Genomic DNA, 43,035 nt, shown 5'->3' with positions numbered 1-43,035 from the left:
ACTTAAAGTTGCAACCCTTTAAACTGCCAAAAAAGAAAATATACTCTCTAAGGAAGTTGTTTTTTAACATAGAAGGGGATCCTCTCTCTGTAGCACGAATTGCATTAGATCCCCGGAGGGGATCCTCTCTCTGTAGCACGAATTGCATTAGATCTCCGGAGGGGATCTTCTCTCTGTAGCACGAATTGCATTAGATCCCCGGAGGGGATCTTCTCTCTGTAGCACGAATTTGCATTAGATCCCCGGAGGGGATCTTCTCTCTGTAGCACAAAATTTCAATCGATCTTGCGCGCCGCCCACACGTTATCTATGAAATACTTTCGATCACCGCGCAACGCTTCGCAATAAATTCTATCGTCCTCCGCCACATTGTTGCGCTCGCCCTTTTGAGCTATATTGGTGGTCCAATACACCCCACGTTGCCGCAAGCCAAATCTTGCTCAAAGCTCATATCGACACTATGAACGACACCACCATCTCCACTCTCCGCGAGGCCCTCTCCCACTCCCCCGACAACATCCCGTTAAGAATGTTGCTGGCCGACACATTATTGTCATTGAACCGCCTCGAAGAAGCAGAGATTGAATACTCCACGCTGTTAAAACTCACCGACGATACCAAACCAAAAATCGGATTGGCGAACGTCTTCTTTAGGAAGGCCAACTACTCGGCGTGCAACGTCATCCTGGAGGAAGTCATCGACAACGGCACTAACGACATCAACGCACTCACCCTCTATGCGAAGGCATTACTGAAAGAAAACTCTATCGCGAAAGCCATCGAGGTATACAAACGTGCACTGGCGATCGACAACAATTTCTTCGACGAGGAACTCGATAGTCAACTGCGCCTTCGCGGCACAACGGAACCGGTAGAGTCCGAAGATGAAGACGACGGTCGTTTCCTTCAAAAGCCCGACATCAGCTTCGCCGACGTCGGTGGAATGGAAACGGTGAAGAAGGAGATCGACCTGAAGATCATCAAGCCACTTCTTCACCCCGAACTTTATAAAGCATACGGCAAAAAAATCGGTGGTGGTATTTTGTTGTATGGTCCTCCGGGATGCGGCAAGACATTCATCGCGAAGGCCACCGCGGGACAGGTAAACGCAAAGTTCATCAGCGTCGGACTCAACGACATCCTCGACATGTGGATCGGCAGCAGCGAAAAGAATCTCCACGACATCTTCGAGCTCGCCCGACGCAACGCACCATGCGTGCTGTTCATCGACGAGATCGACGCACTCGGAGCCAGCCGCAGCGACATGAAACAATCCAGCGGCCGGCATTTAATAAATCAATTCCTCCAGGAACTCGATGGCATCAACCGCACCAACGAAGGCGTGCTCATCATCGGCGCCACCAACACTCCCTGGAACCTCGACCCTGCCTTCCGGCGTCCGGGCCGTTTCGATAGGATCGTATTCGTTCCTCCCCCCGATGCATCATCTAGAGAATCCATCTTAAATCTGAAGCTGAAGAACAAACCAACGGCATCGATAGACGTCCAGTCGATCGCCAAAAAAGCGGAGCACTACTCCGGCGCCGACCTCGATGCAATCATCGACATCGCCATCGAACAAAAGCTGGAAAGCTCATTCACGGATGGCGTTCCCAAACCTCTCGAAACGAGCGACCTCCTGAACGCGTTGAAAAAACATAAACCGAGCACTCAGGAGTGGTTCTCGACAGCTAAAAACTTCGCCATGTTCGCCAACGACTCTGGCCTCTACGACGATATTCTCACTTACATGAAACTCAAAAAGTAGCCCGATAGCCATTAACACTTTACATTTTGAGTTTAACATTTTGCGGTTACGATACCCCAATTCATAATTCTTAATTCTTAATTTTTATTATGTCCGCCGACCCCCGCTTCCAGAAGATCCAGTTTCTCCTTGAATATCAAAAATACGCCGAAGCCGAAAAGATCATTGCCGACTTACTCCGCGAGGATGCCAACAACCCTCACCTCCTCTCCTTACTCGCCGAGGTCTTCCTGCAACAGGACAAATACGATGAGGCTACACGCATCATCGACAATGCCATCGGCCTTTCGCCCGGTGCGTCGGAGTTGTTTTATATGAAGTCGCGTATCTCCATCGAGCAGGACAACCTGAGCGACGCCGAAAAACAAATCACTCAGGCCATCGAGTTAGACCCGAACGAAGCCGCCTACTTCGCCTTATCGGCAAACATCAAACTGGCGCGCAAGAAATTCGAGGAAGCACTTGAAACCGCCAACCGCGCCCTGGAGATCGACGCCGAAAACCTGTTGGCCTTAAACACGCGGAGCTCTGCGTTAATAAAGCTCGACAGAAAAGAAGAATCTTATCAGACCATCAAGGGCGCATTGAGGGAAGATCCCAACAACGCATACACGCATGCGAACTATGGCTGGGGATTGCTGGAGAAAGGTGATCATAAGAAAGCATTGGAGCATTTCAAGGAATCGCTCACTAACGATCCGAACTTCAAGTATGCGCAGGCCGGGATGCTGGAAGCAATTAAGGCGACGAATCCTGTTTATCGCTTGTTCCTGAGATATTCATTTTGGATGGGCAACCTCACGGCTAAATATCAGTGGGTCGTGCTGATCGGTTATTCGTTTGTATTTAGAGTGTTGAAGCGGCTCGCGACTCAAAATGAAGCACTGCGGCCGTTCCTCATTCCGATCCTCGTAATACTTTTCGTCGTAGCCTTCTCGACGTGGATCATGACTCCCATCAGTAATTTGTTCCTGCGATTCAACAAATACGGACTGCTGCTTCTCGATAAGAAGGAAAAGTTGAGTTCAAACCTCGTGGCTGTAAGTCTGGCAATATGCGTTGTCAGTTTAATTATCTATGCCGCATTATCAGACGAACGATACCTCACCACCGCTGCCTTTGGCTTCGCCATGATGCCTCCGCTGGGTACGATGTTCGCGCCGTCGAAGAACAAATACGGTTTACTGATTTATACGATCGTTCTGGGCGTGGTCGGCGTCGTTGCAATTGCCAATACGTTTACAACGGGTGTGCTAGTCAACGGAGCGTCGGCAATCTTTATGATTGGCTTCTTTGTATTCCAGTGGGTGGCGAACTGGATGTTGATCAAGGAGAGCAATCACTGACAAATTCCATGACAATATCCTTCCTGCGCTATTGATCATTGAAAGACTCCGAAAGGAAGAAAGCTGTCCCACGAACAAAAATCTACATCTGTCACGATTACAATCCTGGCAAGGGATCGGCAATAACCTGCATGTACACCCTGTCTTCGGTTCTCATTCCATATAGGAATTACGGTCTGAATGAATTGGGGCTCATTTGGTAAGATAGTGCGTATTTCTTTTTTCATAATGCTGGCAACAATATCTCACAGTAAGTATCTTAGGTACACCGCCATCAAACCACACCAATCAAATGAAGGCCAAATTTATCTCACTCTCTATAGAGATAGCTTGCATCTTTATAGCCGTTACACTATCATTCTATCTTGATGATGTCCGGGAAAACAGAAACGAGAAACAAGATATTCGCGAAATTATCGCTTCTCTCGTTGGTGATATCGAAATCTATACGATCGATATGTCAAATGGTAGTCAATATGCCAGCAACGTCGTTGATACAATCGACAAATGTCTTCAGATGTCGCTCAGAAATGAGCGAATAGAGGGCCAGCTGCGGAATGATTTCCTTTACTATATAAGCGACGTGCAATCTTTTTCCCCATCGGAATCATCAGCGTACGTTGGTCTGCTGTCTTCAAGCGTTTGGCAGCAACTTCCTGATTCGGCCCGGCGATCAATTTTTAATCTTTACGAAATTAGTTATAAAGCTGTTGAACGAACTAGAAACAATTATGCAAGCAATAACCTTTATGTAAGGCAACACTATTTTCCTAAATTCCACCTTATGTTTTACACTTCACAAAAGGGAAACGACGAACGCTTTGGCCTTATGGATTCATTGAACTTTAAAAATAATTTCGCGCTTTCACTTATGGACCCGGAGTTTCGCAGCATGTTGGTCAATGCGCGCAATCTCGCCAATAGTGCGATCGTATATCAAAGAACCGCAAAGCAAGAAGGGGAAGCTGCTATTGCGATTCTAAAACACTTCCTTGAGGAATACTAGGCGGCACTTTCAACCCGACGATAATTATTCTTATCGTTCAAGGATCAGACCTTCTGATTGGTATACCTTCGAACATATCCACAAATCAACTTAATACCCCCAATTAATGGGGGTATATACATCAATGCCTGCTACACTTTCAATGCTTTGACGTTCACGATTCATTCACATCAGCAATACAGTCGCTTAACATTACGCTCTCTCCACTCCAATCAGTGTAGAATTATTTTCACAACGGTAGCATTACACGATAGTTTTTTCTTTCAGTTCGCTTGCAGAGAGATTGGATTTTTTTACTTTCATATGTCAGCAAAAAAATGCAACTGTTGGGTGTTATCTTAGTGAATCATTTCAACGCACCTTGACTCAAGGTGCTTTAACAATCTCTCTTTAGATCCAATAAGTTCTCCACTTGCTGCCTATACACCCCTGCTTTCAGGGGTATGGTTGTGTTACTAGGTTATCTTATGAAATACATCTTTACAATTCTCGCTCTTGCTTGTTGCTGTAGTCTTCAAGCGCAAAACTATTTTGTTGGCGGCCCCGGTTCTTCAGATAATAATCCCGGAACAGCCGCAGCTCCTTTTGCAACCATTAACAAGGCCGCAACGGTCGCGGTAGCTGGCACCACAGTTTACATACGTGGCGGGACCTATCGTGAAACGATCACTCCAGCAAACAATGGAAGCAGCGGTCAGCCCATCACTTTCCGTCCGGCTGCCGGCGAAACAGTTATAATCTCCGGACTCAAGGTGATCCCAAACAGTGGATGGAGTAACACGGGTACCCCGAATTCAAATATATATAAGACAGCGCTACAGCTTCCGGTTAACGGATTTTCACCACTCGGCATTTCCACCAACACTGATATCCTGGCCAATCAACTTTTTAAGGACGGCGATATGCAAATTGAAGCGCGCTGGCCCGATGGCGTGAAAACAAAAGATGACTTATGGAATATGACTACGGGTACCAGTAACCCTAATGGCGATGGCAGTCAGATAAATCACAATCTCGCAAACAGTGGCTGGAGACATTTTTCACTCTTTGGGACGGCCGGGACTACCAATGGAGGTCGGACATTTACACCTACAAGGATACAAGACATAGGGGCCGCATCCATTACTGCTGGATTTACGTCAACAATTGCAGGTGCGACCATAGTAACTCAGGGCTGGTTCATCAGAGAAAGTCGGACAATTAACTTGTATGATCCTGCTACGGGCTTAATAGGATGGGATCAGGGTGTGTGGGGCGACAACATCAACGATCAACAGATAAGAAGGTATTATTATCTGACAGGCCAACTCCAATTCCTTACGCAGGAGCGGGAATTCCATTATGATGGTACCTATTTATACTACTGGCAGCCGGGTGGTGGTGCTCCAACGGGAACGATTGAATACAAGGAAAGGAACTGGGGCTTTGACTTGAGGAATAGATCATACATCCAATTACTCGGATTGACATTTGTCGGCTGCGAGCCAGCAACAGGAAATACTTCAACGACTTACTGCACACTCGACAACATCCGCGCATCATACATGAATCATAATGTTACCCATAGAGATTTTAAGTTTCAGGGGTATGGCATGTCGCAGCACATGGGCACGAAACTGCTGGGAACTAACAATGTTGTTAAGAACAGTGAATTTCAGTGGAGTGCCTCGGCCGCGGTTTGGATCGGTGCTAACGGTACAGTCCAAAACAACTTATTCCATCACATCAGCTACGATGGTATGTGGGGTGCCCCTGTTCAATTCTGGGGCGATGACAATGTGTGGAACATCAAAGTGTTAAACAATACGATGTACACTTTGGGTCGTGGCGGAATTGATAATGGATATGCGTTTGTACAGGACCAGGTAAAGAATACAACAAACAACGAAATCGCCTATAACAACATCTACGACTTCGCCCGACTCAACCACGATGGCGGCGCATTCTATTCGTGGGGCTATCAAAATCTTTCGGGTACGCGGATCCACCACAACTGGATACATGACCTAGTTTCTTTCAGACCTCCAGTAGGAACTCCAGCAGAAGGCGGTCCATATTTCGATAAGAAGACACCAGAAAACCCTGATGGCTGCGATTGCTGGAAAGGATGGACAAAACTTACCGATGGAATCATGGCGGGCATCTACTTCGACATGGGCTCTGGGGCAACTGTCGGAGAACCACCGTTGGTTGTCGATCACAACGTTTTTTGGAATATGGGCAACGACGATGACGGAATAGTTGAACAATCTGACATGGAAGGAACCGAGGTTTCTGACCTATATGAACTACCGTCCTTTAAATATTCCACAAAGCAACCGACGAGAATATATAATAATACTTTCTATGGAGCCACGAAAAGCTATACAACCTACCAACAAAATGTGCAGTCAGTATTTCGGAATAACATATCGAGAAAGGAATTGAACTTTGCGTGGGTAGGTACAAATGCACAGAAAAACATTCAATATGCTTTGATGGAAACAGATCAGGACTATATACAAGCAGCTCAAAGTCCAGCGCTTAACTCCTATGAAGGCGTGAGTGCTCAACTTGCCGGAGGACCGTTAAGTTCACCATCCACCTACTTTCAACTCACCTCAACTAGTCCAGCTAAAGATCACGGCGTGGCATTAGCGGGTTACAATGACGCCGATGTCAATCCGAAAGACATTGGAGCCTATTACTATGGTCAGGCGGGATGGACAGCTGGCTATGTTCCGGTGCAATTGCAAAATCTAGCACCGACGGTAAATGTTGGCCAGGATAAAACCATCAACCTTCCTACAAATTCTGTTGTCATCAATGGAACAGCATCCGATCCCGACGGAACAATAGTAACCTACGCATGGACGAAACAAAGTGGTCCCGCTGCCACGTTAACGAATGCTAACACAGCAAATCTCACCGCCGCCAGCCTTGTTGCAGGCACCTATGTATTCAGACTAACAGTAACCGACAACGGTGGCCTTACCGCTCAGGACGACGTTACGGTAACTGTCAACGCAGCGCAGGTCAACATCGCCTTGAACAAACCCGCTACCGCTTCTTCTCTTGAAGCCGCACAGTACGGCGCCGGGTTAGCTGTCGACGGTAATGCAGGCACTCGCTGGAGCAGTTTATTTGCCGATCCTCAATGGATATACGTCGACCTGCAGGCCGCATATACCATTCAGCGCGTCAAGATAACGTGGGACGTAGCCTATGCAAAAAACTACACCATTGATGTCGCCAACGCAACAAACGGACCGTGGACCACTATCACAACCGTTACGGACAATCCATCCATGATCAATGATCTTTCCAATATCAACTCATCGGTATCTGGCAGATATATTCGAATGAACGGAACGGCCCGCGGCACAAACTGGGGATATTCCATCTATGAATTTGAGGTTAACGGAACTGCCGCAAATACAGCGCCCACAGCAAATGCAGGTGCCGACAAAAATGTGTCAACGAATAGTGTCGTCGTTAATGGCTCGGGAACTGATACTGACGGAACAATTTCAAGCTACGCCTGGACATTGATCAGCGGACCTAATACTCCATCATTGACCGGTGCAACCACTGCGAACCTTACCATCAACAACATGATCAATGGAACGTACGTGTATCGCCTTACAGTGACAGATAACGGTGGGCTTACCGGAACCGACGATGTCTCAATCACTTACTCTACAAACATCGCGTTAAACAAGCCAACCGTCGTTTCGTCAACAGAAAGTTCCCAGTATCTTTCAAGCTATGCCGTTGATGGCAACCTGGGAACCCGATGGAGCAGTGCCTTCTCAGATCCTCAGTGGCTGTACGTCGACTTGCAGGCGATCTACAACATAAACCGGGTTAAAATTACTTGGGACGTCGCTTATGCATCAAGCTATGCTATTGAGGTTGCTAATGTCACAACCGGGACCTGGACTAACGTAACAACCATTTCAGGTAACACGACAATGATAAACGATCTTACGGGTTTAAGCGGAGCAGGACGATATATCCGAATGCGTGGACTCACACGTGCTACGAACTGGGGCTATTCATTCTTTGAGTTTGAAGTCTACGGCACACTGGTACCTAACGTGGCCCCTACAGCAAACGCCGGACCTGATAAAGATAATTATACAAATAGTGTTGTAGTCAACGGATCTGGATCTGATACTGATGGAACAATTTCCACCTACTCGTGGACCTGGATCAGCGGGCCTAATAACCCGACGTTGACTAACGCTAACACAGCCAACCTTACCATCAGCGGAATGACTGCCGGAACATATGTTTACCGTCTCACGGTTACCGACAACGGTGGGCTTACCGGATCCGATGATGTTACCATCAACTTCCTCACCAACCTCGCACTGAATAAGAATACCTCGGTTTCTTCTACAGAAAGTTCTTCTTATCTCGGCAACTATGCCGTCGACGGCAACGGCGGCACACGTTGGAGCAGCGCGTTTTCCGATGCACAATGGCTTTACGTGGACTTACTGTCCACTTATACAATCAAGCGGGTAAAGATCACATGGGATGTTGCGTACGCATCGAGTTTCAAAATTCAGGTAGCTACAACTCCAGGCACGTGGACTGATGTAACAAGCGTCAGTGGCAACACTTCCATGTTAACTGACCTCACCGGCCTAAGTGGCGTAGGTAGATACATTCGTGTTCAGGGATTAACGCGGGCAACCAACTGGGGTTATTCGTTCTTTGAACTCGAAGTATACGGAACAGCCTATACCGGAGGAAGGATGGCCATGCCTCAGGAAGAAATGATGCAACAGCCCGCGAAAGAAACTCCTACCTCTTTTAATGTGTCGCCAAATCCGTCAAATGGAAGTACCGTTTTCAACGTTGAATTGGAATCCGTTCCTGGTGAGCTTAAGATCATCGATGGCCTGGGAAGGGCTTTACTGCAGCGCGAGATAACTGAACAGAGAATTCAAATACCGGCGAAGGGATTTGCTCCTGGTTTATATTTCTTCATGTATCAAACAGAAAAAGGCACAGAACTCAAACGGGTGATGATAGATCAATAACAGGATTAACAACTCTCAGGAACCAAAAAGGCGTTGATGTTGAGTCAGCGCCTTTTCTATTTTGTTTAACGTCCCTATTAGAAATTCTCATCGACTAAAATTCTACACATCAAACACTGCCTTCACCGGCGCATGATCCGGTGACGGTGCTGTAGCCCGCTCGTTAGGATTATCACCAATGCTCGGCATCTGTGCAAAATCAATCAAACTATCAACCGTCGGCAACTTCCGCTTGTTGTTCGCTTGAACCGGAAGCAGTTCCTCCGATACAAATATCTGATCCAGCATTTCACCCCGACCGTTGTGAATACGCGAGAACCTCCTCGCCGGATCAGTTATCGCATTCGTAAGGTTCCACAGCCTTTGATCATCACCTGCATCGGTCTGATCAAATCCTCTCGTCCCAATTTCACTTCCCGGAGGACCGCACAGTATCAGCGACGTCTGTGCTTCCGGAACGTCGTTGAAGTCACCGGCGAGTATCAAAGGATTCGTCTTGTTGCCTTTCAGAAAATCACTGATCCTTGTTCGTAAGGTCACTGCTTCGGCCGATCGTTTCATCAACGCAATGCCGGCAACCTGAGCGCGCTCCCTTTCGTCGCTGGTGGAGAACGCGCTGTTCCCTCCTGGCCTCGGAAATGTCAGCAACTTGGACTTCAGGTGCGCGGCGATAACATCGATCGTTCCTCCGTTATGGGCTACACGCACGCGTAGCGCGCCGCGTCCCATTCGGACAATAGGAATCGTTCCGCCTCCAGCCGTCAGGTTGTTAATGTCGCAGGCCGGCCCGGGAGGAAAGTCAACCAGGTCCTCACGCTCGACAATCGCCTTCTTCGACAACACCGCTACCCGTATTCCGCGGTCGTCGGGGAACAAGGAAACTTCGGCATGCGGATAGTTGCCACTGCAGGCAGCCTGCAAATCACTGAGAGGCTCCAGTCCGCCAACTTCCTGAAGCGCGATCATGTCAGGATCATGCTGTGCAATGACGGCGCCCAGCAGTTGAAGTTTGAGCTGATAGGCTTGCTTCACATCGGACGAGTCCGCCTGCGCCGGGCGGAACAAATTTTCAAGATTCCAGGTCATTAGGGTGAACATAGGGGGTAACAGTTGATCTATAAGAAAGCTACTTCAAATAGGGCTCACGTGGTATCCCTGAATTCGGTTTTGCATGAAGTAATTGTTATCACAGCTTGTTATCACAACTTTCACTTGACGCAAGCCTTCGAAGCCTGCCTTTAATATTTCTAACTAAGTAGGTTCCCCCCGCATCCGCTTCCACCTACACACCCTCTTAAACCGACTGCACGACCGCAGGTCGTGACAGCTAATTCTTAACTCTTAATTCTTAATTCTTAATTTCTCTATTGCTTTCTCCTCCCTTTTCGATAGATTAGTCAACCCATTGCTCCCCTCCTCATGCGAAATCTCGTTGTGCGCTGCCTGATGCTGCTTGCCCTCCTGGGGTGTATCGATTCCTTTGGGCAGTACAACGTGTACCCTGTCTGCCATCCAATCGACGACATGATGATGCCCTATCTGCGCCATGGAGATTATATCTACGGCCACGATATGGATCAAGGCAAGGACTACCTTGTCAAGTCGGGAATAAATGGCGGCGGTTGGCGTCGTGAAGTGCCTGCTTATTGGTATCAAGGGGATGTGTGGATTGATAACGCCGACAACGCATACGTAAGGTCGAGCCGTTATAATGAGGTGACTGACACTTATGATAATCGCCTTGACAAATTTCTCAGCAATGGAACTCCCGTCTGGAACGACGCAAAAGCGATTACTTTTAGTAGCAGTTACTGTTACGTCTCTAAGACGGGCTATATCTTCACATTCGAAACTGCACGATTGTCTGCCGACAATGCACAAGCAATGCTTGTTGTATATGATCCCAATGGCAATGAGGTTCGCCGTCCGATTATATCGGATTTTGTCGATGCGAGAAACAACTATATAACCACACCAACTATTCGTGAATCCGACGCCGGAGAAATCTATGTTTCTTACAAGGAGTACACCTCATCACTTCAGGCTCAATGGGTAGTGAAGAAGTATACTGGTTTTGGCGTTGCGGCTCTAAACACCTCAGGTGATCCCTGGGTTTTTATAGACACAGACACACAGAACAGAACAGGCGAGTTCTATATCTCTTCCAATGGCAATCTCCTTTTGCTTTACAAGGGTTATGATCCCATTCTGTTTCGTGACATATACTCCGTTGGTGCAGTCGATGCAAATTCCGCATCGGTGGCACCCGAGAAACAAATTCAAATGGACATCCCTTCTTTTGGTTCGCCTTTCACTTTCGTTCGGGGCAATCTATACATCTCACAAGTTGAGTTCCAGCAACCTTTCAGATTGTATAAAATTGACGACAACCTCGATCCCGTTCTGGTGCTGAGCGCTAACGGAACGTTTGCTGAAGTCATCCTATCTGATGTTTATAACGGCGCGTACTATATAAATTACAGAATAAGCTTTCTTCAGAGAAATTGGTTGTACGCAAAGTACCAGATCGACGGCACATTTAACTGGCGCTATCCGAGTCAGGGTATCTTCATGGGTTACAACAGTCAGAATGGTAACGTCATCCTCGTAGGAGATGGATGCGCGTCGGAGTTAGTATCCTGCGCAAATAGAATTGCAACTATCATCAATTCACCAGCATCAGTAGAAACCTGTTCCGGCCAGGACATCACTTTCACGTTTCAAGCCGACGCAACTCAGCCGCTATACTACTGGTATCGCAAGACACCCTCAGGCAACATCCAACTTCCTAATTCTGTTAAGTACGCCGGCACCAGCACTACTACCCTTACCATCAACGACATCTCCTTCGATGATCAGGGTACTTACTTTGCCGAAGTGGTCGACGAGTGCAACGGCACCCGAGCCAAAACTGCCGACATTAACATCAGCGTCGGCGTCGCTCCTCAGATTACAGATCAACCCGACAACGCGGCTGTCTGCAGCGGAATCGATGCATCGTTCACCGTAGCTTCGAGTGGCGGAAGAAACGTAAGGTACCGATGGATGAAAGGCAACGTTGCACTGACAGACAACGCCCAGACTACTGGCACTTCTACTCCGACTCTCACAATAAGGTCTGTTACCGCAAATCAGGCGGGCACCTATCGATGCGAGATCACCTACGACTGTGGTGCTTCACCATTGATGTCTCAGCCTGCAGAACTTTCATTACTGTCCCCTACTACAATCGTCGATTCTCCGGATAATTACAACGGATGCGCTGGAAGCAATCTCTCGCTCACAGTGGTCGCGGCGGGCTCCGGCCTCACCTACAAATGGAAGAAGAACAATGTCTACATTACAAACAATACCCGGATAACAGGAGCCTCATCACCCACACTTTCCATCACTGCCCTCGAAGCAAATGATGCGGGCGAGTATCGGTGTGAAGTGAGCGGAGGATGTGGCGTGAATGTTATTTCGGATGCATCAACGGTAACTATACCCGGCGATGTACAGATCACCAGCCATCCCAAAGATATAGCGGTCTGCGCTGGAAGTCAGGCAATGTTCAGCGTTACCTCCAGCGGAGCATCATCTACATACCGTTGGAAAAAGGGCGACGTACTGATTTCAAATGGCGGAAAGTATAGTGGAGCACTTACATCAACACTGGTAGTCAGCAACGCTACGGCTGCAGAAGCAGGTGCCTATGTTTGTGTTGTAACCGGTCCCTGCGGAAAAGAATTGATCAGCGAGGCAAGCACATTGGCGATCGGTGCAACGGCATCGATACTGTCTGTCGATGGTGGCGGCCTGAAATGTGCCGGCGATCTGCTGGTCATGACGGCCAGTGTCTCGGGCGACGTGCGCGCTTATCAATGGCTGAAGAATGGCACTCCTTTAAGTGATAATAACAGGATCAGCGGCAGCAAAACCTACGAGCTGTACATCGCACAACTTTCAAAGGACGACGCGGGCAAATACAGTTGCCGCATCACATCAGGTTGTAATACAGAGAAGACCTCCCCTGAGTCTGTTGTAGAACTCCGTTCTGCGCCTGCCATCACCAAACAGGCCGCATCAACAACGATCTGCTCTGATGAAGACGTTGAGCTGAGCATCGACGTAACGGGCGACGTGAACGAGATCATCTGGCTGCATAACGGGACGGCTATCAGTGACGGCAACGGCGTAGCTGGATCAAAGACGAAAGAACTTCACTTAACAGCGGCAGACGTTCAACGCTCTGGCTATTATACCTGCCAGGTTCGGGGATGCTCGGGCACCACGATCTCCGAAAGCACACTGATCACAGTGAATCCGAAACCGGATCTTCGTCTGAAAAATAATAACAGCTGTGATATAGGTAGCGACTTAGAATTTCGCTGGTCCGACATCGTGGAAGACCTCAACAACACTTACGGCGACTGGTATCTCACCAAAGAGGGCAGCAACGAACACCTCGACCTTACAGAGTTAAAGTCGCTAGGAAACTATATCATTCATAAGAAGACGGCGTTTTGTGAGTCTTCTATTAGCTGGAAAAACGAGTGCATGATCACTGCTGTATCGAACGAGGTCATCATCAGCGTTTCCATAGCACCCAATCCTGCCATCGGTGAAATTCACATGCAATATGAACCTTCGGCGCTTACCGGCTTTGATATCATTAACGCTCAGGGCCAGCTGGTGCACAAGGGCCTTGCTGAAAGCAGCGGCGAATCATTCATTAACGCCCGAACGTGGTCGTCCGGTGCGTATACTGTCGTCGCGCGCGACAAAAAAGGCAAGTTCTCCAGTGTTAGATTTTTATTGACACAATGAAAGCACTAGTTACCCGCTTGTTGACAATATTGCTGCTGGTCGCTGGCTGCATTCGTGACGACGTGAGCTTTCCTCCTCAGGTAGAAGCTCCCGCCGATCCAACCTTTGTCTCTGAATCGCTTGCAACGCTGAGCGGCAATTACTTTCATGGAAGCGCAAAAGTGATCATCGACGATGCTCCCCATGAAGCCGTTAATATCGAAACTACCTCGTTACAATTCGTTGTTCCAAAGGTGAGCGAGCGAACAACGGCCAAACTATACGTCACGACCGACTTCGGCAGCTCTGAAATACTGGAGATAGTTCTGGTTCCTCCTTCACCGAGAATACGAAACGTGTATCCCAATGAAGCCGGAAGCTGCGCCTGTGTTACGATAAAGATCGTCGCTCAGTTTACCAATGGAACTACCGGCGTTGAATTCTCAGGCAACAATAAATCTATTACAGTCAAGCCATTGCAGATAAAAGGTGATACGGTATTCGTCATTGTTCCGAAAGGTTTATCTCCGGGTGCCGTTGATCTGTATCTCAAATCAGATTCCGGCACTGGCGAGCAACCGTTTAACTTTAATATCCTGCCACCTCCCGATATTCAATCAATGAATCCGAAGTCGGCGCCGATCGGATCAACGGTACGGGTAATCGGTTCGAATCTCGACAATCCCAACTATGTTATGATTGGTGATGTTCAGGCTGAAATCCTAAGCTCTAGAGCCGATGTTGCAGAAATTCGGATTCCCGAGGGAACAAAGAGCGACACGATATACTTTGCCAGCAACGCCGGATTCGATCAGACGAATGAAAAACTGATCATTGCAGGAGCACCTGAGAGTTTAACGCTTAGCAAGACTTCCGGCAGCGTAGACACCGAAGTAATCGTAACGGGAAAGAATCTTGGCAACGCGTTTCTGCTGAAGTTCGCCGATACGAAGGCGGAGATAATTGATAACACCGACACGCAGATTAAGACGCGCGTACCGGACGGAGCTAAGAGCGGCCATGTCTGTGTTCAGACACCTGCAGGTATAGCGGAGTCCGATGCCGTCTTCAATGTGAAGGGAACTCCCTATATAACAGAGGTGAGTCCTTCGTCTACAACTCGCGGCGCAACGGTAACGGTAACAGGATATAACCTTGATGGTGTAACGGCAAAGCTGGGTAATGTAAATATCGTCGTCACTCAGGGCAGCGCCAATTCATTTCAGTTTGTCGTTCCGCAGAATGCAGTAAGTGCTAAGGTGGTGGTGAGCCTCGGATCAATTACGGCCGAGTCGAAGAACACCCTCGTCATTGCCGGCACGCCCACCGTGACAAGCATGACACCGAAGGAAGGTTCCCCGGGAACGGTGGTAACGATCAGGGGAAGTAACTTCCCCGATAATCCTGAAGTTCATTTCGCCGATCACGTTCTCGCTACTGTAGTTTCTTCTACGGCCACCGAAGTTATATGTCAGGTACCTGCCAATGCTACAACGGGAAGGATACTGGTGAACAACGCACCAGGCCCGGAAGACTTCACCGTGATCACTAAGCCTGTTCTGACGAGCATAGCTCCTGCGCGCGGTGGGATCGGATCAGACGTAACATTAATCGGACAATATCTTTTAAATGCCACGGTGAAGTTTTCTTCTAACATCACCGCCGTAAAGAAGAGCAACACCGCGACGACCATCGTCGTAACAGTACCCAACAGTGCCGTCACAGGTCCCATCACAATTACAACTATCGGTGGAACCATCACCAGTGCGTCAAACTTCGAAGTGCTTGCAGCTCCGATGATCAGTTCTTTTTCTCCTTCGTCGGGCAGTATCGGGTCCGATGTAACGATATCAGGAACCAATCTTCAACACAATCCTGTCGTGCTCTTCGGAGGACAAATCCAGGCGCTCATCAAATCAATTACACCGACGCAGTTGGTTGTTACAGTCCCGGCCGGCGCATCTAACGGAAGGATCACTGTGAAAACTGATGCAAGCGCTGCTGGCGTTCAGAGTCAGAATAGCTTTACCGTTGCAGGTGCGCCGAAGATCAACGATATCAGTCCGCAGCGCGCAACGTGGTATCAGGAGATCGAACTGACGGGCGAAAACTTTAACGACGTAAGCACCTTAACGATCGATGGCACCACGGCTGCCTTCACAAGAGAATCCGATTCCCGCATCAAAGTGAAGATTCCTGCGACTATCCCTGCCGTTGTTTCAAGAGCCGTGAACGTCGTGGTATCAACAGCAGCACAGGTAACTGCCAGCAGAGGGTTTGTCCTGCTCGGCCTTCCTAACGTAACAAAGCTCGCTCCTAAAGACAATCCGGTGAACTGGCCCTTCCTCATGACGGGCACGAATCTCGACATCGTCAGGAAGGTCGTCATGATGGTGGGTGAAACTCCTTATATGGCAGCAAGCCTTCCCGAAACAGGCATCAATCAACAGGCATTTAATTATGTCACCACGAAGGTGCCGGGCAACATTCCGCCGGGTAATCGTACCGTTAGACTCTACTACGGCATCGACGCCAATGCGTATGTGTCTTATCCGTTTACCGTACTCGCCGCACCACCTCCTGGCGTATATCCGCCGGCAAATATTGTGCTCCCTCCTCCTATACCGAGCACCTACGTACAGGTTGACCTGAGCAACTACTGGTACGATGTGAACTTCGTAGGCCCCGATGGAACGACACAAATGTCTTGCTATCATTTACGCGCCTCGTTTCAAGGTCAGCCAAGCGGAACCTTCTGCACAATCAGCAAGTATGTTATACAGTACGACAATGGTTCCTGGATTCCACTCTCCATGGCAAGTGGCGGTGGGGGTTGGGACCATGGCACCGTCGAGATACACTATGACGACGGCACTGCATATACGGGCATGATGAATACAGACCTTAGTGTTCTCGAGATAGTATTCACCGATGCTGATGGCCGCCAAATGATATTAAGACAGGATGACTCGGACGACTCGGTCGGGAGAAGGTGCAGCTTAATAGGTATACCAGGGCCTTGTTAAAAATTGCTTTTACAACACTATTGCTTTCCATCTATTTCCGTTCTCCGGCAAAGTTGAGACATTCGAATAGTGAAACTATTATTGTTGTTTGCAACATCCGTTCTCTTATTCCCGTTCGCATTGAACGCTCAACAAAACAGTATTAAATTTTCCCGCGACAGCCTGAGTATTCTGCTTTTGGACGATACTCTCTCAACAGCATACCTGTCCGAGGTCTTTCGCAATCACCAGTCGACAAAAGTCCTCAACATTGAGATTGCCGAGGAAGGCTGGGTCGGATATGGATACATGGAAGGTGTTGTCTCAAAAGTTAGCGTGGGACAACACATCGAAATCCCCGAGACCATAGGCCTGATGACAGGTTTGACAAGCCTGTCATTACCGGGCCTTGGATTGAAACAGCTTCCTCAAAGTCTTTTTACATTGCCTCACCTCGAAACCCTTGACATCAGCTTCAACGACCTCGATCTCTGGGCTGAAGTTGAAAAACTGGCGAACCTCAAGAAACTGCGTACTTTAAAAGCTTATGGAGCATCGATGTCAGAAGGTGAATACTTAAAGTCATCTTTCCCTCAGACTAGGATACTCTTCAGGCAAAGGTGATTTCAAGAATAATTTCAGGTAGTGAATGACTGCCAGCAGCTGCCCAATAAGCTTCGTGGGATCATACCGGCCCTCACGCATTCAGCCAGAATACCATTTATATAGTACCAAAGCATCAGCCTATGTTGCGCAAGCACCACCTTTTGTAAATTCGTTATCTTGTTAACCTCGCTGGCCTGCATATCTCTCGGGAGACCTCCTATGCCTTCTTGATGGCCTCTTCTTCATTGATCGCCTTGGCGATTTGTGTCTCGTGACTTTGATTTTTCATGTCTACCAATTGGCCGAACTTCAGGGTAGCTTACATATAACGGAGACTGCCTTTTTTCTTTACAGTTATGAATAATATTCACCAAGGAGACAAGGATGAATAGACATTAAAGAACAAATAGTAGGTCACCAAGGACAGTAGGATAAAGGAAAAAAGCATTATTCGCTTTCGAAAATACACAATCATCCCTATTAAAAAGTTAATTACGATTAGCAGGTCAGTGTGCGGTAGAAAGTAAACGGAGTAGTCTGTTCGAAATTCCAAAGGCAATTGCTTTGCAAAGACAATTAGCGTGAGACACAAGAATGCTATTAGACCAGCAATCATCATCGGTAATCCTTTCAAAATTCTTAATGTCATTTTCCACTACTTACTTGATGCAATTTATTTCTAAAATTGAATAACTGGAAGTTCCATTTTCTTGCTTGAATTCTATCCGAATTGAGCAAGCCTTCAGTTCGACTGTTGCCTCTTATGTAATCTCCGTTTAGGCGAAGATAAGTACCATTCTGGATTTCAGTACCTATATAAAATTTTGATTTTGGATCTGAAGATCTATTCCAGAGTAGTTCGGGTGCCTCTTTAAAATTGCCTTGTTTAATTGTAATTACATCATTTGTTGTTCCTGTGACAACTTGAGTATGATTAATTCTACCTTTATCATTTTTATGAAGGAACAAATCGCCTGGGGCAACATCCGTTTTAGAAACTTCTGTTGTCGTTTTGGCCAAGTCGGCGGCTCCAGTAGTTTTTAGAACATCACTCTTAAATGCTTCAATATCTGTGTAGGCAACATTTGAAGCATCATATGTGCCCGTACCATTCTCAAATGTGACGGGTAGGTTATTCTCTGAAGCAAAGTCGATAAGTACATTTACTGCAAAGTCCTCACAAGTACATTCCACTCCAGAATCCTGAATTTCACGAGCCCTTTGTCCGACAAAGGCACTGTACTTCTTAGTATATTCCTCACTCCACTCATTCTTGATATCCCACGCTTCCAAACCCTCTAACTCGATATGGCTTGTCACCTTATTTTCACTAAATGCGTAAGAAGAGTTGTAATAAAACTCCTCTGCTAGAGGGTCCACATTAAAAAACCTTCCAATTTCAGGCTGATGATTTCTCCATTCGAACGATTCCCATCCAAGATTCAGATCGTCAACATGCTCCTGTCCCTGGAATTTGAATCTATTCTCAACCGAACTCTCCCTCTGATAACTATTAAACGTCAACCCAAACGGATAGTACTCATTCGTCGCTATAATATTTCCCTTCTGATGCGTCACCTTGAAATCATCAAAGAATACATCCACCGGCGTATCGTTCTCATTGCTCAGATAAATATACACATATCCCGGCTCTGCAATCACGATCTTATCCGTACCCTCAAACGCGAGTCGTTCATGAGGCACGTCGGTGCCGGTCTCCCTTGCCGCCGTTGTTACACGCTTAAAGCCGGCCGTCTTGAAGTTGTAGTTCCTGTCAAACACAATGTAGTTCAGGTACGCCTTTGGTCCTGTGCCCGGATCAGTAGTTCTCGATACCAGTCCCGGGAACGGAAACACGGACGATCCGATACTTCCCGCGGCGCCGCCGTCAACTAACGTGTTGACCGGTGCCCCACCCGTTGCAATAGTCGAAATGAGGTTTGTGGCAACTGCGTTCCAATTGGTGGATACAGGATCCAAATACTTCACAAATACCTCTGTGGTAATGATGTCACCAGGCATCACACTGAGGCTCTTCGCCACTCCATACTTCTCGTTAGTCGTCGTACCTCTCAGTCGCGTAGAATAACTGCTGGGCGTGTTCTTCACGGTTACCGTTGCCTGCTGGCTGAAGCCATTGATGCTCGCCGTGATGATGGCTACACCTGGCGCTACACCCGTAACCCATCCGTCATTGTTCACGATGGCAATCGCGTTGTTGTTTGACGACCACGTAACACTCCTGCTGGTAGCAGTCGCTGGTGCAATAGTACGACTAACCTGTGCCTGCTTGCCGACAAGAACATCAAGACTTGCAGGCGATATAGTCAATCCCGTCACGGCAACATTCGTTGTCGTTACCGACCGCAGCTCAACGCCGGAGAAGCACGCATGACCACCCGCTGCCGAAAAGTTCAGGTTACCATCTCCAATGATAACACGGAACGGACCGAGCTTTGACCATGTACCGCCGACGCCGCTGTTATAGTTGTTGATCACAACCGCGCCTTCAACAGAAATGCTATAGTCTTGCGCACCATTATCCTCCCATAAATAGAGGTAAATGTCATACATGCCATTTGCAATCCCTGAAACCGTAACGGAAGGAACGTTACCCCATACCGAAGAGCGTATCATCGTTGCACGGTTCGCATCGGTTGCCGGGATCAACGTTACACTCTGGTTTTCAAATACTCCTGCCTGGTTAGCGAACGTGAGGTTGGGATTGGATAATCCAGCTTGCCAACTGTTGCCGTCAATCGTAAGTGCAGGGCCGTTGATGTTGATGCCGCGATAAAATGCCGTTGTGCCGGGTTGCGTCACGGTAATCATGAACACGTCGCTCACCGTTCCGCCTGCACCATCGTTCGCTGTTACCTTAACATCATAGAATCCGGCGTTCGCAGCGGCCGGGCTACCCGTGAATGTTCGTGTGGCGGCATTGAATGTTAACCACGATGGTAATGCTGCACCGCTCGCAAGCGTAGCCGTGTAAGTCAATGTAGTGCCCGCATTAGGATCCATAAAACTGTGCAAGGGAAACTGGTACGTAAGCGTCTGCCCTGTTACCACAGATTTATCCAACAGGTACGAAGCGACAACCGGTGCCTGATTGCCAGCGGCCTGACTCACGGTCCACAATTCAAGTCCCGACAGATTACAAACACCCGAAGCGAAAAGGGTAATATTGCCATCGGTGATCGAGGTGCGGAAGGGTCCAAGCTTTGTCCATGTACCTGGGGTACCACTGTTATAGTTGGACAGGCGTTGTACACCTTCAACATTCACTACATAATCCTGTGTATAGCTGTCCTCCCACACGTACAGGTAAATATCATAAGTACCGTTAGGAACACTGGACACCGTCATGTTCACGTCGCCCCAAATCGATGCACGAAGCATCGACGTGCGGTTCGCATCGGTAGCAGGAATCAACGGAATGTTTTGGTTCTCAAATGTGCCATAGCCAGTCCAGGTGAAGTTCTGTGCTGTTGCGCTGGCAACCCAGGGATTTCCGTCGATAGTTGTTGCAGGACCATTCAGATTTATACCACGATAAAAATATATACCTGCATCACTGCCTGATTGAGCAGTGTGATCGAAAAGCGGTGCATTAATTCTTACAGCTTCGTCATAGTAAACGAACTTGCTGCTCTCCTCGGCAACTTTGTTGGATTCAAATGTTGCTGTGCTTTCATCCAATTCGTCGGTCGTACTGAATGTCACGCGAACGTTACCAAGATGGTCCTTAAGGTTGTATTGGTAGTCGCGGGTTGTTAGTGTTCCCACCTGAATGATTTCAAACGCATTGATGTGCAGCGTTTCACCCGACGTAGATGTATTCCATGCGACACCAACTTTTAATTGTGCATTGGCAGCAACCGTGACCACCTGTTCCGTCCATGCCTCAGTTACCGGGCCTGTTGCCAGTTTCGCTCCCGGCCAGTTCAAGTCAACACCATCGACCTGAACGCGAACATAAGCCGCACTTCCGGCCGCCTGCGTGTAGCCCTTCACCCTTATCTTATAGCTGCCCGCCCCTATAGCCAACGTTCCGCCTATCGGGAATGCTCCGGCTTTAACGGTTCCATTCGAAGTAACTTTGATGAATGTCTCCTTGTCTATTTCAACGGGTGTAAGTGTAGCTCCGACTACATCCATGCCACCAGGGTTCTTGCCGTCATGCATGTACAGCAGCTTGTTACTCGCCAGTACGACCCTGCCTTCGGGGTGCGATACGAATTGTGCCACGCCGTTTTCGTAAACTACTTCACCAACGTAGTCGGTGCGTTTCGTCACTGTACCAAACACCGTCTCCTGCGACAACTTCCGTCCGGTGGCATCATACGTGTACTTAACTGTGTTGCCACCTTTCGTCACGGTTTGTGGCAGATTGAGAAAATTATACGTGATCAGATTGCTGGCATCAGCAAGTGTTGTACCGATACCCTTATTCAAATCATGTTTGAGGTTTCCATTGTTGTCGTAGTCATAGTCGGTTGCCGATCCGGTTTGACCATCAACAAAACCCTGGATGCGATCGCTACCGGTGGCAACAAGATCACGCACATAAAGAAGCCGGTTCGTGTTCGCACCCGCGGCTCCATACCAGTAATAAAGATCATCAATCAAACTTGCGCTCTTCGCCCCGCGCTGCAGTCGACCGATATTTCCATTAAGATCATACTTGAGGACACGTTCGTGAAACTTCCCATCATCCCAGGTAGAAAAGTTTTCAGAACTAAAGGCGGTAGCATCCTTAAGACGATTCAATGCATCGTAAGTGAACTTATACGCCATAGCCTTCGGCGATCCAACATTCGGTGCCTGTGCCGTTCCGCCCAGCCCTAAATTGGTACTCCATTTCATGGCACTTATATTTCCACTGAACAAGCCATTGGGCTGTATACCGGTGGTGGCCTTGTTATATCCTAGTTCCATACCAAAGTAATCCTTTGGTCCGCCGTCGGCAGTACTCAGTTGACTATCATTTATCCGCTCCAGCCAACCGCGGATGTTATAACGATAGTCGATCTGTTGTTTAAAAGGTTCGCTGTTTTTGCTGTGAAGTTCCTTTCGAACGAGTTGTCCTAATTCATTATAGGTATTGCTCGACAGCAATACTTCTGTTGTTCCATTTACCTGGTGATAGGTTTTAAGAAGTCGGCCCACGTGATCATATTCAAAACGCTTAACCACCGGATAGCCGTTGAAGGAAGCACTTTCCTTCAGCAATGTTCCATCGAAATCGAGCAAACTGGTGACGCGATCCTTTCCGGTAAGAACATTATCGGCGATGGTTTGAATGACGCGGTAATGCTCATCATACCACGTGACCGAACGAAGCCACGTATTGGTTGTACCGTTTAATACTTTGACCTTGGATGCCGTCTGGAATCCCTTTGCTGTAGCGCGCGCGTTGTCCCGCTGATCGTACGTAATGCCATTGACAATCATCTGAAGATTTTCATCCACATATGAAAATCCCGTCCAGCCCTGATCGTAGGTATCGTAATAGGTCACCGTTAAGTACTTCGTTTCATCCGCGACCGACGGATAGGCATTGTTGGTATACCCGTGAACAATAGTTCCGCGGGCCTCCGAAAGCATAGCAGTCTTTGCATCGTTGCGTATGGTGGCCACGGTCTTACTGCCCATGTCCACAATACCCGTCAGCACAGGTCGGTTCAGGTTATCGTATTTTGTGAACGTCCATTCGTTCTTACCCTGCCTTTGATTTCCATCCTGCGTCAGCACTAATCGATCGAGCTTGTCGTACACCATGTATTGCACGTCTGCACCGGGCACAACCTTTTCAATCATGCGTCTCAGACTGTCATACTTATATTGGAAGGCAAACCGGTTCAGATCCGTTGTCGACGGACTGTAGGATCCCGTTTGCAACAGGATGTGTTTCGTCAGTTCCGGCTGGAACACGTATCGCAAAAGCCCGAAGTCGTCATATAGATAATACGTTTGAGCCCAATGATTAACGCTGTCCATGTGGGCGTTGTCAATGGCCTGCACTTTCTTGAGAATAACGCGGCCACCCTGATCGGTATACTCGCGCGTTTCGTGACCGTCTTCATCCTTCGTTGATTTTATAGTCAGCTGTTTGCTCTCATAGTAACCATTTGTTGCAATCACGTTTGTCTTCACGCCTGCTCTCGTGGGTAGCCCTGTAGCACTGATCTTCCAGGCAATTACGCGCTCATGCAATGTCAAATTGGCAAGGGACGAAGTATAGTTGTTGAGCAGATATTTAAACGTGATGGGACGATTCTGGTCGGCGGCCGACCAGTTCGATCCTGGCCCATATTCTTTTAAGGTCCGGTTCAACGGCGAATACTCATAGTTCGTTTCACTGAATGGTTGAGTGTCATCAATGATATTGTTCGTGGGAGTATTATAAAAGTTGTTGGCGTAAGTTCCGTTGGCTGCATACGTTATTGTCTTGAATGAGCCGGTTCCATCGGTGGCGACAAAAGGAAGATACTTCCTGTACTCACGCCCGTTGTTATCGTAAACCGTCGGTGTTACAATGTCGAAGGATAACGGTGAGCCATTAATTGACGTGGTCTGTACCAACCGGCCAATGCCATCGAAATATTGAATGTCCTTTTTCACAGCGGCCGCCGTCTCCGATTCAGTGAGCGCCGTCAGAGCGGTTTGCGTTTTAAATGTCTTTACATAGTTTAGGTGATCTTTACAACGTTCAGCAAAGGTGGCATCAACGTCATAACGGGTCCGGAACTTTACATTCCCCGGAAGCGTGCGTTCAATGTATAGCGTTTGTGCGGTGACGGCAACGTTGTTCAGCACATTTGTCGCGCTGACAAGAGTCCCTCCTGTGGGTGCATTGAACCATTGGTCGGAGGCCACGTTCGACGTCAGTTTTACGGTTGTTGCGCTTAGACATTCATAGGTGACAACCGGAAACTCTGAAACCGGGAGCGGTTTCACAGTAAGTAAGGCCACTGACGATAACGCCTCACATCCATTGAGTTGAACAACGGCCCAGTATTCCCGCACCAAATTGACAGCACCGGTATTAGAAAAAAGTACCGGTAGCGGTGTCGTTGTGGAGGTCACCTTCACGGCTGTTCCTCCATTTTCCTTGTACCAATATTCTTTTATGGTTCCGGTATAATTCGTAAGATTCAGATCCCTGTTGGCAAATCCATCATAGGTGCCTGCGCCCGCCAACTGCCCCCCTACTGGCACACCTGGAATAGTTGAAACGGTCACGGTACGTGCAGGACTGAAACAACCATTCGCATCTTTGACTTTTGCATGGTAGTCTGCGGCCGTCGTAACCGTTCTTGGAGACGGATACGTTGTTGTCATCTCCTGTGCTGTATTTTGCCAGTAAACATTAGACAGCGAACTGGAAAGTGTAACTTGTCCACAGGAGTTTGTTTGAGAAACTTGATTCGCCAGCGGTGCTGCCGGCAGAGCGTACACCTGCACAGTTTCGCCCGTCATATAGGTTGTTGAACAGCCGGTACCCTCGAAGTTTCGGATGATGGTATAAATACCAGGTGTCGACCAGGTGACGTTAAAATCTGCTGCATTGCTGCTGGGTGTTCCACCCGACCCCGAGCCTATTATCTGAATGGTTCCAGTACCGGCACCGCACGGTCCCGAGTTGAGCGAATGCGATGTCTGCGTCCCAACGCACGCTGTCCTTGTCGGTGTCCCGAGGGGATTGACAACTACAGTGGTGGGTTGTGAATAAGAAACACAACCGCCTTTATTTATTTTCGCTCTGTACTCGCGTGAAATGATAGATGAGCCCGTATTCGTGATGCTGACAGAGATAGTTGAACTTGTGCTGGGAATGTCAACAGTTGTACTTCCATTCTCTACATACCTGTACCCTTGAATTGTACCGTCAACCCCCATCGTTGATAACGTTTCGTTCAACGTATAAAGCTTTGTCTTGCCGCCAATCATTGAGCTGGTCGTCGGCGTGGGTATCGTAGAGACCGTTACGGCAACAGCATCGCTCCAACAGGCACCGCCACCCTTCATCCTCGCATAATAGGTGCCGGTCGCTGTGACAACCTTAGTCGTTTGGTAAGTTTGATCTTCGTTCAATGGCGCCGTTTGCCAATATGCACCCGCTGACGAGCCGGACGCAGTAAGCGTTACCTGACTACAGGCCGCTGTCTGACTGAGTTCACCCGCGACCGGACCAACGGGTTTTGTTGAAATGGTATACCAGCCAGAGGTCACGACAGAAACCGCGCATCCCGAGAAGGTCCGCATCAAACGAAAGGTTCCGGTACTTGTAAACGTAACGGTGAAGTCGCTGGCTGTTCCGCCGGGGTCCGATATAGTTCCTCCGCTCGCTCCATCCCACATAGCATTACTACCCAAACCACTACCACACCCAACGTTGCGCGGAAGCGATACAGTTATCGTTTGTCCAACACAGTACTGTGCATAGGAACTGGTGCTCGAGACAATGATGATTGCCATGACCAGCAAAACGCGAATGTTCAACAACATTCTAAATTTCTTTGAATTGATTTTCATAACGGTTTGCTGATTACTGGCCCTGGTAGTAGTACTTGTATTGCTCAACAACATTGCCTTCATGATCCTTGATGCGGACTAATCGCCCTAACAAATCATAGTTGTAGGTTTGCTTTCGGCTGTTAGGATCGGTGATCGAGACGATCCCAACAACGGGGTCATAATCGTATGTCGTTATCTGCGCATTAACCAGTGTGCTGTTCGATCTGAAGTTGATCGGATCCGCCGTATAGGCCGTGTTTAGAGTAGTGTAACTAACACCAACGGCTTTCACGATAGGGACTGTATTACTGAATCCCCATATGTAAGAGGTCTTAACGCCATCCCTACCCGTTTGTTCAATGATGCGTCCGTTCGCATATTCATAGGTCACTTCGGGCACAGTACTGTACTTAGCATCTTTAATAATGCCGCCAGTTGTCAAATCAATAGCAGTGAGTCCGGTCGCTGGCGTAAGCGGCGTACGTTTATAAATCTCCTTCACACGAACACCAACCGGGCTGGCATCGGTCAGTACAAATTTGAAATAGGTTGACTCCAGAAGCTGGTTATTCTTCCATTGCGAAACTTCAACAGGAATGTCAATCTGGTTGGCACTCTCCATATTGTGCAGTGCCTTCATATCGGCGTTGGTGTTGGCGATGCCCGTTGTGATACAGCCGTCTTTGGTGTTCTTGCACGTTTGAATGCAAGTGGTATACGCCATACGGAGAACGTTCAGCCTGTACTGGTAATCCGTCCACGCACAAATCCGGCAATCGGAATTATTACTGCATGGATTATAATTCGGATCGCATCCCACAAAGTTCGTACAGCCTGCGCCATTAAAGCCACACACGGCCGTCGTGTTATCGCGATAAAAGATTTGGAGTGCGGCAACACCATTTGTATAGTCCTGCGAACATGTTGCACACGTAGCATTACACTCCGTGAGATCAGGCACATAGGTAAACCTGCCTTCTGTTACATCGAGGTTATCCGTAACGGTGGTCTTGGTTACCTGGCTGTGCCACGTTGAAGCATAATCCGTTCGGGTCTTCGACTCAATATATTCGGCTTCATTGGAAGGATTGAATGTCCGTTGCGTTTCAATTTTGGCTGTCAGCTTTGAGGTCTTCATTGAATAGTGTGTTGGAAGCGCTGTGCCAATTCCGGGGTCAGGGTGACTTAAGGTCGAAACACCGAAGATGCCAACCGGCATGGTAACATATTGGTGCTCATATAAAGTTTGCGTGATCTTTCGACCGGAGTTATCATAAAAGGTTTTACCGATCAGATTGCCTCTGGTAAAATCATGCGGGAGCGGTGCGCTAGAATAATTCGGATCGCTCACCAGGCATTTGGAGGCATCGATCTTTCGGACCGCTACATCCTCCAGCGAAAGCCAGTTGGAAGGAAGAACGCTTGCGCCTGAATATTCATAGATCGTGTATCCTCCGTCCGGATTCTTTTCCTTTACCCAGCCGTAACCAATATGATAGCCCTGTGTCGTTTGGAGCGGTTGCAATGTGGTTGGCGACACGAAGTTTCGAACGTATAGCGGCGCCGTTGGTAACCCTGAATTCTGGCATCCATCCGGCCTTGCACCCGCGAGAAGTCGCTCGCCACCCACAGCAACTAGCTCATGTTTCATTTTCATGATATAGACCGGGATACTGTATAAGTTGGCACGGTCGTATTCGAAGTCCTTGCTGGGTATTGGTGAACGCTCAATACCAAATTGTTCGATGCGCTTTACCCTCATTCCACCCACTATTTTTGGAACGCTCACACAATTGGACGTTGTGGTATACATCACCACCGTTACGCCCTGGCCACTGCCATTGTCAGGGCCTGCGCTGCATTGCACAGTATGGCTTCCCGTAGGCAGAAAAATGTAATCACTCTTTGTTTGTCCCGGCTCTACACTGGCGACAAGCATATTGTTAATGTAGAGGCTGCCGGAACCGGTGCTCTGTGACTGAAACGTGTAATAATAAATGGAGGGCTGGGCGACATCAATGGGCAGAACGGTGCCAAACTCCGCCGCAGCGGTTGACATGCCAGCGCTGGTGGACGTGCCGGTCGGTGAAATGCTTTGTACCCGGCATTGACTTGTGTTCACTTTGTTCGGTTCGTATATAAACTCTGTGCCTCCTCCAGTGGGATAGCGCAGAGACCGGAGTGTGCCTGCTCTCATCTGCGGCCAGTGTGAATCGCGATCATCGTCACCGAACAATGCAAAGCCGGTCGTCACTCCGTCTGAAAGCGCCGGTATCAGGTTGTCGTTTGTTTCGGCACCATTATAGAATCCCCAATGGTCCTGACCAAAGCTCAATCGTCTGGGAACAGCAGTGGGTTCATAGTAGTTGAAAATGTAAGGTGGCTCACTTACTGTTGACTCGCATACGAACTTCTGAATGGCATCGAGCTTGAGGCGTTTCTTATCGGACTGAAAGGTCCCGAAGAAATCAAGTTTCTGTGGTTGAGCAGCCGTGCTCGTAAAGTATGACTGCGTAAGTTTGTACGTCGTGCAATAGGTGCTCCGCGTGGATTGAATCTTAATTTCGGAAAGGGCCTTCGCACTATTGTTTGCCTCTTCCGCAGTGATCGCCGTATTCCGCGCAAGATCTTCTCTATAAGTCGTTGTAGTCGGAACTACAAACGTGATGATCTCATTCGATGACGTGATCTGATTGACCGCCACGCCAGTCACCATGGTTTTCAGCAGGTTGACGTATTCCGTCCCCACACTAAACGGCACAAAACTTGAACAGCTAGCGCATTGCTGTGGGATGTAATCATAGTAGGCATAGGTCTCGGCCCTGTAGTTGAGGTCAATCTTGTACTTCCGGTCTGCCGACTCCACTTTATACAAATACCAACTGCTGATTACATTTGAATAGGTAGCCATCCCGTTGTACTCATACCGCTTCGTATCCACTTTCTCGATAGCCTGAGGGTCACTACCACCCGCTTTCACGCCAAAATAATAACGCGTTCCATCGGGTGCCGTGATGACAAAGCCTTGAATGTAATCCACGGTATTATATGTATTGGCACCTGTCTTGGTCTGAATCTCAACCTTGTAATCCGACTCCGGAAACATCACCGCCGTCTTATCTCCGCGGATATAAAACTTTCCACTGTGATTGCCGGCCGTAAAAAAGAATAGATCAGGTTCCCCGTCCTGAAATCCAATCTGGAAATCGCGGTAGTCCGTGAGATTATTCTCATCCATAAAATAGGTGGAGTAGCCGTTGTTCGAAAAGAAGGAATCGTTCTCAAATCCGGCCTTCTCGTCAGGCATACCTTTCACAGTACGGCTAACGACGCCACCTGCGTTCAAGCTAAACCCCGCGCCGACCCAACTGGCGACCTCCTGAACTTTTAGGCCCGCGGCATGATAGGAAATACTAATGGGTAGCTCCAGTGAACCCTCCTTCACGGTATGGATTGGGATCGATATCTCCGGTACCCCTGTATGCATATTGACGGGATAGTCACCAAACTTGGCAATAGCCGATGCGTTGGGCGAAACAATGTTCACCGATGGGAAGACTGGGGTTGTCTGTGCAATGGAATTAAGGGTACTGATAAGTACAAGACAATGCATCAACAGACTGGCAAGCAGGATGCTTTCGCCACGGCGACTTGTTTTCATAGCAGGTTAGGTTCGAACGGTGTAATACTAGTGGGGATTATCGGGTAATGATTATCGCAAACCATCGCCGTCAATGCACTTAGTCCGGAAACCTGAAAAAGGTTAGCAGGGGTTGAAAACTTTTTTTTATATGTTTAATGCTAAGTTCAGAACGCACCTGTCTTGGATGAAGCAGTAAAGTTTTTCAACATTGCATGTCGAACCTTTGAAATAAATTCTCAAGAACCTGCTAACTTTTTCAAAATGCCCGGACTAAAACCCGGATAGCTGCACACTCATGCGAGGACGTTTCCTTCTATATATACTGATTAACATAACTACTTCCGGGTATGCGTCCATCGCTATCAATAAAAGCTCGGTTAAGCAGTTTGCATCAGTGTTTTATGCGACAGACACAACGATAGGGATGCCTTCCGGCATCACTGACTCCCTTGCACAATACCGCAGCAGGCTTGACTCAATAGCTGGATCATTCACGAATGATATCGAAAAGACAAGAAGTTGGTACAAAGGATATTCAGCAAAAATTAACCGGAAAGAGCAGGAGCTGACGAGCTTATTGGACAGCCTTAACCGATTGGGTAAACCAACGGCAGCGCTGACTAGCAAGCTGGATAGCATTCGCTCAAGACTAACGCAGGTTCACGAAGAAGGGAAAACGAAGATTGAGCAAATCCGAACAAAGGCAATGAGTGCCCTTGATGTGGAAGGACTTCCTCCGGAACTGCAGAAGGAAGTCGGTGCGTTGAAGGATGCGATCGCGAAAGTGAATCCACTTAGCGCGTCGCCAGGAATGATGAACGTTCAAAGTGCTTTAAACACCGCTCGCCTGCCTGCGCTTGATATCAACACAGCTTCTTTGCCTTCAATTGACGCCGGAAAGCTCTCTCAAAGCCTTCCGGGAGTATCCGATTTGCCAACAGGCAATCAAGCACTGGATGTCACGAAGCAACTGAACCCAAACAATTTAGTTTCTACAGACAAGCTCACGAATGAAATCGGAGTCTCCGGGATATCAGCGGGCGACATTCAAAGTTTGGATGGAACTGCGATCGACCAGCTTGCTGAATCTAAATTGACCGGATATGCTCCAGTCGGTGAAATTCAGAAACAAACAAATATTCCTTATTCTGAAACACTGAAATCCGAAGACGCACTGAAATCAGAGATGATAAATCAGGTTCGGACTGCTGCCGTTAATCATTTTGCAGGACAGCAAGAGCAGCTCCAGGCAGCGATGGATCAGATATCCAAATACAAGACAAAATTTAAAAGTGTACCCAACATTCGCGATCTCACCGATAGTCTTAAAAAGGTATTGACCCGGCCGGCCGAAGGGAAACGATTTGTATTTGGTTTCAACATCGAAATCCAAGGCGAAGGCGAGATACTACTGCTGGATTTCAATCCATATGTTGGCTACAAGATCACAAGACAAATCACGGCTGGACTGGGTTGGAATCAACGTTGGGGATACGATAGGAGTGTCGATACTTTCAATTCCTCATCGCGTATCTTCGGCCCTCGCGCTTATGGAGAGTATTTGATTGGAAAGGGTTTCTCACCGCGTTTTGAAATTGAAGTAATGAACACAACAGTTCCTCCGCTTACGATGACAAAGGGAGATCCAAATAGTCGTAGGTGGGTATATGGAATGTTCGCCGGTATCAAAAAGCAATACAAATTGCTGGGACGTGTCAACGGCACGGCTACTGTAATGTTCCGGCTCGTCGATCCAAGAGATCAAAGCCCCTATAAGGACGTCGTGAGCGCAAGGTTCGGTTTTGAATTTCCTCAGGGAAGCAGCAAGCGTCCTAAAAAATGATTGCCGCATCAATGCAAATTTGAGATACCCTGGGCATCTCATAAAGTATTATGGCAGCATTCTGATAACTCGAAATGAATCCATGAGACCGCGACCAAATTTTAAGTTTATTCCACCCGACATTTGAGTCTAATCGCCGAACCGACAAAGCAATTTCAATCTCAATGGTTTTCACAGTCCTGCGCTTAACCCTGCTTCAAACTAACAAGTCCCATAACATTCAAAAGCCGAGAGTCAATACCACTCATCATATTTTTACCCCTGCTTTCCGGGGGACTGATGGTTCAATATTCTCGTAACCCACTGGCTACCAACAGAGCTACAGTTGGTGATTAAATTTAAATCTGTGCGTTGAAACGCCTATAATATTCCCGGACTTTTCGTCGTCTGTCGGCGCCTCATCCGTTTGCGGAATACAACGGTCGGCCCACCTGTTAAGTCTTATTTTAGCGCTACACAAGTTTTACAGGGGGATTACGTTGCATGTCAGCAGAACATCACAATGCAGGGATAGATGCGTCCATTCTGGCGCAACTACAATCATCAGATCAAAAACAATTCGAAGCCGGCTGGCAAACCCTATACAACAACCTCTATCCTATGGTGGAGCGATTTGTATTAAGTAATAGTGGCTGCCGCGAAAGTGCCAGGGATACCTTCCACGATGGGATGATCGTGCTGATCAACAGTATCTCAGGCGCGCGGTTTAAGGGTACATCATCGGTCAGTACTTACATGTTTGCGATATGTCGAAATTTGTGGATCAAGTCTCTCGAGAAGCGACGCAACATAGCCACGGCCACCAATTTGTCGTCGGTCGGGGATGATGACGATGAAATTTTCCTTTCGCGAGTACGGGCTGTCGAATCACTTCTTGAAACATTGAGCCCTGACTGTCAAAGGATAATTCGCGAATTCTATTATAATAATCAGTCTCTCGAACAACTACGCGCAATGTTTAACGTTAAATCGGTCGAGGTAATGAAAATTAAAAAATTCCGTTGCATGGCGTGCCTGCAACGGGTGCTTCAAGTGCGCGTTATTACGAATGACGAACGACGAAATTATCGGTCTGATTCCAGAGTATCTTGAAGGGACGCTCGCTACCAGCGTGCGTCTTGCAATAGATGAAGCGTGCGAACACAATCCTGACCTTAAACGAGAGATATTGGCCTTTAAAGAAATGTCGACGTTGTTGGAAAGCGCGGCATTGAGACATAAAGTAAAGCAGTATCATCAAACGTATCTCAAATCTTATCCTCCGATTGATATTCCGCCAGCGTCATCTAACACCGTCGATGAAAAACATTAGCTCAAAGAGAGCAGCTCAGGGAATGAAATCGATCCCCATGGCTTATCCTCGCCGACACAAAGCTGAGGTTGAGAAACTTCTAATGTATCGGTTCGCACACAAGAGAAAGCAATTCCTGTAAGATTCTGTATCGTTACCACAGAATTTCGCATCGATCTTCCACGCGTCGCTCTATCTTTTCAAGTTATGTCCTCATTCTTTCGTCGCGCAATTCTTACCTGAGCTTGTCACTTACCTTTCTGTAATGTTGCGGTCTCATATCCGATAAAGGTCAACCCAACCTCACTCGTCTCTTCAGCCTTCAACCTGAACTTCCCCTCTCCATCGGATACCGTCCCCGTTGTGGTTCCCTTCACAAGCAGGTTCACGCCCGGAAGTCCTTCACCTTCTTCATCGTAAACAGTACCCGGTCCATTCGCCCTCGCTATAGCTCGCGTTAACCTTCATCTTCGCGTTCAACGGCTGCACCTCATCGATGCTGATCACTCCCTTCGGATTCTTCGACTTGTCGTCAAGCATGAACACGATCGGTACCATCATACGCACCTTCACCGGCTTGCCTTGTTGTGAAGCAGGCGTGAACGGCGGTATGTTCCTGAGAGCACGTTCCGCTTCAATGTCGCAGCCGCCCCCAGGGTTGTTGATCGCCTTAACGTCTGTAAGGGAACCATCTTTATCTATTACGAATTGAACATCGACACGTCCCGTAATTCCCTTTTGTCGTGCCTCCAACGGATACTTGATTTCTTCCATGATGTTTTTCCTGAAAGCCCCTATGCCGCCATTATATTCCGGCGCCTTCTCCACGATGGTGAAAATCTCTGCTTTGCTTTGATCGGTGGAATTTTCTGCGCGCTGACTCTTCGCCTCTTCAGTGCAGGCAAAGCCGATGATGAGCAAGGTGCATAGTCCGCTCAGAACGCCCAGTTTCCAGGCACTCACCCGTTTTGTTTGTTGTCTCATAGCTGTAAGTCGTTTTAAAATTAAACTGTCATGAAATGAACTCGCCAGGCTTAGGCCGTGTAGCGTCAGGGTTGAATTGATGAGGACTGCTGAATACTCCTCAACACTATATGACTGAAGTACGCAATTATCCGCCTGGTATTCGTGTACTCTTTTGATTTCTCTGTTAATAATCCATGCTGTTGGTAGCCACCAGAAGAACACCCGGAACAATTGCAGCAATACTATATCATAAGTGTGGCCATGAACGGCGTGCGCCCTTTCATGCGCCACCATCACTTCATGCGCCTGTCCGTTTGGGTCAATCTCTTTGTTGATAAAGATCGAATTGAAGAAACTGAAGCTTCCCTTGATGCTCGCGATTCGGTAGATGCGAAGTTTCTCAATTTGCTCACACCTGCCCTTCCTTCTAAGTAAGAACAGCTGCCGTAGACTATTGAGGAACATGATCAAAAGGACACTACTCATGATCCCATAAATCACCAGCAATAACTCAAAGCTCCAGAAAGAGGTTTGAGCCGGTGCGACAGAGACCACGGAGCTCGCTACGGCAGGGCTGTACGCAAACTCATAAACAGGTTCCTCAACGCTGAAGAGTCTGGGTAGTTTAAGCAGGGGAATAATTAGAGCAACCACGACAGATCCTAAGAGGCAAAAGCGCATGATGCCGTATTGACGCTCTTTCCTCAGAAAAATCCAGTAGCCGAGCATCAGCGTCACATGGATCGCCGATAGCTCGATCAGGTAGTTGCTCAAGGCGTGACTCATAATTTCTTGGTTTTAAGTTTTTTCAGATCCTTGACTAAACTCTCAAGTTCGCTCACACTCAATTTCTGCTCTTTGGTAAAGAAGGAAACCATCTCCTGATACGACCCATCGAAATATCTTTTCACGAACCCCTTCATAAACGATTTTGTATAGTTCGCTTTGGTGATGAGCGGATGATATTGATGCGATTGCCCCACAGCCTTATGACCGACGAACCCTTTTTGCTGAAGAATTCTCACGATGGTAGAGACCGTACTATACGCAGGCTTTGGGTCTGGCAATTGGTCGATGATGTCCTTGACAAATGCGGAACCGATGGTCCATAGTACCTGCATGATCTCCTCTTCAGCGCGGGTAAGCTCTTTCATTTTATTGAGTTGTTTTTTTTTGTGTTGTTGCCTGAATGCTGAAACGAAACTAAAGATTTAGTTGGGATGATGCAAGTATTCTCAGCTAAATCTTTAGTTGGGTTTGGAGTGGTGTGTCAAAAAGCGCGTCCAGATAGCATTCAAGACCTCATTACTTTTTTATTACCATTTAATTGCCACAACCCTTAAATGTGGCCCACCATTTAAAAGAGCCACCGCGCACCATTCTCGCTTTATCTAAATGCACGACCGCAGGTCGTGGTAGCGAATTCCTAATTCTTAACTCTTAATTCTTAATTTCAGATGTAACCTTCGCCCCCTTCATCAGTAACCACATAAACCTATCCCGCCATGCTCAAAAACTATCTCACCATCGGCCTCCGCAACCTCCTCCGGAACAAAGGTTACTCCTTCATCAACATCGGCGGCCTCGCCCTCGGTATGAGCGTCGCCATGCTCATCGGACTCTGGGTTCACGATGAGCTCACGTTTAACCACTATCACAAAGACTACGACAAAATCGGGCAGCTGATGAAGTCGGGAATCGATCCGGATGGAACGCCTTGGGCGGGCGGAACCTCACTTCAGTATCCGCTCATCGACGTCCTCCGAACGCAGTATGGTAGCAACTTCAAGTACCTGGTCGAGGCGCTGCAACCCTATCCGGTAATAATTTCCCGCGACGATAAACAGTTTGCAGCCAATGGCCAGTACATGGCAAAGGATGCGCCTCACATGCTCACACTTGAAATGGTGTGGGGCACACGCGACGGTTTGAAAGAGCCGGCCTCGGTAATGTTGTCCGAGTCTGTCGCGCGCAAACTGTTTGGCAACGGTGATCCTATTGGACAGTCCGTCATGATCAATTCAACAATTGCTGTGACCGTCACCGGCGTCTATCGCGACATACCTCTGAATTCAAGGTTTCACGAGCTGGAGTTCATCGCTCCCTTCGTGCTTGCCGAGACAAACTTTACGTGGCTGAAAGGACAGGACTGGAAGAATCACTTTCTGCACATATACTTTGAACGCGCAGATGGAAAGACGATGGAGGAAGTGGCAGCGGCGGTAGTTCCTTCCGTACGCAAGGCAATCGCAGACGTCGATGGTTTGGAAGAACTACGCGGTCAGCAGCCCTCGGTGCGTGTACTACCTATGAATGACTGGCACCTGCGTTCCTCGTTCAGTTGGCCGAACTACGGCAGGCCCGACGGTGGTCCTATGCGCATGGTATGGCTGGTCGGCATCATCGGTGGCTTCGTCCTCGTACTGGCCTGCATCAACTTCATGAATCTTAGCACGGCGCGATCTGAGCGTCGCGCGCGCGAGGTAGGCATCCGTAAGTCGATGGGGTCTTTCCGCCGTCAGCTCATCGCGCAATTTTTTGCTGAGTCGTACCTCGTGGTCATTCTTGCTTTCAGCTGTTCTTTGCTGATCACTTCGCTGTCCCTTCCCTGGTTCAATCAACTATCCGCTAAAGACGTATCATTACCCTGGGGCTATGCGCCGTTCTGGCTGGCAATTACAATATTCATCTTCCTCACCGGACTACTCGCCGGAAGCTATCCTGCTTTATACCTCTCATCCTTCAATCCGGTGAAAACATTGAAGGGAACCTTCCGATCCGGCCGCCTCGCCTCCGTCCCAAGGCAGCTCCTGGTAGTGTTGCAGTTCACAGTTTCCGTTGCCCTCATAATCAGCACGGTTGTCGTATACCGCCAGATCATGTTTGCCAAGGACCGACCGGTGGGCTATACGCCCCAAGGACTTCTACTGATACAAAAAAAGACCGGTGACTTCTACGGCAAGACGGATGCGATCAGAGCCGAGTTAAAGAAGACGGGGTTCGTGGAGGAGCTTTCCGAATCTGCCGGTAAGATCATGTCCGTCTGGTCGAACAACGACGGGTTTACGTGGACTGGCAAGGACCCTTCAATTCAAGAGAACTTCGGAACACTCGGTGTGTCATCCGAATTCGGCTCTACAATGAAGTGGCAATTTATCGCAGGTCGCGACTTCTCCCCCGATATCGCCTCCGACTCCAGCGCGCTCGTCATCAACGAAGCCGCCGCCAGATTTATGGGCATGGACCATGCCGTCGAGGAGGTGGTCAGTTGGAAGAACGAGAACTGGCGCATGAACAAAGACTTCCACATCATCGGCGTTATCAAAGACATGATGATGGGCTCACCTTATGCATCGGTACAACCCACCGTCTACCTGCTGCGTGACAACCTTCACTGGATGAACATCAGACTCAAGCCGAATGTTAGTGCCTCCGTTGCCTTACCAGCAATTGGGTCTGTGTTCCGGGCAGTAATCCCCTCCGCTCCATTCGAATATGAATTCGCCGACGACGCCTACGCCGGAAAGTTTGCCGGCGAAGAACGCATCGCCTCGCTCGCTTCCGTGTTTGCAACGCTCGCGGTAGTGATCAGCTGCCTCGGACTATTCGGCCTGGCCTCTTTCGTTGCCGAACAGCGCACCAAAGAAATCGGCATCCGAAAGGTAATCGGTGCAACGGTTCTCAACCTCTGGAGGATGTTATCGATGAACTTTGTTTTGCTGGTGTTGATCTCCAGCGTGATAGCAGTACCCATCACGTGGTATGGGCTGTCATCCTGGTTGGTTCAATATCAATATCGCGTCGATCTTTCACCATGGGTATTCTTGCTGTCGGTTGGCGGTGCCGTAATGCTCACACTTTGCACGGTGAGCTATCAGGCAATCCGCGCCGCAAGGATGAGTCCGGCGAAGAGTTTGAAGACGGAGTAAGGGGACGGTGATTACGGAGGGATCATCCAAACTGTGGCTCAATTACCCACACGTTGAACATTGTCATCACCTTACACAAAAGAACCGTAACCCGCTCCAACCAAAAAGTGCCGTTAACCAACGTACAGGCTGTTTGCTTCCACCCGCTTAAACTGGCTTCTCGTTTGTGGCACTGAGCGCGCATGATCCAGCCTAAAGCTTTTGCCGCCATGTTTGTAACTCCACAACGATGCCGCCGCGCCCTGACGGTCGTTCCGGTTCTGGCACTCTTGTTAATGTGTTTCGCTACGATCGCCCAGGCAACGCAACTGATGGTCTGCCGTGTAGACGGCCGCGTGGCCTACAACGGGATGCCTGTACACGTGGGCAGCGAGATCGCCTACTCAGACGACCTCGTATTGGACTTTTCCTCGACACAAGACATTCTTGTAGTGGTTAGCCCCGAGAAAGGCAGATACATGATTTCCGCCAGAAACTCGACGGTGGTAAACGGTGTCGTGAAAGTTCGTGTTCGCGAAAACTTTGTGCCCTGTCCTACCCTAAGGGATGGCGAGCGCATATCAGCAGAAACCGACATTCACGACCTTCTCCGCGACGGCCGCTTCTCTATTCTCGATTCTGTATCGTTGCCCCTGGGCGCCGCGTACCTCGATAATCAGACTGATCAGTATTTCTTCGTAAGCTATCAATACAACGGTCGCAAGCTGGCCCAAAGAATTGCCGTGAGTGCGTCGCAGCCATACCTGACGCTCTCAACCAGTCTGTTTCGTTCATATGATGAACTGATCGATCCTGCGAATGCGCAGCAGATTGAGTTGTACTTCCACGATGCAGGCAAGAATCTTTCTGAAAAGATCACCGACCTGAAGATCACATCGCTGCTCAGTGAATCAACGATCGCCGAGCTGCGCGTGCTGGTCAACGGCATCAGGGCGTACACAAACGACGATGAAGCTCTCACGTTCCAGGAAGTGAAATCGCACATTGAAGAATTCTACGGCCAGATCAGCAACGCCACGCTTCAGAATTATCTCCGCATGATGGCGGTCCGCTGAAACTGCATTCCGATCCCGTAGGGATCCCCTACCTGTAGCACGAATTGCATTCCGATCCCGTAGGGATCGCATATCAATAGCAAGAAAAGATTCGATCGATCTTCCGCGCGTCGCGCACACATTATCTATAAAACACATTCCCATCCCGACGCGCAACGCACGCACGTTAACGCATTCCGATCCCGTAGGAATCTAAGGCATATAGAAAAGACCACTTGCAACGCTGTGGGTATTGGCTGTATAATTGGAATATTTTGCACATCCCTCTTAGCGCGGTGTGCTAAAAGGAAATCAAAATCGCCAACACCCACAATGAAATCAATAGGCACCACACCATTTCAAGCACATCGAACGCTAAACCATTCAACCATTGCAGTAATCCTGCTTGTGATGTTTCTGTTCGTTGAGGATCGTGCTTATGCTCAAAATTCACAATGTAATTGCCTGCAGAACCTCGACACATTGATTTCAAAAACAGAAACCGACTACGCTGGATTTCCAATCAAAGTAACCGCCCAAAACTTAAAGCAATACAAGTCGCTCAGGGATGACCTAAGAAACAAGGCCGCAAGCACGAAGGAAAACAAGCCTTGCTTTTTTGTCATGAGAAGCTATGTGAAGTTCTTTTATGATAGTCACTTTTCATTAAACTACACCAATGAAAATGATTTTGACTCGGAATCAATACCGTTATCCATCGAAGTCTTCAAAAAGCAGATTAATAAAAAAGATAAATACAGTCTGGAAGGTATATGGATAGACCAGGACAGCAGTTTAGTACTCGGAATACGGAGGTATGCTAATAATATATTCAAGGCTATTGTCCTTGAATCAAAGGACTCCAAAATTCCCCACGGACTTGTGTACATGACAATCACTCCTCGCGACCGGGGACTGACTGTAAAATACTACAATACTTTTTCATCTACCGATTACCCTATAAAGGTAAAAGGCAATCTATTGCTGGGCTGGAACAACAGAATTTTCGGAAGAACTTTTCCAAAGCAGATGGATGACCTTGAAAAATCCGAAATGAAGACCTGGAAGAACGGGAACAATGGCCTCCATTTCGAAAAGTTGTCTTCGAAAACTGCTTTATTAAGAATACCTACGTTTGGGAATAACGATGAGAAAATTTCGCAACTGATACAGAAGAATGACTCCGTGATACGGTCAACACCAAATCTCATCATTGACTTAACGGGCAATGGTGGAGGCAGCACAGGATGGGTATCCTTCCTGAGCTACTTAATGACCAAGCCGATAGTTCAGGAGAATGGCTACGTTAGGGTATCGAAAGAGAACGTGCAGCTAAAACTAAAGGACATTGAACCCTACGTAGTCAACCCAATTCCCGCTGGATATGAAAAATATTTCCCCTCATCAGTATTGAACCAATATAAAACCGCGTACAAAGAATTGCCGATAACCAAAGAGGAATTCTATCCTGTTCCCGGAGTTGTGTTTCCGTTGGATTCAATAACCTCGAATCCGAAGAAGATTGCTTTAGTCGTCGACAATTTATGCGGAAGTTCAACCGAGTATTTCTTCTACGTTTCAAAGTCAAGTGGCAAAACTACAACGTATGGCCTAAACACGTTCGGCATGATGGATTACGAAGGAGCATCGTCAACACTCTTACCTTGTTCGCATTTTCGGGTGAGCATTCCTATCGTGAAGTCAAGCTGGACGGATCGCCACCCTATTGACAAAGTAGGATTTACACCGGACGTACTCCTGCAGAATACGAGTCCTGAAAGGTGGATCGATGAAATTCGCACGAGACTGGAGAAGTAGCACTTTGCTTTCGGATTGCATGCAGATGCCGTAGGCATCTCAGATAAATAGCAAAAAACATTCAATCGATCTTCCGCGCGTCGCGAACGCACCATCCATGAAACACAAATCTATCCCGACGCGCAACGCACGCAACAAAATCGATTTAATTAACGATTAGCTGTCAACAACATAAGGAATCTCCGAACTGCAACGCACTCTTTCATTTGTGTTAATCATGCAACTTTCCTTCCAACGATTCACGAACAAAACTGCGGATGATCACTATCCCGATTAATCTCTCTAACCACCGACAAAACATTTCATACCATTGCACACTGCTCAGGTGAATTCCCGTACGGGTTTTACCTGACCCATTAAGACTCCCACGATCTAACGCATGTAATGTATTCGTCTTTCAAAGTTGCTGCGTCGATGTAGCTTTGCAGTTTGCTATGCATCAAGTTGATTGAACGTCGCGAAATCTCAAGTGATAATATAAAGCGTATGAATATGTTGCGGACTTTGATTTTAATCTTCACATCCTTTGCGATCGTTGGAAAAGCCTCCGCAACAACGTACTACACGACGGCCGCCGGCAACATAACAGGCAGCATATGGGCAACAACAACGAACGGTACAGGTGGCTTCCTGCCCGCTTTGGTGGCTGGTGACGTAATCGTTATTGACGATAATGTTCAGATTACTTCCAATTTTATGGACTGGAACTCCGTAACGATTACGATCAATCTCTACTCCATCATCAACTTTAACGGTGGTAAGCTGGATTTAGCTACAAACAGCATCATTGACTTCAAGACCAGCTCTGCCAAAATCACCTCAGTCGGTGGTGGAGCTTCCGACAAAATCAGGTTCGGCAATGGATCCGTTTGGGATGGTGACGATCCTGACATTACCGGACCAGGGATTATGAATAAAAACTACGTTGCCGGCGGACCTCTTCCGATTGAGCTTATCTTCTTTAACGTCAAACAAACTGGTGCCATTCACTCGTTAGAGTGGGCAACTGCTTCCGAACGCAACTTCGCCTTCTTTTCAGTCGAACACTCAACTGATGGAATAAACTTTAAAGAGATCGAGCAGGTCAAAGGCCATGGCACTACCATGGAAAGAAAGGATTATTCATTCGAAAACCGAAACCCTTGTCTCGGCAAAAATTATTATCGATTAAAGTCTGTCGACTTCGATGGCTCAAGTGAATATTCCGAGGTCGCATTTGTAGACCATATAGGAGAGAAAATTTTCATGGTGACTCCAAACCCGTCAACAGGTTCATCCATATCGATCTCTATGAACTTTGTGCCAGAGGAAAATACCCATGTCACGATCTTCAACAACACCGGCATAGTCGTGGGCGTCTACGAGCCAACAGATTCATTCCAATCAATCTCCTTTCAAAACTCTCTGACTACCGGTTTGTACTTTGCCAGGCTGGTTTCGAGATCCTATGTAAAGGTTGAACGATTCGTAGTTCGTTAATGTATTCTGATCCCAGAGGATCCTCTGTCTGCCTCATAATTTGCATTCCGATCCATATGGATCACAGATCAATAGCACGAATTGCATTCAGATCACGTAGGGATCAAAGATCAATAGCAAAGAGAAATTCGATAGATCTTTTGCGCGCGCCGCGCAAAGCCTTATTTGAAAGGCATTCGATCACCGCGCGCAACGCATAGAAATTGATTGGAACGATGGGTATTTCATTCGCCATAAAAGCCCAAAAATAAGCCCGCTCGTAAATGTGACACCTTCTCATACTAATAATAAAATATTATCTGCGGAGAGCGAAGGATTCGAACCTTCATCTCACTTTCATGAGAACTGTCTTAGCAGGACAGCGCAACAAACCAATATTTACCTGCTCTCCAATAGTTGCTCTGGCAAGATTCGAACTCGCATCTCAAGGTCCGTAGCCTTGTATCCTCATCCATTAGAAGACAGAGCAATAACTTGGGTGATGCATGAGACTCGAACTCATAAACATAAGATCCACAATCTTACCGCGACACCAGTTTGCGTTACATCACCATGTATCCTACCATAGCATCAATTCGTAGCTCGCCATATGTTCCGGAGAATGAATCTTCCCTCTCACCCTCCACACCCGCTCTATTCTTGGGGGCGGGATTCGAACCACGCATCTACTGATCCAAAAGTCACCCGTCCTGCCTTTAGACGATCCCGGACTATTGTCGGAGAGGGGCGAATCGAACACCCAGGGCATAAGCACCGCTTTTACAGAGCGGCCCGCTTCCACTTACGGTCTACTCTCCGAATTTGCACGAACCACCTTCGTAATGACTTCCATGTTACGAAGACAATGCACTACATTGTAGGGTAAACTGGATTTGAACCAGCGACCTCCCGCGTCCAAAGCGGGCGAGGACGACCAAACTCCTCCATTACCCTATGTATAAAAACAAAAAAGCCTCC

General features: G+C 47.9%; 20 protein-coding genes and 4 tRNA genes. 14 read left to right on the top strand and 10 right to left on the bottom strand.

Translation table 11 applies throughout. The features are described 5' to 3' along the window. Nucleotides 1-460: 460 nt before the first annotated feature. The 4 genes from WBG78_RS04985 to WBG78_RS04970 all read left to right on the top strand — a co-directional run bounded on the left by WBG78_RS04985 (nt 461) and on the right by WBG78_RS04970 (nt 9,153). A complete protein-coding gene (locus WBG78_RS04985; RefSeq protein ID WP_337325272.1) occupies nt 461-1,768 on the top strand; it encodes an AAA family ATPase in 1,308 nt (435 codons plus the stop codon). 89 nt (nt 1,769-1,857) lie between these two features. Beyond that, nucleotides 1,858-3,114 carry a tetratricopeptide repeat protein gene (locus tag WBG78_RS04980; protein WP_337325271.1) on the top strand — a complete coding sequence of 419 codons (1,257 nt, stop codon included), beginning with the start codon at nt 1,858-1,860 and terminating at the stop codon, nt 3,112-3,114. A gap of 292 nt (nt 3,115-3,406) precedes the next feature. Further along, complete coding sequence (locus WBG78_RS04975; protein WP_337325270.1) at nt 3,407-4,120, top strand: hypothetical protein; 714 nt, start codon at nt 3,407-3,409, stop codon at nt 4,118-4,120. Nucleotides 4,121-4,587: 467 nt separating this feature from the next. Beyond that, complete coding sequence (locus WBG78_RS04970; protein ID WP_337325269.1) at nt 4,588-9,153, top strand: PKD domain-containing protein; 4,566 nt, start codon at nt 4,588-4,590, stop codon at nt 9,151-9,153. A gap of 102 nt (nt 9,154-9,255) precedes the next feature. Here WBG78_RS04970 and WBG78_RS04965 read toward each other — a convergent pair whose 3' ends face one another. Further along, entirely contained in the window at nt 9,256-10,251 is a 996-nt protein-coding gene (locus WBG78_RS04965) for an endonuclease/exonuclease/phosphatase family protein (RefSeq protein ID WP_337325268.1), read from the bottom strand. Between the two features lie 321 nt (nt 10,252-10,572). On the opposite strand from WBG78_RS04965, the gene WBG78_RS04960 reads away from it, so the two are divergent. The 3 genes from WBG78_RS04960 (at nt 10,573) to WBG78_RS04950 (ending at nt 17,570) form a co-directional block, all read left to right on the top strand. Beyond that, a complete protein-coding gene (locus tag WBG78_RS04960) occupies nt 10,573-13,962 on the top strand; it encodes an immunoglobulin domain-containing protein (protein ID WP_337325267.1) in 3,390 nt (1,129 codons plus the stop codon). Next, the gene (locus WBG78_RS04955) at nt 13,959-16,967 is read left to right on the top strand and encodes an IPT/TIG domain-containing protein (protein WP_337325266.1); all 3,009 of its coding nucleotides are present in this window, start codon (nt 13,959-13,961) and stop codon (nt 16,965-16,967) included. Before WBG78_RS04960 ends, WBG78_RS04955 begins: the two co-directional genes overlap by 4 nt. Before the next feature lie 69 nt (nt 16,968-17,036). Then, complete coding sequence (locus WBG78_RS04950; protein WP_337325265.1) at nt 17,037-17,570, top strand: hypothetical protein; 534 nt, start codon at nt 17,037-17,039, stop codon at nt 17,568-17,570. A gap of 627 nt (nt 17,571-18,197) precedes the next feature. On the opposite strand, the gene WBG78_RS04945 is transcribed toward WBG78_RS04950, so the two are convergent. Both WBG78_RS04945 and WBG78_RS04940 read right to left on the bottom strand, forming a co-directional pair. After that, the gene (locus WBG78_RS04945; RefSeq protein WP_337325264.1) at nt 18,198-26,093 is read right to left on the bottom strand and encodes a DUF6443 domain-containing protein; all 7,896 of its coding nucleotides are present in this window, start codon (nt 26,091-26,093) and stop codon (nt 18,198-18,200) included. 13 nt (nt 26,094-26,106) lie between these two features. Beyond that, complete coding sequence (locus tag WBG78_RS04940; RefSeq protein WP_337325263.1) at nt 26,107-29,736, bottom strand: hypothetical protein; 3,630 nt, start codon at nt 29,734-29,736, stop codon at nt 26,107-26,109. Between the two features lie 277 nt (nt 29,737-30,013). Here WBG78_RS04940 and WBG78_RS04935 point away from each other — a divergent pair, with 277 nt between their 5' ends. From WBG78_RS04935 to WBG78_RS04930, 3 genes are all read left to right on the top strand, one after another. Beyond that, nucleotides 30,014-31,561: a hypothetical protein gene (locus WBG78_RS04935; RefSeq protein ID WP_337325262.1), complete on the top strand. Its 1,548-nt coding sequence runs from the start codon at nt 30,014-30,016 to the stop codon at nt 31,559-31,561. 483 nt (nt 31,562-32,044) lie between these two features. After that, complete coding sequence (locus WBG78_RS30750) at nt 32,045-32,653, top strand: RNA polymerase sigma factor (protein ID WP_443092761.1); 609 nt, start codon at nt 32,045-32,047, stop codon at nt 32,651-32,653. Further along, nucleotides 32,610-32,873, top strand: a complete 264-nt coding sequence (locus WBG78_RS04930) for a hypothetical protein (protein WP_337325261.1) — start codon at nt 32,610-32,612, stop codon at nt 32,871-32,873. The genes WBG78_RS30750 and WBG78_RS04930 overlap by 44 nt, the downstream gene beginning before the upstream one ends. A gap of 227 nt (nt 32,874-33,100) precedes the next feature. On the opposite strand, the gene WBG78_RS04925 is transcribed toward WBG78_RS04930, so the two are convergent. Genes WBG78_RS04925 through WBG78_RS04915 form a run of 3 tightly spaced genes read right to left on the bottom strand, consistent with a single transcriptional unit; the run spans nt 33,101 to nt 34,972 of the window. Then, nucleotides 33,101-33,241: a carboxypeptidase-like regulatory domain-containing protein gene (locus WBG78_RS04925; protein WP_337325260.1), complete on the bottom strand. Its 141-nt coding sequence runs from the start codon at nt 33,239-33,241 to the stop codon at nt 33,101-33,103. A gap of 22 nt (nt 33,242-33,263) precedes the next feature. After that, the gene (locus tag WBG78_RS04920; RefSeq protein ID WP_337325259.1) at nt 33,264-34,604 is read right to left on the bottom strand and encodes a M56 family metallopeptidase; all 1,341 of its coding nucleotides are present in this window, start codon (nt 34,602-34,604) and stop codon (nt 33,264-33,266) included. After that, on the bottom strand, nt 34,601-34,972 hold the full coding sequence (locus WBG78_RS04915; RefSeq protein ID WP_337325258.1) for a BlaI/MecI/CopY family transcriptional regulator: 372 nt from the start codon (nt 34,970-34,972) through the stop codon (nt 34,601-34,603). Before WBG78_RS04915 ends, WBG78_RS04920 begins: the two co-directional genes overlap by 4 nt. 351 nt (nt 34,973-35,323) lie before the next feature. Here WBG78_RS04915 and WBG78_RS04910 point away from each other — a divergent pair, with 351 nt between their 5' ends. The 4 genes from WBG78_RS04910 (at nt 35,324) to WBG78_RS04895 (ending at nt 42,078) form a co-directional block, all read left to right on the top strand. Beyond that, a complete protein-coding gene (locus WBG78_RS04910) occupies nt 35,324-37,747 on the top strand; it encodes an ABC transporter permease (protein WP_337325257.1) in 2,424 nt (807 codons plus the stop codon). A gap of 182 nt (nt 37,748-37,929) precedes the next feature. Beyond that, nucleotides 37,930-38,802, top strand: a complete 873-nt coding sequence (locus tag WBG78_RS04905; RefSeq protein WP_337325256.1) for a hypothetical protein — start codon at nt 37,930-37,932, stop codon at nt 38,800-38,802. A gap of 312 nt (nt 38,803-39,114) precedes the next feature. Beyond that, complete coding sequence (locus WBG78_RS04900; protein ID WP_337325255.1) at nt 39,115-40,599, top strand: S41 family peptidase; 1,485 nt, start codon at nt 39,115-39,117, stop codon at nt 40,597-40,599. A gap of 492 nt (nt 40,600-41,091) precedes the next feature. Continuing rightward, complete coding sequence (locus WBG78_RS04895) at nt 41,092-42,078, top strand: T9SS type A sorting domain-containing protein (protein WP_337325254.1); 987 nt, start codon at nt 41,092-41,094, stop codon at nt 42,076-42,078. Nucleotides 42,079-42,380: 302 nt separating this feature from the next. Here WBG78_RS04895 and WBG78_RS04890 read toward each other — a convergent pair. The 4 genes from WBG78_RS04890 to WBG78_RS04875 all read right to left on the bottom strand — a co-directional run bounded on the left by WBG78_RS04890 (nt 42,381) and on the right by WBG78_RS04875 (nt 43,011). Then, nucleotides 42,381-42,469, bottom strand: a tRNA-Ser gene (locus WBG78_RS04890). Nucleotides 42,470-42,474: 5 nt separating this feature from the next. Further along, nucleotides 42,475-42,547, bottom strand: a tRNA-Arg gene (locus WBG78_RS04885). Between the two features lie 247 nt (nt 42,548-42,794). Further along, a tRNA-Tyr gene (locus tag WBG78_RS04880) sits at nt 42,795-42,876 on the bottom strand. A gap of 59 nt (nt 42,877-42,935) precedes the next feature. After that, a tRNA-Pro gene (locus WBG78_RS04875) sits at nt 42,936-43,011 on the bottom strand. Nucleotides 43,012-43,035 lie beyond the last annotated feature (24 nt).

Source organism: Chryseolinea sp. T2 (assembly GCF_037203685.1).
Taxonomy (GTDB): Bacteria; Bacteroidota; Bacteroidia; order Cytophagales; family Cyclobacteriaceae; genus Chryseolinea.
Note: the sequence above shows the minus strand (reverse complement) of the source record. Positions and strands in the feature narration are given on the sequence as shown.

Bases quoted from the DNA above. Each gene is read 5' to 3' on its own strand.
- WBG78_RS04985 (WP_337325272.1), top strand. From the start codon at position 461: ATGAACGACACCACCATCTCCACTCTCCGCGAGGCCCTCTCCCACTCC.
- WBG78_RS04980 (WP_337325271.1), top strand. From the start codon at position 1,858: ATGTCCGCCGACCCCCGCTTCCAGAAGATCCAGTTTCTCCTTGAATAT.
- WBG78_RS04975 (WP_337325270.1), top strand. From the start codon at position 3,407: ATGAAGGCCAAATTTATCTCACTCTCTATAGAGATAGCTTGCATCTTT.
- WBG78_RS04970 (WP_337325269.1), top strand. From the start codon at position 4,588: ATGAAATACATCTTTACAATTCTCGCTCTTGCTTGTTGCTGTAGTCTT.
- WBG78_RS04965 (WP_337325268.1), bottom strand. From the start codon at position 10,251: ATGTTCACCCTAATGACCTGGAATCTTGAAAATTTGTTCCGCCCGGCG.
- WBG78_RS04960 (WP_337325267.1), top strand. From the start codon at position 10,573: ATGCGAAATCTCGTTGTGCGCTGCCTGATGCTGCTTGCCCTCCTGGGG.
- WBG78_RS04955 (WP_337325266.1), top strand. From the start codon at position 13,959: ATGAAAGCACTAGTTACCCGCTTGTTGACAATATTGCTGCTGGTCGCT.
- WBG78_RS04945 (WP_337325264.1), bottom strand. From the start codon at position 26,093: ATGAAAATCAATTCAAAGAAATTTAGAATGTTGTTGAACATTCGCGTT.
- WBG78_RS04940 (WP_337325263.1), bottom strand. From the start codon at position 29,736: ATGAAAACAAGTCGCCGTGGCGAAAGCATCCTGCTTGCCAGTCTGTTG.
- WBG78_RS04935 (WP_337325262.1), top strand. From the start codon at position 30,014: ATGCGAGGACGTTTCCTTCTATATATACTGATTAACATAACTACTTCC.
- WBG78_RS30750 (WP_443092761.1), top strand. From the start codon at position 32,045: ATGTCAGCAGAACATCACAATGCAGGGATAGATGCGTCCATTCTGGCG.
- WBG78_RS04930 (WP_337325261.1), top strand. From the start codon at position 32,610: ATGACGAACGACGAAATTATCGGTCTGATTCCAGAGTATCTTGAAGGG.
- WBG78_RS04920 (WP_337325259.1), bottom strand. From the start codon at position 34,604: ATGAGTCACGCCTTGAGCAACTACCTGATCGAGCTATCGGCGATCCAT.
- WBG78_RS04915 (WP_337325258.1), bottom strand. From the start codon at position 34,972: ATGAAAGAGCTTACCCGCGCTGAAGAGGAGATCATGCAGGTACTATGG.
- WBG78_RS04910 (WP_337325257.1), top strand. From the start codon at position 35,324: ATGCTCAAAAACTATCTCACCATCGGCCTCCGCAACCTCCTCCGGAAC.
- WBG78_RS04905 (WP_337325256.1), top strand. From the start codon at position 37,930: ATGATCCAGCCTAAAGCTTTTGCCGCCATGTTTGTAACTCCACAACGA.
- WBG78_RS04900 (WP_337325255.1), top strand. From the start codon at position 39,115: ATGAAATCAATAGGCACCACACCATTTCAAGCACATCGAACGCTAAAC.
- WBG78_RS04895 (WP_337325254.1), top strand. From the start codon at position 41,092: ATGTTGCGGACTTTGATTTTAATCTTCACATCCTTTGCGATCGTTGGA.